Consider the following 57671-nt stretch of genomic DNA (forward strand, 5'->3'; position numbering starts at 1 on the left):
AGTTCGGCCGCACGGGCAGGACTTGAGGCACGCGATGTCATCGTGAAAATCAACGACCAGGCTGTCTCATCGTTCATCGACCTGCGGAGTGAACTGATTCGAGACACGGACGGGACCGTGACAATCGAATACGTTCGTGACGGTAAGACCGAGACGGTCGATGTCGAGATTCAAAACGCGAATGGAGACGCACTGTAAAGATGGGCACGCAGCCCATCTTTTTTGTTATGCTTAGAAAAAAGGAGGGGTTCAGTTGATTCGTAAACTATACGGGATTTTATTTCTAGGGGCCGGCATCATGCACTTCATTCAGGAACGGGCGTTCATGTCGATTATTCCGAAATCATGGCCGTTCAAACGATTCATGGTCCAGGCAAGCGGGGTCATCGAGGTCGTCTATGGTGTGTTGTTGCTCATGAACAAAGGGACGCGCTTCGTGAAAGGGACATTACCCGCTTTCTTAATCGCGGTGTTCCCGGCCAATATCAACATGGCGCTCAAACCGTCGAAATTAGGCAAGATACCGCTCCCAAAATGGGTCACGTGGGCCCGATTGCCGCTGCAGTGGCTCTTAATCAAAGGGGTCAAAAAAATATAAGTACATATGGGGGAATTGATCATGACGACGAACGTATTGAACTGGTTTGAGCATTTTCATGCTCATCCGGAAGTGAGCTGGAAAGAGGTTGAGACGACGAAGACGATTGCCGACATCTTGACGTCATGGCAAGTCCGTCACGAGACGTTTGCGGACGTGACCGGGGTCATCGCAGAGATTGGACAAGGTGATGACGTCATCGCTGTCCGGGCCGATATCGATGCCTTATGGCAACAAGTCGACGGGACGTTTCAAGCCAATCACTCATGCGGTCACGACGCCAACATCAGCATGGTGCTCGGCGCGCTCGACCTGTTGAGACATGAGATGCTATCGAAGCGGATTCGCTTCATTTTCCAACCGGCAGAAGAACAAGGGAACGGCTCGCTCGCGATGATTCAAAAAGGGGCACTCGAAGGAGTGAGTCAGCTGTATGGCATCCACTTGCGACCGCTCGAGGAATTGCAGCGCGGACAATATGCGGCTGCGATTCAACACGGAGCCGCATTCTTTCTAAGAGGAAGCGTTATCGGGGACGATGCCCATGGTGCGCGACCGCATCAAGGTCAAAACGCGTTAGATGTCATCTTTACGATTCAACAGATGCTCAAAAGCATCTACTTGTCGCCGTTCGAGCCCCATTCGATCAAGTTGACGGGCGTCCAGGCCGGTAGCGATAATTTGAATATCATCCCAGGGAACGCGACGTTCTCACTCGACGTCCGGGCTCAACAGAACAAGGAGCTGCTGGCGTTACGTGACCGCGTCGAGACGCTGTTACAGCAAATCGCCGTCCTTCATGATGTCACCATCCACTGGGACTGGCAAGACTTCACACCGGGTGCGGAGATTGGCGAACGCTCGAGCCGACATGCGGCCGAAGCGATTGTCGACCGCTTCGGGGAAAGCGCGCTCGTCGACCGGATCATTACATCAGGCAGTGACGACTTTCATTTCTATACGGTCGAACAGCCGGGACTCGATGCGACGATGATCGGAATCGGCGCGAACTTGACACCGGGGCTCCATCATCCTCATATGTCGTTCGATCGGGACGTCTTACCAGAAGCGGCCGCCGTACTCGCCGATACGTTGCGCCGGGCCGCAAACGATAATTGAAGCGATTGACTAGATGGACGGGCCGGACGAGCTCGTTCATTTTTTTATTGCCAACTTCAAATGTAAGCGTTATCATCTACTTATTAGCGACAATATAACGACAATTCTGAATTTTTCGCTATCGGGGAGGAAGACACATGGAACAACAGGGGAACAAGGTAGACATGAAGCTTCGCTGGGCGGTATTGCCGCTACTTGTCATGATCGGGGTCATGCTCGTAGCCATCGTCAAATTGGAACAAGGGCCGCACATCCCACTCATCGTTGGGACAGCGGTCGCGTCGCTCGTCGCATGGCGACACGGGTACAAGTGGAAAGAGATCGAGGAGATGATGTACAAAGGGATTCGGCTCGCACTACCGGCCGTCGTCATCATCATCTTGGTCGGTTTAACGATTGGTGCCTGGATCGGGGGAGGCGTCGTCGCTACGATGATTTATTACGGATTGACGATTATTTCACCGGCCTATTTCTTGGTGACGATTTGTATCATCTGCTCGGTCGTCGCGCTCTCGATTGGCAGCTCATGGTCGACGATGGGAACAATCGGCGTCGCCGGGATGGGCATCGGACTGAGTATGGGGATACCAGCACCGATGGTCGCCGGAGCTGTCATCTCAGGAGCATACTTCGGGGATAAGATGTCCCCGTTGTCGGATACGACGAACCTCGCGGCGGGTTTGACGCACACGAACTTGTTCGAACATATTCGGCATATGCTCTACACGACGATTCCAGGGCTCGTCATCGCGCTCGGCGCCTATTGGTGGCTTGGGAGACGATTCAGTGAGACGACGACGGACTCTTCAGAAATCGTCCAAACACTCGGTATTTTACAGGACAGCTTCGTCATCTCGCCGTGGCTCCTCTTGATTCCACTTGCTGTCATCGTCCTCGTCGCGAGGAAAGTACCGGCCATTCCGGCACTCGTCGTCGGGATTGCGCTCGGCTTTCTCGCCCAAGTCATCGTCCAAGGCGGTTCGCTCGCCGACAGTGTCGGGGCGTTGCAGAGCGGGTATGTGATCGACACCGGTAATGAACTCGTCGACAACTTGTTCAGTCGGGGCGGTCTCGACGCGATGATGTACACCGTCTCGATGACGATCGTCGCGATGACGTTCGGAGGGATTTTAGAATACTCGGGGATGCTGCAATCGATCATGAATCAAATCGTCAAACTGGCGAAGACGGCCGGTTCGATGATTGCGTCGACGATTCTCGCCGGGGTAGCAACGAACGCCACGTGTTCCGAACAATACATCTCGATCGTCGTTCCATCTCGTATGTTTGCAGGTGCTTATGAGAAAATGGGACTTCACTCGAAAAACTTATCCCGGGCACTCGAGGACGGCGGGACACTGACGTCGGTCTTCATCCCATGGAACACGTGCGGTGTGTTCATTCTCGGGACGCTCGGCGTCGGGGCGTTCGAATATGCGCCATACGCGATCTTGAACTTCATTGTTCCGGTCATCTCGATTATCTATGCGTTCACAGGCTTCACGATTGCACGGATTGCTGTGCAGAGTGTGGAACTGCCACTCGAAAAACAAGCAGCACAATGAAAAATTTCCCGGCCTATTCAGGTCGGGAAATTGAATTTATAGACGGCACGAGGTCGTCCTTGGTTGTAACTCATCTCTTCACCAATCACTTCGATCAGTTGCACGTCATGTAATTTTTTGATGAGTCGCTCCGTCGTCCGTCTTGAGACGGCGAGATGGTCGGTCAACTCTTTTGCCGTGAATTCGAGATGGTGTCTTGAGAACTGCATAATTTTACCGATGTTGACCGGACTGATCCCGGCTTGCTTGATGACGTCAAAGACCGCTACTTCGGTCACTCGATAGGGGATGCGGTCCTCACGGTTCGGGAAGGACAAGCGTTTTGAATCGTCGACGATTCGAATGCGCTCCTTGCTCGCGGCCGATAGTGCGATCTCAGCATGTTCGTATGCTTGTTGATATTGCGTGCCATAGCCGATTCCGATTCGATAATCACCTGTTGGGCTGAGCGTACTTGTATCGAGGGCGTTGTTCGTCTCGCCTCGTGTCGTAAGTAGCGTGATACGACCATCGTCGGTCGATTCGATGTGTCCGCCAAGGTAGCGGACCACTTTCAAATGTTCGAGTAATGCCTTGTCGTCGGTCTCGAAACGAATGATGGCGAACTGGGCGTCGTCCGCGAACTGGCGTCGAATTCGTTGAATTAACATATCGAGATGGCGCTCGACCGTGGTCCGCGGCTCGATCATCAATAGACTATGATATCCATCACGGACGAGTTGACGATGAACTTGTTCGATGCTCGTCACGGCCAGTTTCGCCTGCTTGGCCCGGTGCTCCGTGTGAAAAGTAATCACGTCTTCGAAAGCGATACTCGGTTCGATTTTCATAACGGCAGGAGTCGAGGCATGATTCGGGAACGACTCGAGGATTGACGTCAAGCGCTCCGGCTCGACCAAATCGATGGACAGTTGATCAAGAGGGACTGAGTGGGTGAGCGTCGCATAGAGAAGTGTCGTCAATAGGACAGTCTCGTCTTGGACGACGTGATGGGTCGCCACGTTTTGAAGGTAGGGGGCCGCATAAGTGAACGGGAACGACCCGGAAAAAAAGACACCGTCGAACGAGCCGAGCGTTTTGGCGATAACGGCTGCTTCATGGGGATGCTCATAAGGGTGATACGCGAACCGAACACCTTCTGGGGCACCGAGGGTACGGATGGTCGCCACGAATTCGTGCGACCCGACGATGGCGATATGGATGGACATCAAAACTCCTCCTTGCAATTTAACGACTATTTAACGACAATATAGCTAACGATATGTGAAAAGTAAAGGGGAATGGATATGAGAATAAAGAAAATCGAGCTGTTTGCGATACGTCTACCACTGAAAGTACCGTTCATCGTCAGTTATCACCGCTACGACGACATGCCGTCGGTGATCGTGAAACTGACGACCGAGTGCGGACATGTCGGTTACGGCGAGGCCGTCGCTGATGAGCACGTCACGGGTGAGTCGCTCGACAGTACGATTAGCGTCATCCGACATGTGCTAGGACCTCTTTTGATCGGGCAAAACCCGATGCATATGGAACGAATCCATGACGTGATGGACCGAGCCATCCGGGACGTGCCGGCGGCGAAGGCGGCGCTTGATATTGCCTGTCACGACGTTGTTGGGAAAAAACTTGGCTTGCCTGTGTATGAGTTGCTTGGCGGCCGTTATCACGATGCCTTCCCGGTCACGCACGTGTTAAGCATCGGAGATCCGGAAGCGATGGCGGCCGAGGCGCGCGAACAAATCGAACAAGGCTATACAGCCGTCAAGATGAAAGTCGGCGTCGATGTCGCCTCGGACGTACGACGTGTCGAGGCGGTTCGGCGAGCTGTCGGACCGGACGTTCCGATTCGGGTCGATGTCAATCAAGGTTGGGTCAATGCTGCCAAGACGCTCCAAGCGATGAAGTTGCTCGAACCATTCCATATCGATTGGGTCGAACAGCCGGTCAAAGCCGACGATTTTGAAGGCATGGTCGAAGTAAAAGGGAAAATCTCGGTCCCGCTCATGATTGATGAAGGCGTGCGGGGTGTAACCGAAATGCGTCGTCTGACGATGATGCAGGCCGCCCACAAAGTGAACATTAAGCTGATGAAGTGCGGCGGCATCTACCCGGCGAAAAAACTTGTCCATATGGCCGAGATGTCAGGTATTGAGTGCCAAATCGGGTCGATGGTCGAGTCGTCGGTCGCCTCGAGTGCAGGTTTCCACGTCGCGTTCTCGAGCAAAATCGTCCAATCGGTCGAATTGACAGGGCCGCTCCGTTTCGCAGAAGACATCGGCAATTTGACGTACGACCTTCCGTTCATTCGATTGTCTGAACGACCAGGACTCGGTGTCGACGTCGATGAATCTGTCTTATTACGTCTGACGACCGCGACGTACGTCGTCGGAGGGACCGATCATGTGGCGCGGTGATTGTAACGGCCTCGACATCGAGGTCACCTATTTGGCGATGACCGACCTGGGACAAATCGAGGCGGTGCAACAGGATGTCATGGATACACTGACGGAAGGGAGCCAGTATCAGTCCCTGTCGACAGAGGAGTTCGTCAAGTTGTTGACGGACCGGACGCTCATCGGGGCGTATCACAAGGGAACGTTGATCGCGTTCCGCGCGCTCCTCATCCCACCGCTCGATGACGAGCATCTTGGCTATGATATCGGATATCCATCAGAGGGACTGGAGCGCATCATTTATCAAGAAGTGACGAACGTCCATCCGGACTACCGCGGCTACGGCCTGCAACAGCATCTCGGCAGGCTTCTGATGAGAGAGTTGGAACATGGTAGCCGATTCGACCTCGTCTGTGCGACCGTGGCACCATTCAACATCCCGAGCTTGAAAGACAAGTTTGCCCTCGGGCTTCGCATCGGTGCCCTTAAACCGAAGTATGGCGGGAAGTTGCGCTACATCTTTATGAAGGAACTGCACAGCGACTGGCGACCGGCCGGAGAAGCGACATGGCTCGAGATGGGCGAGACGGAGCAACAGGGCGCCTTGTTGAAGGCGGGTTGGTACGGAACGTCCCTGACGCGCGACGGGGAGCGCTGGCTCGTCAAATATGAACGATGAAAAAATGGCCTGATCGCGATGATCAGGCCATCTTACTTATTCGAGGATGAACAGGACGTCCTCGGCTAACTTCTCGTACGTGCGATCGCTCGGATGGAACTGGTCGGTCGCGAGGTCACGCGAGACGTCAGAGACGTATGCGAACGGGTCGATCACGTCGATGCGTTGCGCGTTTCCGAACGTGGCTGCCGAGGCGTTCCAATCGAGAATCAGTTGATTGAACGCCTCACCGTTTTCGTTCTCTTGGAATGGATTATAGAGCGCGATATAAACGATTTGTGCCGTATCGTTCAATCCGCGAACTTGTTCAAAGATGTCATTCAAATTCGTCTTGGCATCGGTCACAACTTGTTCGATATCGACCGATTCAAAGTTATCGACGTTCTCGCCGCGATTGAACAGGTCGTTGCCGCCAATCGTGAGTGTGATGTAGCGGGCGTTCTCAATCGTTCGCCGTACTTCCGGTTGTTCGAGTTGGGCCAACAAATCCTCAGTCCGGGCACCAGAGACGGCCAAGTTCTGCGTACGAATGCCGTCTTCGTCGAGCGTTTCACCGACCGGCTGAACGTAGCCAGCACCTGACGTCGACCCGACGCCGCGTGTCAGGGAGTCACCTAAAGCGACGTAAACGTCACCGACCGGTTCGGGTCTCGAATCTTCACTAATCGAGAGTGTGCGTTCCGGTGGGTTGACGATATCTTGATAGCCGATCCATAAACCGTATAAGGCGATGCCCGTCAAGAAGACCGAACCGATTAAAAACGAATACCATTTCCCATTTTTCATGTGATTCCCTCACTTTCTATGAGACTATCATATCAAATAAGTTTGAACCTGCCCTATGTGAATGTTCGAATAGGACAGATGCGGTTGAGTCCGATAGAATGTAGGAGAGGTGAGATGATGCAACCAACATTGAAAATAGACCATTTGACAAAAGTAATCGGTAAGAAAACAATCATCGATGACATCTCGTTCGATGTATTCCCAGGTGAGGTGTTCGGATTTTTAGGTCCGAACGGGGCCGGCAAAACGACGACAATCCGGATGATTGTCGGGTTGATTAAGCCGACGAAAGGGACCGTCTCGATTTGTGGATTCAGCGTCGAACGACAATTCGTTCAGGCGATGAACCAAATCGGGGCCATCGTCGAGAATCCGGAGCTGTATAAATTCATGAGCGGGCGTGAGAACTTGAACGCCTTTGCCCGGATGTTGCCCGGTGTCGATGAGGCCCGGATTCAAGAAGTGATCGACCTCGTCGACTTGACGGCGCGGATCGATGATAAAGTGAAGACCTACTCGCTCGGAATGCGGCAACGGCTCGGTATCGCCCAAGCGATGTTGAACAATCCCCGCGTCTTGATTCTTGATGAACCGACGAACGGGCTCGACCCGATGGGGATTCGCGATCTTCGACTCTTCATCCGCCGTCTCGTCGAAGAGACTGGACTGAGCGTCCTCGTCTCGAGCCACATTTTGGCTGAGATTGAACTGCTCGCGGACCGCGTCGCCATCATGTCGCGCGGAAAAATCGTCAAAGTCGGGACGGTTGGCGAATTGATTCATGAGTTGGCGTCGACTGTCGATGTTCATGTGGCCGACAGTTTTGAAGTCTTGCCGATTGTGCGCGGTTTCGAATCGATTGAGCACGCCGACGTCGTCGACGAGCGCACGATTCGCGTCTCGATGAATCTTGAAGAGACGGCCCGCTTGAACCGCTATTTGCTTGACCGGGGAGTCGACGTATTCGGGCTTGAACGACGCGTCCAGACACTCGAAGAATTATTCATCTCATTGACCGGGGGTGACCATATTGTCTAATCCGTCAATACTTGGTCTTATTCGGAACGAAGTCTTAAAGATCCATAAGAAGCGACGACTCCTCGTCGTCTCGATCATCTTGATTGTGCTCGTTTCGATGTTCACGTATGCGAACTATCGTCAAATCGAGAAACAGCGCGAAGAACAAGGGACAATCGATTGGCGCGTCGATTTGCAACAAGAGATTGTCGATACGCAAAACCGGCTCGCCTCGGCGAACGTTCAGGACGAGTTCCGTCAAATCTTGGAGTTCCAGGTCCAACAGAATCAATACTACTTAGATAATGATATCAACCCGAACTATCCCGGGGCTCCGACGTTCATGCGAGTCTTCTTCTCGCAAGGGACGACGCTCGTGCTGCCGCTCTTCATCATCGTCTTGATGGCGGATATCGTTAGCGGTGAACACAATGACGGGACGATCAAGACACTGTTGTCACGGCCCGTAAGACGATTCAAAATCTTGCTCGCCAAATGGATGACGACGCTGCTTTATACGTCGATTCTCATCTTCATCACGGCGTTCGTTAGTTACGCCATCTCCGGCATCGTGCTCGGTTGGGACGGATGGACCGCCCCGATTTTGACCGGCTTCCAGGCCTCGTCGACGGGGACGTTCTCGACCGACTTCGTTCATACGCTGCCGATGTGGCAATACTTGCTCATGTCGGTCGGACTATCTTGGTTTGTCGTCGCAGCCGTCGGGACGATTGCGCTCATGATCTCGGTCATCGTCAAAAACACGGCGACAGGGATTGGGATCATGATGGCCGTCCTGATTTCAGGACCGCTCCTCACGTCGCTCGGGTCGAATTGGGACAGCTCGAAATATTTGGTCAACGTCAACTTCGGTCTTCATACCTATCTCGAGGGGCAAGCCCCACCAATCGAGGGGATGACGTTGCCGTTCTCGCTCATCGTCATATTCGTCTGGTCGCTAGCGGCTCTCGCGTATGCGTTCTACCATTTCACACAAAAAGATGTCTATTGATGACTGGCGTCACCTTCCATGGTGACGCTTTTTTTGTTACGGCTGATACGACTAGAGAAGAGGACGGGTTAGTCCAAATGTCTTAATAATTTGAATTGTCAAAATAATTAAAAAGTTGGATACATTAAATGTGGGAAACTATGTAAAGTAGGAGACACCACATAAGGAGGGAAACACACATGAAAAAAGTTTTATCTACATCACTCATCGCAGGAGTCTTGCTCGTGCCACAACTCGTCGGCGCGGCGGAGCTCAAGTCGGGCACGTTGACGAAACCATCGAACGAAGCCCCGACGACGATCGTCAAAGAGTATGCGAAAGCGAAAGGCGAATTCAAAACGCTCGAATCGAAGCGTGACAAAGTCGGACAAGTTGTCAAATTACAACAGACGGTCGACGGAGTGCCAGTCTTCGGTGGAATTGTCGTCGGTGTCGTCGATAACGATGGCCAATTGAAAACGGTCGTCGATGATACGAAACAACTTAAAGGATTACATAAATCAATCAAGCTGAATGAGCAAAAAGCGGTCGCTCGTTATAAAGAGCTTGTCGGCCACAAAGGCGCATACGAGCTTGAGCCGGCAGCGGAACTCGTCGTCTATCCGAATGGTGAAGAGGCGGTCTATGCGTATGAAGTGACCGGGACGATCCTTGATGCGGATGAGCCGTCACGCTGGACATACTTCATCGATGCGGCAAGCGGGAAAGTATTGAACAAATACAACCAATTGGCGCACGCCAAACCGACGAACGGCGTCACGGGTACGACATTTACGGGAACGGGAATCGACGTTCTTGGTCAGAGCCAAACGTTCAAGACGACGAAGAGCGGTTCATACTACTATCTCCAAGACTCGACGCGCGGTAAAGGCATCTATACGTATGACGCCGGAAACCGGACGCGCCTTCCTGGATCGCTCTGGGCCGACGCTGACAACGTCTTGAACACGACGTACGACCGGGCCGCGGTCAGTGCCCATGTCAACGCGACGAAGACGTATGACTTCTTCAAGAACACTTATGGACGCAACAGTTACGATAACAACGGTGCGGCCCTCAACTCGACGGTCCACTATAGCCGTAGCTACAACAATGCGTTCTGGGATGGCAGCAAGATGGTGTACGGTGACGGGGACGGCCAAACGTTCACGTACCTCTCTGGTGCCCTCGACGTTGTCGCTCACGAATTGTCACACGCCGTTACAGAATACACGGCCGGTTTGATCTATCAAAATGAATCGGGTGCGATCAACGAGGCGGTATCGGATATCTTCGGTACGGTCGCGGAATATAGTGTCGGCTCGAACTTCGACTGGTTGGTCGGGGAAGACATCTACACGCCTGGCGTGGCTGGGGACGGACTCCGTTCGATGTCGAATCCGGCAGCATATGGTGACCCGGACCACTACTCGGTCCGTTACACGGGGACGCAGGATAACGGCGGCGTCCACATCAACTCAGGAATCGTCAACAAAGCGGCTTATCTCTTAGCGAGCGGCGGGTCACACTACGGAGTCTCGGTTCAAGGCATCGGCGTCATGGAGATGGGGGACATCTACTACCGTGCCCTCACAGTCTACTTGACACCGACTTCGAACTTCTCGAGCCTACGCCAAGCAGTCGTTCAATCGGCCAAAGACTTGCATGGTGCGACGAGCACACAAGCGGTCGCAGCAGCGAAGTCATTCGACGCAGTCGGAATCAACTAAGCGTGACCCAATCCTTTTCGCTTCGGCGGAAAGGATTTTTTGTCGCTATTTTTTGAAAGAATAGGGTAAATACGGATAGCACGTAAAAATTGTCACAATCAAGGAGGACGTATGGACATTCAATCGTTTCGCATTGACCATAAAAACGGGATTCGCCTGGACGATTACCCGACCACGATACAGGACCGACCATCAGACGCCACGTTGCAAAATGAGCTGATTCCGGAGAGCGTCAAAAGATTGAAAGAGTTACATTGGAAACTATATGCTGAAGCCAAAAAAGGTGTTGTCGTCGTCTTACAGGCACTCGATGCGGGCGGCAAGGATGAGGCAATCAGTTACATCTTCTCGAACTTGAACGCGCAAGGATTGAAGACGAACGCGTTCCAAAAACCGTCGGACACGGAAAAGAAACACGACTATCTATGGCGGATGCATGACTTGATGCCGGAGCGGGGACAAGTCGGGATCCTGAACCGGTCGCACTATGAAGAAGTGATTGCCCCGCGCGTCCATGACCTGCTCGGAGAAGAGGTCATCCCGGACGAGGAAGACAAAGAGTCGGTATGGAAAGTGCGCTATCGTCAAATCAACGATTTCGAGCAATACTTGAACGAGAACGGATTCACGGTCATCAAGTTCTTCTTCAATGTGTCGAAGGAAGTTCAACGCGACCGCTTACTCGAACGATTGAAAGACCCAAGCAAAAATTGGGAGTTTTCGTTCAGTGATGTCGAGGAACGGAAACACTGGGACGACTATCAGGCCATCTTTGAGGAGATGTTATCGAATACGGCGACGGAAAGGTCCCCTTGGTACGTACTTCCGGCGGATGATGATTGGTACACCCGTTTCATCGTCTCGACGGTCATGATTGATGTTCTTGAAAAGATTGATCCACAATTTCCGACGTTCACGGAAGATGAGCAGGAGCGAATCGATGAAGCGATTGCGACACTCGAGAATGAGTGACATTTGACGAGTCCGTGAACCTCGAATTCTCCCCTTGCACTGAAAGCGAATTCAGGATAAAGTGGACGTATAAAATAAGACGTCAGACATCTGTCCGAAGGAGCAATGAGTGTGGGAAATATAAGTTTATTATTTGGAGGCGTGGCGCTGTTCCTGAACAGCCTCGTCTTGTTTGGAAAAGTAGATGTCAAAAGCGCAGGCGTGTTTAGCCTGTTCACTGGTCTATTGCAGACGTTCATCGCGACCTGGCTTGTGATCAATGCGAGCCCATCCGAGGTATTCGGTTTCGCAAGCATCTATCTGTTCGCGTTCACGTATTTATACGTCGGCGTGACATTTTTGTTCGACCTCGACGGACGTGGCGTCGGTTGGTTCTCGCTATTTGTTTCGATTTCAGCCGTTTTTTATGCCACCATCTCGTTCACGACGGGCGATGTGATGGGCGCCGTAACCTGGTTGTTCTGGTCGTTCCTATGGGGACTGTTCTATGTAGGGATGGGTCTTGGGCGCCAAATTGATGGGTTGACGGCCCGAGTCGCATTCGTGCTCGCTTGGTTGACACTGATCGTCCCGGCGCTGTTTGGACTGGCCAACTTGATGACACCGCTCTATGACGTGATCTGGTGGGCAGCGAGCGGCACGACGGTTCTCTACATTGGGTTCACGATGTGGCGAGGCCGCCGAGTTCTTGAAGTGACACAATGAATGACGCTCTTCGTGAGCGTCGTTTTTTTGCGCATTCATTTGTGTCTAAAATGTGAAAAGTGGGAATGAGGTACATAAAAGGAGGCGACCTCGAATGAGTGATGGCTTAATTTTACTGATGGGATTATTATTATGCGGATGGATGCTGTTTGCGGTCGTGTTTGATGATACAATTAAGAGAAGAATTTAACGGACCGTTTCCTTTTTGGAACGGTCTTTCGTTTGAGGAGTGACAAGGATGGAACAAACACCAGTCATCGTCCTCGTCGGACCGACCGCTGTCGGGAAGACGAAGACAGGAATCGAGCTCGCGAAAGCGTTCAACGGCGAAATCGTATCGGGGGACTCGGTCCAAGTGTACCGGGGGATGGATATCGGTTCGGCGAAAGTGACGGTCGAGGAAGCGGAAGGAATCCCGCATCATTTGATTGATATTTGTGACCCGGACGAGGCGATGAGCGTCGCCAAATTTCAAACGTTGGCCCGGACGGCGATCGACGACATCTACGCGCGCGGGAAATTGCCGATTTTAGTCGGCGGGACTGGTCTGTATATCCGATCGATTTTATATGACTATGAGTTTACGGAGCGACCGGTCGACCACGCTTTGCGCGAATCGCTTGAATTAGAGGCGGAGGCGAATGGCCCCGAGGCGCTGCATTCCCGCCTGCGGTCGCTCGACCCAAAACGGGCCGAGAGCATTCATCCAAATAACGTCCGCCGTGTCATCCGAGCCCTCGAAGTCGCGCTGCAAGGGGATGCTCAGGCGATGGATAGCCTTCCATCCCAGCATTACGCATACAAATTGTTCGTGCTTCATGCCGACCGGGACGTGCTCTATGAGCGCATCAACCTTCGTGTCGACTTGATGCTCGAAGCAGGTCTCATCGAGGAAGTCGAGCGCTTGCTCGCAGCCGGTTACCGAGACACGCAAGCGATGCGTGCCATCGGTTACAAGGAAGTCGTTCCGTATATTGATGGATTGATGACACGGGAACAGATGACGGAGATGCTCAAACTGCACACGCGCAAGTTCGCAAAACGTCAATTAACCTGGTTCCGTCATCAATTTGATGGGATTTGGGTCGATATGGGACGAAAATCATTTGAACTATCGTATCAAAATATTTATGATGAGGTTGAGGAGTTTTTTCGAAAATTCCGATTATTTGAAAGAGACATAGACTAGGGGGAATGCAACATGAAAGCTAGCTATAACATCCAAGACCATTTTTTGAATCAATTACGCAAAGAAATGGTGCCGACGACCGTCTTTTTAGTCAGCGGATTTCAAATTCGGGGAGTCATCAAATCGTTTGACAACTTCACGGTCATCGTCGAATCAGAGGGACGCCAACAGTTGATTTATAAGCATGCGATTTCAACGTTCTCACCAGCGCGGAACGTCACGTTGTTCGAACCGGAAGCGGTCGAAGTGACAGAAGGTTAATTTAAGGCATAAGAAAGAGCGGCCCGGGGACCGCTCTTTTTTATGCCGTTTTGACGTTCGGATCGAGATCGAGTGCTTCGATCACACGATGGATGGCGCAACCGCCGAGCAGCGAGTCGAGCTGGTCGCAGAGCTGTGTCGGTGCCGACCGATACAAGTGGGTATATGTCCGTTTCCATGACCGTTCGGCCGACTGGATGCGCACGAGCAGGTCGGCATGACCGAGTTCTTTCAGTTTATCGATATTCATCCGGTTCGTCCGGGCGAATGCCGATAAAACGACGGCCTTAGCGAGCGGTGTTTGAATCGGATAACCGGCGACGACCAGTACGGCCATCGCTCCTTTCATCTCGTGCTCGATGACCGAGTCGACGAGTTGGTCTGGCGTATATGGGTTTCCGGCATGCCCCGAGACCGCCGTGACGAGTTCGTGATGTGTGACCGGACAAGTCGATGCCTGTAAAATGCTGGCGATTGTCGAGTGCGTAGTGGCGTAACGTGTCGCTTCCCCTGTTGCGATCAACCGTTCGTACGTATCTACCAATGAAATCATGTGAGTTCCCCCTTTATCTAGCTACCTTTATCGTAACAATTATAGTAAGCGCTTTCAATATAATTTGGGAAACTTCATGACCTATAACGAAAGTATGTTCGCCTCGAAGCGAAAAACACGATACAATGGGCAAAGAGAAGAAGGAGGGCATTGTACATGAACTATTACCAACAGATTGATCCGATAGTGGGGAGCGGTTTCGACCGGACCCGGTTCCAACTTCCGACCGTCGAAAAAGCGTCGACACGGTTATCCGATCTTACAGACGGAACGCCGGTCCAGACGAAAGCGCTCGTCAGTACGGTCGAAGTACGCGAGGGTAAGTCCGGCGCGAAGTGGTTGCAATTGAATTTGACGACATCAAGCGGACTCATCCGTGCGAAGCAGTGGTTGCGCGGCAATGAAGATCAATTGTTGCCGATTTACGAATCAGGCGTCATCGAGCTCGAAGGGAAAATCGATGTCTATCCGAAACCGGACGGCGCCAAGTCGATCACCATCGACCGGGCAAAACCGATTGCCCGGGACGAGGCCGTGTCTCTTTTGCCCGGTCTTCCTGGAGAGGAGACGATGGAGCAGTACGCCGACGAACTGTTCGCGATTCTGTCGACGCTCTCTCCTGACTATCAAGCGATCGCGATGTCACTCCTCGACCGCTATTGGGACGATTTCGTCCTTGCACCGGCCGCCCTGTATCATCATCACAACTATGTCGGTGGCTTAATGAAGCACACGGTCTGCATGCTTCGACTCGGCTATCGCATCCAAGAACAAGACGACCATTTGGCGATGGCGTTCCGGGTCATCAAAGAGGCCGAGCAGTTGCACAAAGTAGACGTATGGAATACGATGAACGGTGTAAAAGTTGAACAGGCGTTCCGAGGCACGTTCGAGTCGCTCTATGCGGCTTGTGAGGCCATCGCCGAGTTGAAAGAGCCGCTACGTTGGGACGAGCTCGCGCTCGGGATTTTATTCCACGATATCGGCAAGCTGTTCGAATACAGCCATTTGCTGTCGTCTCCGAAACGGTTCGAGCAACTGTTCTCGGTCAACGGCACGAGTGAGACGACCGGAATCTCGATCAATCCGATGGGGAGCTTGATTGGGCATATGCCGTATGGCGGATTGTTGTTCGAGAAGAGTCAACAAGCCGCAAGCGTCACGTTGCCGCTCGACGCCCATCACCGGATTTGGCATATGATTTTATCCCACCACGGCAAGCGTGAGTGGGGCTCGAGCGTGTTACCGGTCACGACAGAAGCGTGGATGCTTCATTTGATTGACTTGCTGGATGCGCGCTATGAGAAATGGGCGCGGGTCCACGAAAATTTATAAGGCGAGGTGCAGTACATGATTCCCGTGCAATTGGTGACCGGTTTTTTAGGCGCCGGAAAAACGACCTATATGAATCGCTTGCTAGAAGCGACGGACGAGCGGCTGCTTGTCATCGTCAACGAGCTTGGATCGGTCAATATCGACGAACAGTTGATCGTCAAGATGGATCAAGAGCAAATCGAGTTGTCGAACGGTTGCATCTGTTGCTCGATTCAAAGCGATTTGAGCAAGACGTTCTATCAGCTTGCATCGAAGGATACGTTCGACCGCATCGTCATCGAGACGACCGGTGTCGCCGACCCGGCACCAATCATTCAGACGATTTATTACGATGATTACTTACGGACACGGTTCAAGCTGACGGCGATTTTGACGGTCGTCGACGCCAGTCAAATGGACCGCGAGTTGTTTATAGAAGGAATTCATCAAATCGCCTATGCGGATGTGATTCTGATGAACAAAGTCGACCTCGTCGATGACGTCACGCTCGAACAAGCGCATGAGCGGATTAAAGCATTAAATCCGACCGTTCGGGTCATCGAGACGGTCCAGACGGTCGGCGACTATGATTTGACGGAAAATACGTTCCAGCTTTCACGCGTCGACGAGCAACTCCTCAGTCAACTGACGGCCGGACATACGTCCGTCTCTTCACTACGGGCCGTCACGCTCACGACGGACGTGCCGCTCAAACGGGAACGCGTCACTCAATACGTGCGAGAAGTGCTCATGCACTATGAGGATGATGTCTATCGTTTGAAGGCGATTGTCCGATTAGACGGAGAGTCGTCGAAGTTCGTCGTCCAGGCGACGAATCAACTGATGGGGGCGACATTCGCCAACGAACCGAGCGACGACTCGCGCTCCGTCTTCGTTTGGATCGGGAAGAATCTTGACCGGGACGCGCTCGTGCGCGGATTACAAGCTTGTGAGGTGAATGCATGATGAGATTGATGTTAGTCGACGGGTTTAACCTCCTGTCTCGTTATTATTTTGCCACAGAGCGTCGGCGGGCGCTCGATCCCGATGTGACGTTGAAAGGTCTGCTCCGTAAAGTTGACGGATGGACGAACGACTTCACGCATATCGCCTTCTTTTGGGACGGACCGCGTGAGACGACACATCGTTACGCTTTGTTTCCGGACTATAAAGCGACCCGCACCGGCTTACCGGAACCGTTGTTCCACGATTACGTCAAGTTGCGGGCAGCGTTGACCGAGCGCGGGATTTTTCAGTCCGAACTTGCCGGTTACGAGGCTGATGACTTGATCGGGGCCGTCGCGACCGCGTTCCCGGGCGAATCATATATGTATTCGTCGGACCGCGATTTGCATCAGCTGCTTTCCCCGAACGTGTTTCAAATCGTTCCGAAAAAAGGCGAAGAGATCATCATGAATCAAGAAGTGTTCGTTGCTTCGTACGGCGTCCGGCCAGAGCAGTTCGTCGATGTGAAAGCGCTCCAAGGCGACGCCTCTGACAATATCCCAGGTGTCCGCGGCATCGGACCGAAGACGGCGACCATCCTCGTCCAGTCGTATGACACGGTCGAAACACTTTATGACATCGTCAGACAAGAAGCGCTCCAAGAGGCGCATCAGAAGTTTGCGAAGAAACTCGACGGGCAAGAAGAAGTGGCGCTCTTATCGAAACGTCTCTCGCTCATCGATATCCATGCACCGATTGAGACCGATTGGGAGGCGTATCGCTTTGGTACACATTTATTTTGATGCGGCGACGAACCAAGAAATAGGTGAGAACGGGCTTGGTGTCTGGGTCAAGACGACCGACGGCACGGTGTCCACGTACATCGCCAAACGTGTCGGGTTGACGAGCGTTCAGGCGGAGCTCGCCGCGCTCGCTTTTGCCCTCGAACAAGCGCACGAGCTCACAGACGAAGCGACGTTCATGTTTTATTCAGATGCCGAGACGGTCGTACGGGCGCTCGAGCAGCGGTTCTTAAAAGACCAATCGATGCGTCCTTTATTCGTCAAGGCGCTGACGCTATATGACGAGTTGCCGAACAAGTTCATCAAATGGATTCCGCGGGCAGAGAACCGGGCCCATGATGTGGCGAAACAGGCATTGATAACAGGATGAGAGTCGGGCTTTGGCCCGACTTTTTGTCAATTGCAGGGGAATGATTTCTTTTTTGCAAAAGTTTCGCTAAAATGAAAGCGTAGTCAAAAAAAGAGGGGGAATTTTCATGGAATATCGGATCGAACGGGACACGATGGGGGAAATCAACGTTCCAGCTTCAGCCAAATGGGGAGCCCAAACACAGCGCAGTCTAGAGAACTTTAAAATCGGGACGGAAAAAATGCCGCTCGAGGTCGTACATGCTTTTGCGATTTTGAAAAAAGGTGCCGCACTCGCTAACGCCGAGCTCGGTGTATTGGAGCAAGCGAAAGCCGACATCATCGCGGAAGTCGCCGATGAGATTGTCGCCGGAAAACATGACGCCGAGTTTCCGCTCGTCGTCTGGCAGACGGGTTCAGGGACACAGTCGAACATGAACGTCAACGAAGTCATCGCCCACTTGGCGAACGATAAGTTAAAAGAGCGTGGTCAAACGCTCACGGTTCACCCGAATGACGACGTCAATAAGTCGCAGAGTTCGAACGACACGTACCCGACGGCGATGCATATCGCGGCCATCCTTGCGGTCGAGGACCATGTGTTGCCGTCAATCGAGGCGCTCCATGCAACGCTCGCGAAAAAAGCCGAGTCATTCATGGACGTTGTTAAGATTGGTCGGACGCACTTGCAAGATGCGACGCCGGTCACGCTCGGACAAGAGATCAGCGGCTGGGTCCGCATGCTCGAGCTGTCGAAACAGATGATTGAGCGCACGCTCGAACCGTTGACCGAGCTCGCCCTCGGCGGAACGGCGGTCGGGACGGGCATCAACGCCCATCCCCAGTTCGGCGAAGTCGTGGCCGAGAAAATCTCGCAAGAGACCGGCAAACATTTCATCACGGCCGTCAACAAGTTCCATGCGCTCACGAGCCACGATCAGCTCGTGTTCACCCATGGTGCCTTGAAAGCACTCGCCATGGACGCGATGAAAATCGCCAATGACGTCCGTTGGCTCGCGTCTGGTCCGCGTGCCGGCATCGGCGAGATTTTGATTCCGGAGAACGAACCGGGCAGCTCGATCATGCCTGGGAAAGTCAACCCGACGCAGAGTGAGGCGTTGACGATGGTCGCGGCCCAAGTGCTCGGTAATGATGCGACGATTGGATTCGGGGCGAGCCAAGGAAACTTCGAGTTGAACGTGTTCAAACCTGTCATCATGTATAATTTTCTCCAGACGTGCCGCCTGTTGACGGACAGTTTGCATTCGTTCGACGTGCATTGCGCCGTCGGGATCGAGCCGGATTTAGACGTGATTGCGCACAACGTCGAGCGTTCGCTCATGCTTGTGACAGCGCTCAACCCGCACATCGGTTATGAGAATGCGGCCAAAATCGCAAAGCTTGCCCATAAAAATGGGACATCGTTGAAAGAAGCGGCTCTCGAGACCGGTCTTTTGACAGAAGAGCAGTTCGATCAGTGGATTCGTCCGGAAGAGATGACATCACCTAACCTAAAAGTTGGTAAATAAGGAAAGAGCGGTCTTGGACCGCTCTTTTATTGTCGTCAAATAGGCCATAAGAACCATCTTACTGTCAAACAATAGGTGAAAAATGAGGAAATAGTTGTATTTTCGTAAATCAAGTCGCATAATCATAGACATAAGCATAGACTGGGGAGAACGAAACTGGGGGGGTCGGGAATGAAGCAGCAGCAACTCACAGATCGTATACATACTATCTTGGCGCAAATCACCAGCGCGAGACAGATTCAAACAACAGAGATCGAGTTCTTATTAAATTGGATGAAGCAAGAAGTGAAGCATCGTCGCTTAATGCACTTGCTTGAGATATTCAGTCGCGTCGAGTCTGACGTGCGTGAACTGCCACCAGTCTTGACGCAAGCCGAAGCCATGGCTTTGATCGCCCCAGTGAAACGTTATATCCATACTGTCCTAGGTATCGAACAAGAAGACGAAGATCTCGTCCTCATTTTATCAAACAGCTTTTCGACGTTCAGCCGCTATAAACCGCGTGTCGAAAAACTCGGGGCACGTCCTGTCTTCTTACAGACGTTAGAAGAAGCCGTCGAATATGATTATGAAGACGTTCCGAAAGCCATCATCATGGATGTCGAACTGTGGGCCCGCTTCCCGGAGCGGGCGATTCAATCGTTCGTCAGTAAGATGAAGAAACTGTACGTACCGCTCATCGTGATCGGAACGAATGAACATTATCGCTTGGCCGCCTATTCGTATGGTTTCGATGACTATTGGGAAGAGTGGGTACCGATGGAAGAGCGGCTCGTTCGCCTCGGACATCACATCGAGAAGGCCCGGCTCGTCTCGAACGCGCTACTCGTCGACGAATTGACGGGCGCCTTCAATAGGAAATATTTGAAGGCGACATTCAGCCGCTTCATGTCCCGACTTGAGCGTTCCGGTGAGAGCTTCACGCTCGCCCTGCTCGACATCGACCATTTCAAACAGCTGAATGATACGTTCGGTCATGCCTACGGGGATGACGTGTTACATCGTGTCGCCGAGGAGATTCGCTTAGCAATTCGCTCCAGTGATGAGTTGATTCGTTACGGCGGGGAAGAATTTCTCATTATCCTCAACGTGTCAGAGCGTCACGTTGTCGATGCGGTGCTCGAACGGGTCCGCAGTCGCATCGAGGAAATGACATTTACATATGAACATCACGTTACCGTATCGATCGGGTATACCCGTGTCTGTCAGACCGGGATGACGCTCGGCGAATGGTGTGCCTATGCCGATGAGGCGCTCTACAAGGCGAAGCGCGATGGACGCAATCGAATCATCCGCTACTCGTCAGCCGTCCGCGAGGAGAAACGGCTCGCTTACGTGACGATGAGTCCTGAGAAGTACGCTTTGCTCGCCGAGCGCTTGCCGAAGCAACACCGACGTTACGAGGTCATCTATCGTCCATATGATCATTATGTTTGTAACGATCATATGGAAATGTTCATCCTTGATGACTCGGGGACGAGTGAGACGAAAGGGACGCTCTCGGCCGTCAAAGAGCAACGCGGCAAGTACAGCCATATTTTGGCTGTGTCAAAACGAACCGCGCTCGAACTTGGGACGCTGTACGACGACTTGGCCGAACGAGACCATCATGACGCCATCACTGAAAAGATCGAGCAATGGCTCGAGAAATTACCAGACTAAAAAAGGGACGTCGACTCAGTCGATGTCCCTTTTTTCATATTGGCGGAAAGTGAAACTATAGGCATGCCGTTCGTCGGCCGGGTGGAACTGTTCGTCCGTCACGGTGAGCCCGTCCGGCAAGGCCGGATAATACGTGTCTGCCTCGAACGTGCCGTCGACTTCAGTCACATAAAACCGGTCCGTCATTGAAAGCGTCTGCTCATAGAGCGTCGCCCCACCGATGATATAAAGGTCTGTCGTCTCGGCTTTAAGCGATTCGAGGTCGTGCCAGACGTCAACTCCTTCAGCCGAGAAGGTACGGTCCGACGTGACGACGATATTGCGACGGTTCGGAAGTGGTCGACCAATCGATTCGAACGTCTTTCGTCCCATGATGACCGTCTGACCCGTCGTGATGGCTTTGAACTGTTTCAAGTCGTCCGGCAGACGCCAGAGTAACTCGTTATCTTTCCCGATTTCACGGTTGCGTCCGATGGCGACGACATGGGCAATCATACGCTGACCGCTCCTTTAATGTGCGGGTGCGGGTCGTAGCCGACAATCTCGAAGTCCTCGAAACGGAAGTCCTCAATCGACGACACGTCGCGCAAGATGTTCAAGGACGGTAACGGTCGAGTCTCACGCGTCAATTGAAGGTTCACTTGTTCGAGGTGGTTATGGTAAATGTGGGCGTCGCCGAGCGTATGGACGAAATCACCGACTTCAAGACCCGTCACATGGGCGACCATGTGCGTGAGCAAGGCGTATGATGCGATATTGAATGGTACACCGAGGAACGTGTCGGCACTCCGTTGATAGAGCTGGCACGATAATTTGCCGTCCGCGACGTAAAATTGGAACAACAGGTGGCAAGGCGGCAGCGCCATGTCCTCGAGCTGCCCCGGATTCCATGCCGAGACGATGAGCCGACGCGAATCTGGGTTCGTCTTAATCTGCTCGATTACTTGCGCGAGCTGGTCGACAGTCGTGCCGTCCGGTTTCGGGAACGAGCGCCACTGCGCCCCATAGACCGGTCCGAGATTGCCATCCTCGTCGGCCCATTCGTTCCAAATGCGGACCCCGTTGTCTTGAAGGTACTTGACGTTTGTGTCACCGGTGATGAACCAGAGCAGTTCATGGATGATCGAGCGGGTATGTAGTTTTTTCGTCGTAATCAGGGGGAAGCCTTCCTGAAGATTGAAACGCATCTGGTAGCCGAACACGCTCGTCGTCCCGGTCCCGGTCCGGTCTTCTTTGACGACACCGTGCTCGAGGATATGGGCACATAAATCGTGATATTGTTTCATTGGGAAATCCCCTTTCTCGTTTAAAAATTTACAAAAAGCCGCACTCATTATAACACAATATATTGATAAAATGATGGTCATTCAGTTGAGTTGTTCCTAAATATCGATTTATGCACTCGAATGTTTCACATGTTGAAGATGTGATAATAGTAGATTAAATCGTACGAAAAACCTTTATCGCGACATCTCATTGTCCCGTTCAGATTGATGAGGAGGTACATGATGAAAGCAGTGATTTGTACCGCATATGGACCACCGGACGTGTTGCAGCTTCAAGAAGTCGACAAGCCGGTGCCAAAATCGGATGAATTATTGATTCAAGTCCACGCCACAGCCGTCCATTCTGGGGACCGTCGGCTACGGTCGCTCGATGTACCGGTTGCCGGCAAGCTACCGATGCGGCTCGTCGTCGGTCTCAAAGCACCACGTCAACCGATTCTTGGTGTCGTCTTGGCAGGTGAGGTCGTCGAGACGGGCAATCGGGTCAAGCAGTTCAAAGTCGGTGACCGCGTCTATGCGCTGACCGGGATGCGGTTCGGCGGCTATGCCGAATATGCATGTGTCAAAGCGAGTAAATGTGTCGAACGCATGCCGACAAACGCTAGTTTTATCGAAGCGGCGAGCTTGCCGTTCGGCGGTACGACGGCTCTGCATTTTTTGCGCAAGGCGAAGATTGAACAAGCGAAGACCGTATTGATTTTCGGGGCTTCCGGGGCAGTCGGTTCGATGGCCGTTCAAATCGCAAAATATTACGGGGCTCATGTGACGGCAGTTTGTCGGGAACGGAACTTCGAACTCGTCAGAAGTCTCGGCGCGGACGTCGTGATTGACTACACCATAGACGGCTACGACGGGAAACTGAGCACATACGATGCCGTATTCGATGCGGCCGGAAAAATCGATAAACGGATGGCACGGAAGCATGTCGCCGAACACGGGAAATTCAGCTCTGTCGCCGGACAAGGACCTGCGAGTGAACGGAAAGAGGACCTGACTTTTTTGAACGAGCTGTACGAAACCGGACGAGTAAAGGCCGTCATCGATTCGGTTTATCCGCTCGAGGACATCGTCGCGGCGCATCGATACGTGGATGCCGGAGGAAAAGCTGGGAATGTGATCTTGACCGTGGCACAAGCAAATTGATTCAAGTTAAGCGACGTGCGTTTCGCAATCGTCCCTGTTTTCGCCACGTGTCTTATAGGGTATACTTGTGAAAGACAAATAAAGGGAGGGATTCGATGCAATTACAAGGTAAGAATGTCCTGCAAATCGTTAGCGACGACTTTGAAGACTTAGAATTATGGTATCCGGTCCATCGGTTACGCGAGGAAGGCGCAAACGTCATCCTGGCTGGCGAGAAGGCGGATCACGCCTATATCGGTAAGTATGGTGTTCCGGCCAAGTCGGACATCGCGTTCGACGACGTCGACATCTCATCGTACGACGCCATACTCGTCCCGGGCGGCTGGTCACCCGACTTGTTGCGCCGATTCGATTCGGTGAAAGGGTTCGTCCGCTATATGCATGACGAGAAGCGGCCAATCGGTCAAATCTGTCACGCTGGCTGGGTGTTGATTTCAGCGAAAATTCTTGATGGCGTCAATGTCACGAGCACACCGGGCATTAAAGATGATATGGAAAACGCGGGTGCGATTTGGCATGATGAGCCGGTCGTCGTCGATGGCCATATCGTCTCGAGCCGCCGTCCGCCTGACCTGCCTGACTATATGCGAGAATTCATCAAGGTCATGGCCAAGAACTGAAAATAGAATAAAGGGGTTAACGACAGTTGAAGCTTAAATCGAATCCAGTTCTCCGTAAATCAATGGAGACAACAGCTTATAGCGCCACGCCGATGACGAAAGCCGGTACGTGGTCGAAAGTGTTCACGTTACTCTTGCTCGTCACGGCAGCCGCCGGAACGACGTGGATGCTCGTGCCGACAATCGGGGAAGCGTTATTGTTCCCGCTTATGATTGGCTCGCTTATCCTCGGCTTGGTGTTGGCACTCGTCATCACGTTCAAACCGAGAACGGCTCCGGTCGTCGCGCCATTGTATGGCATCGTTGAAGGTGTATTCGTCGGGTTGATTTCCTACTTCTTCGAAGCAATGCTTCCGGGCATCGTCGGACGTGCCGTCTTGACGACGTTCATCGTCGCGTTCGCGATGTGGTTCGTCTACTCGACGGGTCTCGTCAAAGTGACGCAAAAGTTCCGCGCCGGTGTCACGGCCGCGATTTTTACGGTCATGTTGCTTTATCTCGTCCAAATCGGGATGAGTTTCTTCGGTTCAGGACTCCCGTTCATGACGGGCTCGTCACCGCTCGCCATCGGCGTTCAATTCGTCATCGTCATCATCGCCTCGCTCGCGCTCGTACTAGACTTCGACTATATCGCTCGTCAAGTCGAGAGTCGGGCCCCAAAAGAGCTCGAATGGGTCGCGGCGTTCGGATTGATTGTGACGCTCATCTGGCTCTACATTGAACTACTTGATTTACTCTATCGCCTCGCCATGCGCGACTGATCATCGGCCTTTGGGCCGGTGATTTTTTTAAAGAAAGGATGTGAAGCCCTGATCGAACCGATGAGGGCGCTAAAGCTATGAAAAAAGTGATTGTGATTGGATCAGGAATCGTCGGCATCTCGACAGCATACCATCTGGCCGGGAAGGCTGACGTCACCGTCATCGACCGAAAAGAGAAGGGCCGTGCGACCGACGCGGCGGCGGGCATCGTCTGCCCATGGATCGCCCAGCGCCGCAACAAGGCATGGTACGCGCTCGCCAAAGGCGGCGCTCACTATTATGCGACCGTCGTCGACGATTTGAAGCGAGAAGGCGAGACGGAGACCGGCTATAAACGCGTCGGAACGCTCGCCTTGCACGAAGACAAAAAATTGAACGAGATGCAAGAACGGACGGCGCTGCGCCGGGAAGAAGCCCCGGAAATCGGCGATTTGACCCGAATGACGGCGGAAGAGGCGAGAGCGCTGTTCCCACCGCTCTCGGACGAATATGACGCTCTTCTCGTCGAAGGAGGGGCAAGAGTTGATGGGGAGAAGTTAAGAGCGGCGCTCGAACGGGTCGCCGTGAAGCGTGGCGTGACCTTGATTGATGGTTCAGCCGTCCTCGTTGAAGAAAACGGTTATCATGTCGAGTGTGACGGGGTCCGCTATGAGGCGGATGAGATCGTGCTCGCTTGCGGGGCGTGGTTGCCCGAGTTGATGGAGCCGATCGGTTATACGGCACGTGTCGCCGGGGAAAAAGCGCAAATCGTGCACGTGCAGCTACCGGACACGGATGCGTCTGACTGGCCGGTCGTCATGCCGCCGCGGCGCCGTTATTTGCTCGGGTTCGAAGAAGGGCGAATCGTCATCGGCTCGACACACGAGCGGGACAAGGCGTTCGACGCACGGCCGACGGCGATCGGGATTCACGAAGTGCTCTCGAAAGGGCTGGAATCGGCCCCGGGACTCGCTGAAGCCGAACTGATTGAGACGCGGGTCGGCTTCCGTCCGGTCACACCGAACTCGATTCCGATTCTCGGCCGTGTGCCGGGAGCGGAGCAGTTGCTCGTCGCCAACGGTCTCGGATCGTCCGGCTTGACGGTCGGTCCGTTCATCGGAAAAGTGCTCGCCGACCTCGTTCTGACAGGAGGCTGTGAGCTCGACATGTCGCTCTATCCGATTGAAGATTTTATCTATCCGACATGAAACAAGCGACCATCCTCTCGGGTGGTCGCTTGTTCGTCGTCAACGGCTCATGATGCCGTTCAAAAAGAAATGGAAATAGTCCTCCATCAGCGTGCCCATGTCACCAGACGGGAAGGCCGGATCGGACAAAATCGCCTGTTGCATGAGTTGAACGTATCGCAAGTACGAATCGGTCGACAGTTCCGGGTCGATGGCCCCGTTCGTCTTCCCATATTCGATCAGTTGCCGGAACGCGGCGTAGCCTCGGCCTGCCAACTGTTGCCATGATGCATCCGCTTGAATCATCGAGGTGATCGTCTCATCGAACAATGCTGCCGTCTCGATCTTGCGTGACAAGATCTCAATCATCAATTGATCGAACGGGACGTTGTCCGCGATCTGTCCCTCGATCCATCCCATCTGTTCTTCGGTCATTTCGGTCAAGACGGCGACGATTACTTGTTCTTTGGAACCGAAATAATTATAAATTGATACCGGGGAGACCGAGGCGGCGCGCGCGAGCTCGCTCACCGTGAAACGTGACTGCTTCTCGGCCATCAGTCGAAAGGCAGCATCTAATATCGCCCGTCGTTTCGTCTCGGTTCGTTTTGTGAATCCATCCATAGGCATCCTCGCTTCTCATATAGTTTTGTAACCAATATACCATTTCCATTTCAAAAAATAACGTGATATACTTGTTTTGTAATCATATATATTTTATATTTCAAAACTAAGGAGTGAGGACAGTGATTCAAATTAAAGGACTCACGAAGCGTTTCGATCCGTACCATGGCATCTTCGACGTGTCGTTCACGGTCGAGCCTGGAACCGTGTTCGGATTTATCGGACCGAACGGGGCAGGAAAATCGACGACGATTCGTCACTTGATGGGATTGCTACATGCTGACGCTGGCACGGCCACCGTCATGGGGCACGACTGTTGGAACGAGAGCGAGACGGTGAAAGCGCTCGTCGGCTATTTACCAGGTGAGATTAATTATCCGCAAGACATGACCGGAGAAGAAGTCATTCGTCTCACCCGTAAATTGCATGTGACGAGTACGGAACGTGAACGGAAGTTACGGGAGGTGTTCGCCCTCGATTCGTCGCTTAAAGTACGGAAGATGTCGAAGGGGATGAAACAAAAGCTCGCCATCATCACTTGCTTCATGAAAGACGTGCCTGTTTATATCCTCGATGAACCGACGAGCGGACTCGATCCGCTCATGCAGGAACGGCTCGTCGATTGGGTGATTGCCGAGAAGAAAGCGGGCAAGGCAGTGTTAATGAGTTCGCACCACTTTCCTGAGATGGAGAAGACGTGCGACCGAGCCGCACTCATCCGTGATGGTCGAATGATTATCGAAGCAGAAATGACAGAGTTGAAACGGCATAGCCAAAAGACGTATCGCATCGAGCTGCAGGACGAATCGGCAGCAATGCGGTTGAGCGAAGAAGTCGGTTCGCGTGACGGTGTGGTCGTCACCGTCACTTTATCGACAGTGGAAGAGTTGAACGACTTGATTCATCGACTCGGCCGTCATGAGGTCCAGTCGTTGTCGAGCGGCACCGACGAACTCGAGCATCTGTTCATGCAATATTATGGGGAGGCGAAATAAATGGTACTCATCTCGGCACTGTTTAAACAAAACCGCAGTTGGATCCTTGGCTACTCGCTCGGGACGAGCCTCTACTTGTTCTTTCTGGCGGCGGTGTTCCCGTCGATTCAAGAGACGGGACTGATTGAAGGCAAATTGGATTCGTTGCCACCGGAGCTGCTCGAAGTGTTCAAAATCGACCCGAACTTGGCGATGGACAACGTCATCAATCTGCTTGCGGGCAATTACTATGGGCTCATCTTTTACGTATTGGCCATCCTATTCGCGCTCACATTCGCTTCGCGGCTCATGGCCAAACCCGTCGACTCGGGTGAGGTCATGCTCTATTTGGCCGCACCGATTTCACGTGGCGGTTACGTGACGGCCAGTATGGTGTTGCTTGTTCTCGCGAGCGGCATGCTTGTCGGGTTGAACGGGCTCAGTCTCATGCTTGCCAATGTCCTATTTGATTTACAGATCGACATCGGCTTACTGTGGACGCTTCAGTTGAACGCAGGACTGATTCTAGTCGTCCTCGGGGCGCTCGCCTATGTGCTCGCGAGCCTATTCGACGACAGCACACGGTCATATATGGTCACGGGTGGGATTTTCGCGCTCTTCTTGATGGCGAATGTGTTCTCGGGATTTAGTGACCAGCTCGACTGGTTGAATACGTTATCGATCTTCTCGTTGTTTGACGCCAACGCTCAAATCCAAGGGGAATCAGCGTTTCGTTCTTTCATCTGGTTGGGGGGACTTCTCATCGTCGCAATGCTGTTGTCTTATGGACGTTTTACCCGAAAAGATTTAACGATTTAGTTTTTCGAAATAGAATGACGGGTATGATACAATCAGCTCGAACAGTTTTGAAAGGGGAATGATTGTATGCAACTCGCAACGTTACGCAACGGTGTCAAAATTCCAATGATCGGCTTTGGGGTATGGCAAGTCGACAATGAGACGGAGGCGCCACAGGCCGTCGCCGAGGCACTCAAAGTCGGATATCGCCACATCGATACAGCAGCAGTCTATAAGAATGAAGAAGGCGTCGCTAAAGGGATTCAGACGTCAGGCGTCGCTCGCGACGACATCTTTTTGACATCGAAGATTTGGAACGAAGACATCCGCCAGCGCCGGACGAAAGAGGCGTTTGACGAGTCGCTCGCTCGACTCGAGACGGACTATTTAGATCTCTGTCTTCTCCACTGGCCAGTCGACGGGTTCGTCGAGGCATGGAAAGATTTGATCGACCTCTATGAGGCTGGTAAAATCAAGGCGATCGGAGTGTCGAACTTTAAAGAACATCATCTCGAAACGTTGAAAGAAGCGGGTCTCATGACGCCGCTCATCAATCAGATCGAGTTGCACCCGCAACTGCCGCAACCAGATCTCGTCGAGTATTGCCAAGACGAGGGAATTCAAGTCGAGGCCTGGAGCCCGCTCATGCAAGGGAAGTTCCTCGACATCCCGACTTTCGCTGAGATCGCGGAGAAACACGGCAAGACGCCGGCGCAAGTCGTGCTTCGCTGGCATTTGGACACGGGGAATGTCGCGCTTCCGAAATCCGTCACACCGCACCGCATTCAAGAGAACTTCGAAGTGTTCGACTTTGCGCTCGATGCGGACGACTTGGCGAAAATCGATGCCGTGGCGACACATGACCGCCTCGGTCCGGACCCGGATGAAATCGACTTCTAAACAATTGATGCTATTGTCCACGAACTCAGGTGGGTGATTCCGAATGCGGTGACACTGCCGCTTCTTCGAAACGACTCCGGTTTAGACCGGGGTCGTTTTATTATGTGTCCTGAGAGTTATTCAGGAGCTAGTCCAGATGTGTATGAGCGTTGGCACATGGGTATAGAAAACTATGCTATTGAACTACCTCCACCTACGCTTCGCTTGGAGGTGAAGGATTCCTGGTTGATCCGGTCTAACGACCGGAACCTGATCAGGCTAGCCCCGTCGTCCCGACGGTTGAAGAGGCCAGGATGCGCTCGGCCTCTCGTTTCAAGTTCAGTCCCGCGTTCACATCGCGGTCGTGGTGGGTCCCGCAACCCGGGCACGTCCATATGCGCAGACCGAGATGCTTCACGTCTTTGTGTCGATGGCCGCAACTCGAACAGAGCTGGCTCGAGGCGAACGTCTTGCCGACCTTGACGACGGTCTTGCCGTACCAGCCGGCCTTGTATTCGAGCATACGGAAGAACGCCGACCAGCTGACATCGGAGATGGATTTGCTGAGCGTGCGGTCCTGCTGCATGTGTTTCACCTGCAGGGTCTCGATGCCGATGACGTCGTGGTTTTTGACGATCTCGGTCGACACCTTGTGCAGGAAGTCGGTGCGCTTGTTGGCGATCTTCTCATGGATGCGGGCGACCTTGCGTTTCTGTTTCTGATAGTTCTTCGCCTCGGACAGCTTGATGTTCCGGTTCAGGGCGATGAGCTGACGACGGGAGAGCTTGCGTTGCTCGCGCGCCATTCTCTTCTCGAGCGAACGGAAGTAGCGGTCGTTTTGGTACACCGTGCCGTCGGACAGGACGGCGAAATGCTTCAGGCCGACGTCGACGCCGACCGAGGAGCCGGTCTTCGGCAGTTCGTCGATCTCCTGCTCGACGAGGAGGGAGACGAAGTGTTTGCCCGAGGCGTTCCGGCGGATCGTGGCGTTCAAGATGCGACCCTCGACCCGTCTCGAGTTGGCGAACCGGACCCACTTCAGCTTCGGCAGCTTGAGCCGATTCCCGACGATCGACACCTCAGGAAGTTGAGACTTGCCTTGGATATTCGTCTTGTAGGATTGGACGGGGTTCCGCTTCGACTTGAACCGTGGCCGTTCGTTCTGCTTCTTGAAGAAGCGGTCATACGCCTCGGCCAGATGTTTGACGCTCGCCTGGACAGATGTGCTATCGACCTCACTCAGCCAGTCGAACTCTTGTTTCAAAAAAGGGATTTCTTTTGAACAGGAACCGTAGGACAAGCCTTTTCCTGTCGCCTTATAGGTCTCTTCCCACTTCGCCAAGAAGTGGTTGAAGACGAAGCGTGAACAGCCGATCGTCTTGGCGATTAGGATCTCCTGCTCCGTTGTCGGATAGATCCGGAATTTATACGCTTTATGCTTCATCATGATGTTCACCTCCTTTAGGTATTTATACCCAAAAGAGAGGTTGGCGATTCATCTCCCACTTTCACTGGGGCTTCGCTCTTAATGTGTAGATTTGGGAGTATTCTCGCCGAATTTCGATAAAGGAGGTGTCAGGTCTTCTTCGGAGGATCCTACTTATGGACTTATCAAAATGGCCTTTAATCAACTGGCTGGCGTTTTTAGCGACAGTCGTCATCAACTACTTCGCGAGCGGTGAAAATGCGGCCGTGTCGGACCGAATCGATATTTACTTCAAACCGGCCGGCTACGCGTTCTCGATTTGGGGCGTGATTTATATCGCGCTCGCCGTCTGGCTCGTCTTGCAACTGAAGAAAGGGTCGGTTGCGAACCGGCAGGCGAATCGGATGAAAGCGGGCTTTCTCGTCTCGTGTATCTTGAACGGCCTCTGGTTGCTCACGTTCACGAACGAGTGGTTCATCGCTTCGCTCGTCGTCATGGTCGCATTTCTCGCGACGCTCGCCTGGCTCTATTACATCGCCTTCCGGACGTCGACAAGTTGGCTCGACCGGTTCCCGTTCTCGATTTATATCGGCTGGGTGTCCGTCGCGACGATCGTCAACGTGTTCGTCGTCATGAACCGAGAAAATGTCACCACGTTGCTCGGGCTCGACGAACTGGCTTGGACGTCGCTCATGCTCATGGTCGGTGTTGTCCTCGCACTCGTCTTCATGTGGTGGCATCGTGACTTCATCTATCCGCTCGTCTTCGTCTGGGCCTACGTCGCCATCTTTGCACGAATCGAGGAAGCGACGCTTTATGTCGTCCTCGTCAGTGCCTTGATTTTGCTCACCCTCGGCTATGTCGGCTTGATCATTTGGAAAAAGCCACGGGCATTCTTGCATCACTCACGAAAAACGGTTGAATAAGGTCGAAAGCAGAAGCGGTAGCTCAATAGACTACCGCTTTTTTTGCTAGATTATTTGAGTTCTTATGAACCTATATATCAATATATTTTATGGATAATTATTCTTTATGCATTATAACATGTTTTCAAAAATTGCTTGATAACGCTGATGAATCCGCTTACATCGATATGGTGGTGGACGTGAATTATGCAGAATGGTATACAAGACCCTTGATTTATCAGAATATTTAGAACAAAATAAAATTTACGAAACAAGATCGAGAGAGAGGGGTTGATTCGATGAAGCGAACAGGCTTGTACGATTCACGATTCGAAAAAGACGCATGTGGCATTGGGCTATATGTCAACCTAAACGGAGAGAAGAAACACGACATTGTCAGTAAATCATTATCGATGCTCTGTAAGCTGGAACACCGGGGCGGGCAAGGCGTCATCGATGCCGGAGACGGAGCGGGGATCATGACCGAGCTACCGCACGAACTGTTCCTCGAGACGATGAATTTGCCGACACCAGGTCGCTACGCGGTCGGGATGGTCTTTTTCCAACCTGACGAATCACGGCTGCAAGAAAAGCAACGGCAGATGGAAGCGATTGCCGATGAGTTTGACTATGCGACCATCGCCTGGCGTGAGGTCCCGGTCGATAGTTTGGCCATTGGGGAACACGCCAGGGTGACACAGCCGACGATTTATCAATGGTTCGTTTCTTGCCCATTCGCAGACTACGACTCGAACGAGCGGACACTCTACCAACTCAGACGGACGATTGAGAAGACCGAGGACTTGAATCTATACATGCCGAGTTTATCGACGAAGACGATCGTCTATAAAGGGATGCTGACGCCTGAGCAGATTGAGCGGTTTTATCTCGATTTGCAGGCGCCGGCCTATAAGAGCACGTTCGGTATCGTCCATTCTCGCTTCTCGACGAACACGTTCCCATCATGGGAGCGGGCCCATCCGAACCGCATGATTGTGCACAACGGAGAAATTAACACACTCCGCGGCAATATCGATGCGATGCGAGCGCGCGAAGGCGTGACATCGACCGATTTGTTCGAGGACGTGAATCAACTGTTCCCAGTCCTTCAAGAGACGGGCAGCGATTCGTCGATGCTCGATAACGCCTTCGAGTTCTTCACACGGACCGGACGTTCCATCGCTCATACGGCGATGATGCTCATCCCTGAGCCGTTCGCGGAAGTGAAAATAGACCCGTTTAAAAAAGACTTCTACCAATATCATTCGTCCATCATGGAGCCTTGGGATGGACCGACGGGCGTCGTCTTCACGGACGGACGTCAAATCGGGGCCATCTTGGATCGGAACGGACTGCGCCCGATGCGTTACATCGAGACGCTGGATGGCGAACTCATCTTGTCGTCTGAGAGCGGCGTCATTCCCGTACAAGCCGAGAACGTGAAGTCGAAACAGCGACTTCGTCCAGGCCAGCTCCTATTGATCGACTTAGAGTCGAAACGCCTCATCCCTGACGCGGAAATCAAACAGACGATCGCGCGAGCCGAGCCGTACGGTAAATGGTTGAAGCAGATGACTAAGCTTGAAGAGTCTCCGGTCGAAGAGCCGTTCGTCGCCGAACTGCACCGGAAACAGCGGGCGTTCGGTTACACGAAAGAAGATATCGAACAATATCTCGTCCCACTCATCCTTGAGAAGAAAGACCCGATTGGTTCGATGGGTCATGACCAACCGGTCGCGGTCTTGTCTGAACGGCCACGCTCATTGTTCCATTACTTCAAACAGCACTTCGCCCAAGTCACGAACCCGCCAATCGATGCATTGCGTGAGAAGATCGTCACGGCCACGTTCACGTGGCTCGGACCACTCGCGAACCCGGTCCACACCGGCCGTGGTCATGCGCGTCGCGTCTGGCTCAAACATCCGTTCCTTGATGCGGCCGCGGTCGAACAAGTGAACGAGACGCTTCGCGTCGAACGGGTCGAGACGACATACGAACACGACCTCGAGGCTGCCCTTGAGACGTTGTTCGAACGTGTCGAAGGGCTCGTCCGCGATGGGGCTGAAGTCATCATCTTGTCAGACCGAAGCATGAACGAAAACCTGCTGGCGATGCCGTCGCTCCTCGTCTTGAGCGCCGTCCACCAACATTTGATTCGCGTCAATCTTCGCGCGTCGTGCAGTCTCGTCGCTGAGAGTGGCGAAGTGCGTGAAGTGCACCAAGCGGCCGCCTTGATTGGATACGGCGCTGACGCCGTCTATCCGTATCTCGCCTATGCGACGATTGCCGAGGCGGTCGAGGACGGTCAACTGCCATACTCGTTCACAGAAGCCGTTCGCCGCTATCAGACGGCATCGGTCGATGGCATCGTCAAGATCATGTCGAAGATGGGAATCTCGACCGTGCAAAGTTATCGCGGGGCACAAATCTTTGAGGCGGTCGGCATTGACCGTGCCTTGATCGAACGCCATTTCCGTGGAACGACGTCACAATTGTCCGGTGTCGGTTTCATCGAACTCGAGGAAGAGTCGCGCCGTCAGCACGAATCCGCCTACAAACGCGAGCGACCGCTCGAGGCCGGAGCCGACTTCCAGTGGCGCGCTGACGGGGAAGAGCACGCCTTTAACCCGAAGACGATTCATTTGCTCCAGCGGGCCTGCCGCGAGAACGAGCGCCGGTATTATGACGCTTACGTCAAACTCCACGAGTCGTCAGGCCAATTCTTACGTCAATTGTTCGCGTTCAAACAACAAGATGCGATTTCGATTGATGAAGTCGAGTCGGTCACTTCGATCGTCAGCCGCTTCAAGACGGGAGCAATGTCGTTCGGATCCCTTTCGAAAGAGGCGCACGAGACGCTCGCCATCGCCATGAACCAAATCGGCGGCAAGAGCAACTCCGGGGAAGGCGGGGAGGACCGGAATCGGTTCACGCCTGATGAGGACGGAAGCGAACGCGTCAGTCGCATCAAGCAAGTCGCGAGTGGACGTTTCGGCGTGACGGCCGAATACTTGTATCACGCCGATGAGATTCAAATCAAGATGGCTCAAGGTGCGAAGCCGGGTGAGGGCGGACAATTGCCTGGGAACAAAGTATACCCATGGGTCGCCGAAGTGCGCGGCTCTGTCCCAGGCGTTGGACTCATCTCGCCACCACCGCACCACGACATCTATTCGATTGAAGATTTGGCGCAACTCATCTTCGACTTGAAGCACGTCAACCCGAACGCGAAAATCAGTGTCAAACTCGTCTCGAAGTCAGGCGTCGGGACGATTGCGGCCGGTGTCGCCAAGGCGAACGCCGACACGATCGTCATCAGTGGCTATGACGGAGGGACCGGGGCGTCACCTCGGACATCAATCAAGCATACAGGACTCCCGTGGGAGCTCGGTCTGCTCGAGACACACCAGACGCTCGCGTTGAATGGACTCCGAGGCCGCGTCACGCTCGAGACCGACGGTAAGCTCATGACTGGACGTGATATCGTCCTCGCCGCCATCTTCGGCGCCGAAGAATACGCGTTCGCGACGGCGCCGCTCGTCGTCCTTGGCTGTATCATGATGCGGGCGTGTCACCTCGACACGTGTCCGGTCGGTGTCGCCACACAAGACCCGGCTTTACGCGCGAAGTTCATGGGCAAACCCGAACACGTCGTCAACTTGATGACGTTCCTCGCCGAAGACGTGCGGGAGATTTTAGCCTCGCTCGGCGCGAAATCGCTCCGTGACGTCATTGGCCGGACCGACTTGTTAGAGGAAAGCGTCTGGAAACAAGAACATCCGAAAGCGAGAACACTTGATTTGGCACCGATGCTATCGATTCCGACGGCGTTGCCGGAAAAAGAGGAACTGCCGCATCCGGCCTATCAGTCGTATGACCATCGCAAACTGATCCCAGCCGTCTCACGTTCCATCAAGTCGCTCCAACCGACGTTCTTCGTCGGCCGCGTCCGCAACACGGACCGAGCCGTCGGGACGATGCTCGGGCATGAAGTGACGAAAGTGCATGGCAACGTCGGACTCGCCGAGGACACGATTTCACTTCGCCTCAGCGGATCGGCCGGCCAAAGTTTAGGGGCGTTTTTGCCGAACGGGATCACCATCTCGGTCATCGGCGACGCCAACGACTATGTCGGGAAAGGCTTGAGCGGTGGAAAGCTCGCCGTCATCGCTGAGAAACATGCCCCGTTCGAAGAGAGTGAACAAGTCATTGCCGGTAACGTCTGCCTGTATGGCGCGACGTCGGGGATGGCATTCTTCAACGGTCATGTCGGCGAACGATTTGCCGTCCGTAACTCGGGTGCCGTCGCCGTGACCGAAGGGGTCGGCGACCATGGCTGCGAGTATATGACCGGTGGGACGGTCGTCGTGCTCGGGTCGGTCGGTCGTAACTTTGGGGCCGGGATGTCGGGCGGGGTCGCCTATCTGTACGGGGACCAAGCGTACGAACAGCTCGTCAACGAAGAGCTCGTCTCGATTGACCGCGAGTTGACCGACGAGGATGCCGAACAGATTTACGCGCTGCTCGAGATGCACCAGTTCCATACGGACAGTGTCAAAGCGAGAGCCGTGCTCGAGTCGTTCGAGCAAGAACGAAAACGCTTCGTCAAAATCGTACCGCGTGATTATGCGAACGTGCTTGACGTCATGCGTCATATCGAGGCGACGCGTCCGGAATTGAGTGACGCCGACCGTGCCCTCGAACTATTCCGTGTCGTGACTGAAGGAGGGGGAGTATGAGACATAAATTTATTGATATCCCGCGGGAGACATTACCTGAGCGTTCCGTCCTCGAACGGATCCATGATTACAGTGAATACGCGTCTCGGATGGAAGACGAACCAATCGTCAAACAAGCCGAGCGCTGCATGGATTGCGGCACCCCGTTCTGTCACGTCGGGGACATGATTGGCCAAGAGACGATTGGCTGTCCGATTCACAACTTGATTCCGGAGTGGAACAAGCTTGTCTCGGACCAAGATTGGTATCGTGCTTACGAACGATTGATGGAGACGAACAACTTCCCGGAGTTTACGGGGCGTGTCTGCCCGGCCCCGTGTGAAGGATCGTGTACGCTCGGCATCAGTGAGGACCCGGTCGCGATCAAATCGATCGAACGGACGATCATCGACCGCGCGTTCGAGGAAGGCTGGGTCAAGCCACGACATGTCAAGAAACGGACCGGACACCGTGTCGCCATCATCGGCAGCGGGCCGGCCGGACTCGCGGCGGCCGATCAGTTGAACCAGCTCGGCCATGCGGTCACGATTTATGAGAAGGCGGATGAGGCGGGCGGTCTGTTGTTCTATGGCATTCCGAACATGAAGCTCGAGAAAGACGTCGTCCGGCGTCGTGTACGTCTGCTTGAGGCGGAAGGGATCCGCTTCAAGACCGGCGTCAACGTCGGGACCGACGTGACGATCGAGTCACTCCGTCACACGTACGATGCTGTCATTCTCGCGACGGGCGCACAGAAACAACGGACGCTCGGCATCGATGGGGATGATGCCAACGGCGTCGAGCCGGCGATGGATTATTTGACGGAATCGACGCGTATGCTCGGCGGGAAATCGCTCGACGCTCGATACGATGCGGAGGGGAAAGACGTCATCGTCATCGGTGGTGGGGACACGGGCGCGGACTGTGTGGCGACGGCAATCCGTCAAGGCGCCAAGTCAGTGACACAGTTTGGGAAACACCCGGAGAAAGGTATGTTCCGGGCACCGGAGAAGCCATGGCCGCTCCAACCGGACACGTTATCGACTGATTACGCTTATGCGGAAGCGATTGAACACTTCGACCGTGACCCGCGCACGTATTTGATTCGCTCGAACCGAGTCATCAAAGAGGGGGACCGGGTCGTCGGCATTGAGACGGAACGGATGGAGAAAATCGTAAAACCTGATGGACAGGCGATGTTCTTCGTCGTCGACGGTTCAGTAGAGACGTATCCAGCCGATCTCGTGCTTGTCGCCATCGGGTTCGAACGACCGGAGCGAGAGCTCCGGAAAGTCGGCATCGAGGCGAACCATGACTATACGTCGAACGTCGAGGGTGTGTTTGTTGCAGGGGATGCGAGACGGGGACAAAGTTTGATTGTTTGGGCAATCCGAGAAGGTCGCGAGGTCGCGGATACCGTCGACGGATACTTGAACACTTGTCAACAACAGCTAAAAACTTCATCATAAAAAGGAGCGACGAATTCGTCGCTCCTTTTTACATGGACATTTAGGAGGAGTCAGAAATGATTATCGAAATCCTCATGTACACCGGGATTTGGTTTTTACTCGTGCTCGTCTTGCTCGGTACGATTTACGCTCGGCGCAATCGGAAGTGATTACAACACCATGGCGGCGATCAAGCCGAAGATGATGAGCGGAATATTGTAGTGGAGGAACGTCGGCCACACCGTCTCACGCAAGTGGTCGTGTTGACCGTCGGCGTTCAAGCCGCTCGTCGGTCCGAGTGTCGAGTCACTTGCCGGGCTACCAGCATCACCGAGTGCACCGGCCGTCCCGATGATGGCGATTGTCGCCTCGACCGAGAAACCGTATTGGATGCAAAGCGGGACGAAGATGGCCGCGATGATTGGAATCGTCGAGAAACTCGAACCGATTCCTAACGTGATCACGAGTCCGACGAGGAGCATGACGAGCGCGGCGACAAATTGTGAGTCGCCCATGATGCCGCTTGCGCCACTGACGAGCGGATCGATGGCACCGGTCGCGCGGATGACGGCGGCAAAACCGCTCGCTGCAATCATGACGAAGCCGATGAAAGCCATCATGCGCATCCCGCTCGTGAAGATGTCGTCTGCCTCTGACCAAGGGATGAGGCGAAGCAGCGTCAACAGGATGAGTCCTGAGACGGCCGATGCGATCATCGATTCGGTCTGAAGTTGAACGACGAGCACGACGAGGACGACGGCAGCTGTGAGCCAGATTTTGAGCGGGCTCAACGTCCGAATCTCGTAATCAGTAGGCCCGAGTTGAATCGTATCGTACGTCCGCGGCTTCCGGTAGTGGAAGAAGGCGGTGACGAGACCGACGAGCATCCCGAGGGCTGGGATGGCCATGATGCTGACAATATTGACATCACCGACGGCCATGCCGTTCGTTTCCACGTTCGGCAGCAAAATCTCATTCAAGTAAATGCCGCCGAATCCGACCGGAAGTAACATATACGGCGTGACGAGACCGAACGTGAGAATCGTCGCCACGAGCCGGCGGTCGAGCTCCAACTCGTTAAAGAGCACGAGGAGCGGCGGGATGACAATCGGGATGAACGCGATGTGAATCGGTAAAGCGTTCTGCGAACTGATTGCTAGTAATAAGAGGAACGATAGCAACAACGCCTTGACGCGCGCCACGCTCTTACCGGTGACGTCGCGGCCAGACATGCTAATCAACTTCTCAGCGAGGACATCTGGGAGCCCTGTTTTTGACAAACCGACGGCGAACGCACCGAGTAGCGCATAACTGAGGGCGATGGTAGCCCCTCCGCCAAGACCGTCACTGAAGGCGGTCAACGTGTCGTTGAACCCGAGACCTCCGACGAGACCGCCGACGATTGCGGCGAGGATGAGCGACAAGACGATGTGAACTCGACTGATCGCGAGAGCGAATAATACGATAACAGCTAATAAGACAGCATTCATCAATTCCAACACCTTTCTTTCAAACTCTTTCTCTTGTTATCACTTTAATATGATAAAGACTTTTGAAATTTAACATACGTTTTTCGGGTTGTCAAATCGATTGTTCAAAAAAAGCGATAACTCCGAAAAGTTATCGCTCGTTCATGATCATTCAACGTTATGGTACACCTGGCGCACGTCTTCGAGATCTTCGAGGACGTCGAGCAGTTTTTCGAACTGTTCTTTCGACTCGTCGTCGAGGGCGATCTCGTTTTGTGGCAACATCGTCAACTCGGCGACTTCAAACGTCTCGATGCCTGCAGCTTTGAAGGCAGTCTGGACGGCATGGAACGCTTCTGGTTCCGCATAGACGATAATCGTCTCATCTTCTTCGATGACATCGCGAACGTCAAGATCGTGCTCCATCATGAGTTCGAGTACGTCGTCAGCAGACATGCCGCTGACACCGATGACGGCCGTCGCGTCAAACATGTAAGCGACCGATCCGCTGACACCCATGTTGCCGCCGTTTTTGCCGAAAGCGGCGCGGACTTCAGACGCCGTCCGGTTGACGTTGTTCGTGAGCGTGTCGACGATGAGCATCGAGCCGTTCGGTCCGAACCCTTCATAGCGGAGTTCATCGAAGTTCTCTTCGTCGCCGCCTTTCGCCTTGTCGATGGCGCGGTCGATGATGGCGCGTGGGACGTTGTACGTCTTCGCCCGTTCAACGACGAATTTGAGCGCTTGATTTGATTCTGGATCTGGTTCCCCTTGGCGGGCGGCTACGTAGATTTCACGGCCGAACTTCGCATAAATGCGACTCGTATTGGCGTCTTTTGACGCCTTTTTCTCTTTAATGTTGTTCCATTTACGACCCATTACATGTCATCTCTCTTTCCATTGTTCGATTGATTCATCCTCGATTATATAAGAAGACGTGGATGTTGACGAGTAAAAATCATCCCTCGCTCTTATCCATCTTCTCGACGATCTCCGTCAACGTCTTCAGGCTGTCAATCAATCGATCCGTCTCTTCCTCGTCTAAAAAAGCGAGGCGGTCCTCGAACAAGCGTCGAAACGAGTCGCGACGCTCGCGAAGAACGAGCTCACCTTTGTCGGTCAATTGGTTCCAGATGACACGGCGGTCACGCTCGTCCGGCACGCGGGTGATGTAGCCCTCATCGACGAGCTTCGTGATGAGCGGCGTCACGTTTGGCGGGGCGATCGATAGCGTCTCGCTGATGTGTCCGTTCGTCACGGCACCTTCATCCTCAATCAACATGAGGAGATGAAAGTGGGAAAAGTTCAAGTTTGGGATTTGCGGGAGGTCGGAACGGCGTAACAACTTCCTGCGGATTAATGGGATCAGTTTTACGAACTGATCGGCTGCGTCTTGTCTCGGCATAGTCATGTCACTTCCTAATTAGGTTCTTTCTTCATTATACACGACCGAGGGCGGGGTGGACGACCAATCCTTGTTGCGTGACAAATTGCACAGCACATCAGACAAACAGGCGTCACAATATATGTAAGCGTTTACATTTGTTAGACTTCATCTTTTCATGAAAACGCATACGATTTTACTGAGCGTCCTATCAAAAAGCAAGACCTATCCTCATTCTTCAAAAAAATATTGTGAAAGAGTTCACATTGTTGTCACGCACAAATTGTTGGAAACGTTGTATTCTATGAATGTGAAGGAAAGCACAAACTCTTATCAAACCACTGATCGCCCCGTGCTCTCCATCAAGTCAGCAGTATAAGCTCTCATTCATGAGGAGGAACCCAACATGGCAGTTAAAGAGAAAGCAGTAGTGGAAACATCAGCAGAACAGATGGTCGACACGCTCGTCACACGAGCACATACAGCGCTCGACACGTTAATGACGTTTGATCAAGAGAAAATCGATGCGATCGTTCAGGCGATGGCGCTAGCCGGTCTCGAACAACACGTCGCACTCGCGAAACATGCATATGAAGAAACTGGTCGCGGTGTGTTTGAAGATAAGATGATCAAAAACATCTTTGCGACAGAATATATTTATAACTCACTCCGTGGTGAGAAGACGGTCGGCGTCATCGAAGACGATGAGCAAAACGGCATCACGTACATCGCGGAACCAGTCGGTGTCGTCGCCGGGGTCACACCGGTCACGAACCCGACATCAACGACGATGTTCAAAGCAATCATCGGCATCAAAACACGTAACCCGATCATCTTCGGCTTCCACCCGTCGGCACAACAGTGTTCAAGTGAAGCGGCCCGCATCCTTCGTGACGCAGCCATCGAAGCCGGCGCACCGGAACATTTGATTCAATGGGTTGAAAAACCGTCACTCGACGCGACGAAAGCGCTTATGAACCACCCAGGAGTCGCCATGGTCCTCGCAACAGGCGGTGCGGCGATGGTCAAATCAGCCTATTCAACTGGTAAACCGGCCCTCGGTGTCGGTCCTGGTAACGTTCCAGCCTACATCGACAAGACAGCAAAAGTAAAACGTGCCATCTCGGACGTCATCTTGTCGAAAACGTTCGATAACGGGATGATCTGTGCATCTGAACAAGCGATCATCGTCGACCAAGAAGTTTACGAAGAAGTGAAAGCCGAAATGACGGCGCTCGGTTGCTACTTCTGCTCACCAGAAGAGAAAGCAAAACTCGAGACACTCGTCATTAAAACAGACTCTTGTGCGGTAAACCCTGAAATCGTCGGGAAGCCTGCAGCCTGGATCGCCGAGAAAGCTGGACTTAGCGTTCCGGCCGACACGAAAATCTTGATTGCCGAACTCGAGACGGTCGGCGCGACAGAATTGCTCTCACACGAGAAACTTAGCCCAGTACTAGGAGCCTATAAAGTCCAATCGCGTGAAGAAGGTTTCGCCATCGCTGAGAAGATGCTCGAAATCGGTGGTCTCGGTCATACGGCAGCCATCCACTCGACAGACGACGACGCCATCCTCGCATTCGGACTCCGGATGAAAGCTTGCCGCATCATCGTCAACTCGCCAACGGCACACGGCGGGATCGGTGACCTCTATAACGAAATGACACCATCACTCACACTCGGTTGTGGGTCGTACGGTAAAAACTCCGTCTCTGAGAACGTGACGGCGAAACATCTACTCAACGTGAAAAAGGTGGCGAGACGTCGCGTGAATATGCAATGGTTTAAAGTCCCTGAAAAGATTTACTTTGAGAAAAACTCGGTCCAATACCTTCAATCGCTCACATCGAAAAAACGGGCGATGATCGTTACAGATGAAATGATGGTCAAACTCGGATTTGCCGATAAAGTCGTCAAAAACTTGCCGGCTGGTGTCGAGTACCGCATCTTCGACCAAGTCGAGCCAGACCCATCGGTCGAGACGGTCATGCGTGGTGCCGAAGCGATGCGTCACTTCCAACCAGACATGATTATCGCACTCGGTGGTGGATCACCGATGGATGCCGCGAAAGGCATGTGGCTCTTCTACGAACGCCCAGAAGAGAAGTTCTCGAACCTTCGCCAAAAATTCATGGATATCCGCAAGCGGACGTACAAGTTCCCGACACTCGGCAACAAGTCGATGTTCGTCGCCATCCCGACAACATCAGGTACGGGTTCTGAAGTGACACCGTTCACGGTCATCACGGATAAGAAACGCAACGTCAAATACCCGATCGCTGACTATGCGATCACACCGGACGTCGCCATCGTCGACCCTGAGTTCGTCATGACGGTCCCAGCTTCAATCACGGCTGATACAGGTATGGACGTGTTGACACACGCCATCGAAGCGTACGTTTCGGTCATGGCAAACGACTATACGGATGGACTCGCGCTTCGTTCGATGAAGATGATCTTCGATTACCTCCCGAAAGCGTATGAGAACGGAAGTGACGCCGAAGCGCGTCAGAAAGTCCACAACGCATCGACAATGGCTGGTATGGCGTTCGCGAACGCGTTCCTCGGTATCAACCACTCGATCGCACACAAAATCGGTGGCGAGTTCCATGTCCCGCACGGACGGACGAACGCGATCCTTATGCCGCACGTCATCCGCTATAACGCGACACGCCCATCGAAACTCGCGGCGTTCCCGAAATATGAGTCATTCATCGCCGACGAGCGTTACGCTGAAATCGCGCGCTACCTCGGACTTCCAGCCAGCACGACGGAAGAAGGCGTCGAGTCGCTCATCCAAGCGATCATCGAGCTCGGTCAGCGCTTGAACATCAAACTCTCGTTCAAAGCCCAAGGCATCAAGAAAGCGGACCTCGACGCGAAAATCGACAAGATGGCAGTCGACGCGTTCGAAGACCAATGTACGACGGCTAACCCGAAAATGCCGCTCGTCGAAGAATTGAAAGAAATCATGTACGCTGCTTACGAAGGCGTATAAGTCTTACAATATCTAAACGGTTTCCCTCCTAAGAGGGAGGCCGTTTTTTCTTGAAAAATAAATATACAATTGTCAGATCACTTAATATAATAGGATAATACAACCATTTATTGGTGAGTTTTTTTATGGAGATACGTAGATGACCATTATGTACAGCCTACTGTCGGCACTATTTACTATTTTTCTTTATTTCAATCCGGCCTCGGCAACAAGTCCTTATGAGACGGCTGAATATTTTGCTTCATACGATCGGGTCGCAGAAAGCCATGAAAATGTCGAACTGTTCGAGTCGTTAGGTATCGGTGTTTCTGACGAGACTTCAGTCGATATGAAACGTGAGATTCATTACGCTCCGCTCAACACGAATTGGCCGACTATAACGATTGATGATGAATTTTACGATGGGTACGCGACAATTCCATTTGAAGAGACAATTGAAGGGGAACTGCTTCATTTGGAATGGGATGCCCCGATACCTGATGTGGCTGGAAGAGTCATCGTCCTACCGACGACCGACGTATCTTATGAAGCAATGGAAGATGCGTATGAAATCGATTATTACGGAGAAGTCCTTAATGACGAGGCAGCGAATCGCTATCTTACAAAATTAGCCGAAGCGAATGCGGCAGGTTATCTCATTACGCCACACCCGGATGCTCCGGAAGAATATGGATTCGCTTACGTTTCAGCTGCACTTCGCTTGAATGGGGCCGGGGTCGACCGAATAACAGCCGAGTCTTTCCAAGACGGTCAAACGGTTGCGATTGAGCCGTTCACAGACGAAATTCCTTACGTAGAGTTTACGCAACCTGGCACGACTGACAAAGAAGTGATTGTCATGGCCCGACTTGAGGGAAGCTGGTATGGCGATCACGCTCTCACTGGGTTAGGTGGTGCATCCGTGCTCTACCATACGCTTCAAGCGATGGATGACGTAGAGACGGATGCAACGGTCCGCTACGTTTTCTTGAATGGAACTGGGGATGGATACGAATCAAGTACGCACTATTTGCAGATGCTTCAAGATCGAGGTACGACGCCGCGTGTCATCATGTTACTTGATATACTTGGTACAGGGGAGACGAATCGATTCTTCAAAACAAGTGGGATGACGACATATCCGTTTATGGAGGGGATTGGTTTTGGCCCTGTCGAAGTGAAGAGTCTAGGCGTATCAATCTTAGATGAGTACAAGCAAGCCGGGTTCCCAGTCATCTCCGTCAATGATTCTGTCACAGCCCATAACGACGTTTATACAGATAAAGACACAATCAGTCGTCTTTCTGACGAGGCGATGCGTGATCACGTTAAATGGCTCAGCGAGTGGTTAACTCTCCAATAAGAAGTAAGACCGTCACATATGGGGCGGTCTATTCTTTTACTCGAAACGGATCCATTACTTCGGTATGATGAAAGGGGAGGCGATACGATGGAACGACAACTGAATGTGACAACGAATTATGGACAACTGGCCGGTACGTGGATGACCCACGGCGAGCCCCGAAAGACGATCGTCCTGCTCAGCGGGAGCGGGCCGAGCGACCGGGACGGCAATTTGGGACCATCCCAATTCGGCACATATAAAAAGCTGGCCGAGGCGCTCTTTGAGATGGGTGTCAACGTCTACCGCTATGACAAACAAGGCATCGGTGCATCGGACGGTGATTTCAATAAAGTCGGGCTGCACGATTTGGTGACAGATGCGATCACCGTCGTCAACGCCATCAAACAGGAGCCGGACGCAGGGGATATGTATGTGCTCGGTCACAGCGAAGGGGCCGTCATCGCCCCGGCTGTTCAGCTCGAGACGAATGCGGCCGGGCTGATCCTTCTCGCCGGATTCAACGATTCCTCGAAGAAGATGTTCTTGCTGCAAGCCGACGCACTCGCAACTGAAGTCGGTTCGGTGAAAGGACTCAAGGGCGTGTTCTATCGATTGACCGGCGTCCCGAAGAAGATTCGCCAGCGCCAAGACGATTTACTCGAACGGTCGCTGCGGACGAACGTCGCCGCCTTCAAGTACCGCGGCCAAGTCGTGAACGCCAAATGGATTCGCGAGCATGCCTCGTACGACGTCCGCGAACGGCTCGAACATGTGCGTGTTCCCGTGCTCGCTCTCACCGGTGATCGCGACGTCCAAGTCCCGCCGGAACATGTCCACTCGATTCGGACCAAAGGGGACGTCGACAGCCACATCATCCACGACATGAACCACTTGCTCGTTGAACGGACGAGTCCGCACGCGTTGCTCACGTTGCATAAGGAATATCGGGACGCCATTGAGGCGCCGCTACACCCCGAACTCATCCGCCGATTGAACGATTGGTTGATGAAACGATAACGAACTGTCAAAAACGGTCACTAAGTGACCGTTTTTTATGTTATAATTGTGACGACGTAAAAAAAGATGAATGTTTTTGAATGTTTATGATTGTTTTTTAAATGAAAACGCTTTATATTAGAGCTACGGAGGGAATACGATGTTAACGAAACAACGACATCAACTGATTTTGCAACGTCTGTCGGAGCAAAAGATCGTCAAATTGAAAGAATTGGTCGAGTTGACGGCATCGTCGGAGTCGACGATTCGCCGGGATTTGACCGACCTTGAAGCCGAAGGTTATCTCGAACGGGTTCATGGCGGTGCAACGCTCGTGGCCCGCTACGAAGAAGAGCCGACGTTCGAGGAGAAACGAGATCAACACGTCGATGAAAAAGTCGCGATCGCACGGAAGGCCGCGACATTCATCGAAGACGGGATGTCCGTCTATCTCGATGCCGGGACGACGACGCAAGCGATGGTTCCTTTCTTAAACGGAAAAGACGTCATCGTCGTGACAAACAGTTTACCGATCGCCAACGACTTGTTCGACCTCGATATTAAAACGTTCGTGATCGGCGGCGAGTTGAAACGTTCGACACAAGCGCTCGTCGGTTATAATGCTCGCGAGAGCATGATGAACTATCGAGTCGACCTCGCATTTCTCGGAATTAACGGCGTAGACTTAGAAGCCGGGTACACGACCCCGGACCCGGAAGAGGCACTCGTCAAAAAGACAGCGATCGACTTGGCCCGTGAGGCGTATATTTTGGCGGACGATTCAAAATTCGGGAAACGTTCGTTCAGCCGTGTGGCATCACTCGATGCAGCCACACTCGTCACATTTGGTGACACGCCATACATCAGCTCGATCCAATCAATCACAAAGGTGGTGAACGCCCAATGATTTACACATTAACCCTCAATCCCTCAATCGATTACTACGTCACTCTCCCTGAAGTCGTCCTCGGAGAAGTCAACCGAATTCAAGAGACGACACAGCGTGCCGGCGGAAAAGGAATCAACGTCGCGTTCGTCTTACGCGAATACGATGTCGACACGGTCGCGTTAGGATTCGTCGGCGGTACGACTGGAGACTTCATCAAGAAGGCGTTGACGGACAAAGGCGTCCAAACCGATTTCGTCGAAGTCGACGGACAAACGCGGATCAACGTCAAGATCCGGGCGCAAGAAGAAACGGAATTGAACGCAAGTGGTCCCGTCATCTCGGGCACGGAACTTGAACAGTTGACGCGTCAATTCGATCACGTCCAACCGGGCGACATCGTCGTGCTCGCTGGAAGCATCCCGGGCAATCTGCCGGATACGCTCTACCGGACGCTCGCTGAGACGGTCCGCGCGAACGGTGCCGAGTTCGTCGTCGATACGACGAAGGAAGCGATGCTCGAAGTGCTCGCACTCAAACCGCTTATGATCAAACCGAACCACCATGAACTCGGTGAACTGTTCGATACAGACATCGAGACGTTTGAACAGGCGCTCCCATACGCGGAGCAGTTGGTCGAACGCGGTGCTCAAAACGTGATCGTCTCGTTCGCCGGTGATGGTGCCATGCTCGTCAACGCTTCAGGCGCTTATACGGCGAATACACCGAGCGGTAAACTTGTCAACTCGGTCGGCGCAGGCGATTCACTCGTCGCCGGATTCGTCGCCAACATTCTAGACCACGACGCAACCGAGGCGTTCCGCTATGCGGTCACGACCGGCAGCGCGTCTGCATATACGTTCGGGCTGTGCACAAAACAAGACGTGGACCGCTTGGTCGGCGAAGTCAGCGTCACCCCACTATCTCGATTGGAGGAAACAACATGAACATCACGGATCTTCTTAAAAAAGACACGATTCAACTGAATCTCCGCAGCCGTTCGAAAGCCGAAGTCATCGAAGAACTCGTCGACGTGCTCGACCGCGCCGGCAAACTATCGGACCGCAACGGCTATCGCGACGCCATTCTCGCACGTGAGGCACAAAGCACGACTGGACTCGGTGAAGGGATTGCCATCCCGCACGCGAAGACGAAAGCCGTCAAACAACCGGCCATCGCTTTCGGACGCTCGGAAGGCATTGATTACGAGGCACTCGACGGCCAAGACAGCCGCTTGTTCTTCATGATCGCAGCCGGAGAACACGCCAATAACGAACACTTGGAAACACTTTCGAAATTATCCGTCTTCCTTATGGACCCAGCTTTCCAAGAACGTCTCTATGCGGCCACGTCAGAAGATGACGTCATCCGGGCCATCGAAGAAAAAGAAGCAGCCGAGGCGGCTCCTGTCGCTTCGAAACCGGTTCAAGCTGATGCTCCTTACATCCTTGCCGTCACGGCGTGTCCAACAGGTATCGCCCACACGTACATGGCCGCCGACAGCTTGAAGCAAAAAGCAGACGCGATGGGCGTCGACATCAAAGTCGAGACGAACGGATCGACTGGCGTCAAAAACGAATTGACAGCAGCCGATATCGCGAAAGCGACTGCCATCATCGTCGCAGCCGACAAAGCCGTCGAAATGGATCGTTTTGCTGGCAAACATGTCATCGAAGTCCCGGTCGCCCAAGGCATCCGGAAGCCGGAAGAGTTGATCAACCGGGCCGTGAAACAAGATGGACCGGTCTATCAAGCGACTGGTAAATCAGGTCAGCAAAAAGAACAGCGCACCGGTATCTACAAGCACTTGATGAGCGGTGTATCTGCGATGCTTCCTCTCGTCGTGGCTGGTGGTCTCTTGATCGCCCTCAGCTTCTTCTGGGGCATCAACTCCGCCAACCCGGATGACCCGTCGTACAACGAATTCGCCGCCCAACTTATGACGATTGGTGGCGCAGCGTTCGGCTTCCTCGTCCCGATTCTTGCTGGTTTCATCGCGATGTCAATCGCCGACCGCCCAGGTCTCGCACCAGGTCTCGTCGCCGGAGCACTCGCCAGTCAAGGGAACGCCGGATTCCTCGGTGGACTCATCGCCGGTTTCCTCGCTGGTTATGTCGTCCTCGTCTTGAAGAAAGCGCTCGCGAAATTGCCAGCCACACTTGAAGGAATCAAGCCAGTCCTGTTGTACCCGTTACTCGGTTCATTCATCTCTGGGATGATCATGCTTCTCGTCGTCAACGAACCAATCGCCGCACTCATGTCTTGGTTGATGGAGACACTTAACGGTATGAGTGGCGCGAACGCCATCTTGCTTGGTGTCATCGTAGGTGGAATGATGGCCGTCGATATGGGCGGTCCGATTAACAAGACAGCCTACGTCTTCGGTACAGCAGCACTCACTGCCGGTAACCAAGAAGTCATGGCAGCCGTCATGGCCGGTGGGATGGTACCACCGCTTCTCGTCGCACTCGCATCGACAGTGTTCGCTCGTCAAAAGTTCTCGAAACAAGAACGTGAAGCCGGGAAGACAGCATATATCATGGGTGCCTCGTTCATCACGGAAGCAGCCATCCCGTTTGCAGCGGCCGACCCGATTCGGGTATTACCGTCAGCGATTCTCGGATCTGCGATTGCAGGTGGGTTGTCAGCCTTCTTCGCGATCCAATTGCCAGCGCCGCACGGTGGAATCTTCGTCTTCCCACTCCTTGAAGGAGCTGGAAACGTCGTCATGAGCATGGGACTTTACGCCCTCGCGATTCTCGCCGGAGCCTTGATTGGAGCACTCCTCCTCTCATTCTTGAAAAAACCATTGACGGAGACGCAAGCTACAACAACGCGTAACGTCGCTTGACCAGTACGACCGTAGGATTTCCTACGGTCGTTTTTTGTCAAATGATTGTCAGTCAAATCTGGAAGAAGTCTGATTTCGATTGGGTGATTTGTGGTAAAATACTTGTAAAACTTACGCTAAGGAGGGGGTACGGATGCTCATACGGAAAGCCGAGCCAAAAGACGCTTACGGGATTGCGCGGGTGAGGGTGAACGGATGGCGCACAACCTATCGAGGAATTGTGCCGGCCGACTTTCTCTTGAAGCTCGGTTCGAACGCGATCGAGTGGTCTGAAAAGGTCCGCAGCGCCCTCGCAAAACGAGAAGTCGAAGGGTTTGTCGCCATCGTCGAAGAGGAAATCGTCGGGTTCGTTCTTTACGGGGAAGAACGGACGGGCGAATATCCGGACCATCCGAATGAGATTTATGCAATTTACATTCTAGAGGACCATCAGCGTAACGGGATTGGTTCGCTATTGCTGGAGCGAGCGATTCAAGCGATGTCGAATCACGGGCTCATCATTTGGGCGCTCGAATTGAACCCTTACCGCACGTTCTATGAGCAACGTGACGGGCAAGTCATCGATGCGAAAGAGCGCTTGTTCGGGGAACTTGCCCTCCGTGAAGTCGCCTACGGATGGACAAAAGGGAATCACGACGCGATTGTCGGCGCATAATCGGACACGACTCTACTGTCGTGTCCTTTTTTTAGACTACACACAAAACAAAGGAACAGGCTAGGTGACTATGTGAACATCTATAGCATAACCAAATATCATCCTGAAACGAGAGGAAAAATTGACGAGTGGACGGAAATCACGGACATCCTCCGAACGTTTGACGGTGTCGTCTTCATGTTGGAGGAATATCTCCGCGTGGAATCGAATTACGTTGAAGCGATTGAGCGAATCATGAGTTATTTAGGAGTGAAGACATTGACTGTCTCCTATCTTGAACGACGTGATTATGCGTATCGCCCCTCTTCGAAAAGCGCCTTCAATGCGCTTTATCCGATCCGGATGAGAGATCTTCGTAAAAAAGTGAGGCCAGGGAAGGCACTGTCACGAGACCAAATCCCGAACATGCTTCGACTCATGTTAAGGAATGCGCTTTACGCTGAGTTAGAGTCTAAAGTGAATGAGTCAGACGAAGAGTATAGGTTCAAAGTGTTCTTTGGATACGACTATATGATGGGCGTCCATTCGGTAATAGATTTATCCCCGCTTCGAGACGAATTGTTGTGCATGGATATGTATCTTGAGAGTTGATTTGGCGAAGAAATTTAAGAAGAAATTTAAAAGGAAGTTCCGCACGACTGACTGTACTGTAGCACGCGCTAAAGGAGTGATCCGATATGAATCGACGCATCGATACAGCCGTGGCATGGATTGAGGCAACTCCAGAACGGATCTATCATGCATTTCTCAACTCTGATGAGCTCGTCGAGTGGCTTCCACCGAAAGGGATGTCGGCTCGTGCGACCGTGTTCGAGCCATGGGTCGGCGGCACGTATCAGCTCGTCCTCACGTATGAAGAAGCCGATCTCATCTCCGGCAAAACGACGGACCGGACCGATGTGTCGAACGGACGCTTTTTGGACCTCGTCCCCGGTCTCAAGATTGTGCAGGTGGGTACATTCGAGTCAGCAGACCCGGCCTTTGCTGGTGAAATGATTCAGACGTGGTATTTGGAGGCGCTCGATGGAGGGACACGCGTCACAATCGTTTGTGAGAACGTGCCGCCGGGCATCCGGAAACAAGATCATGATGTCGGACTTCGCTCCACACTCGACAATCTGGCCCGCTATTTGACCAACGACTGAGTCCGTTTGTTTGCCTCGTGCAAGCAGACGGTCTTTTTGTGTATGAAAAGGGTTTCAGTAACGAAAAATAGAAAAAGGTGATGTTTTTTTGTCTAGGGTGTCAACATCCTCTTCCAACTGTCCGATACAAAGGTTAACATAACGAGTTTTCTCGGGAATGGGAGATGTTTTATGAGACGAAAGCACGACCGTACGATCACCATTAAACAAAAATTGATTACGATGTCGTTGGTGCTATTATTGATCCCTTCTTTATTGATTGGATTTGTCGCCTACAATCAGGCGAAACAAAAGATCACCGAACAAATCATGCAGTCGGCCCACGCGGGCGTGGAGCGGATGAATGATGAAATCACCAACTTGATTGAACCGATCCAACGCGATGTTGCGTTCTTTGCCGGACGAATTGATTCGTCCCTCTATGAGTCGGGGGCAGAGAACCTTGACTTGGAAGAGAAGTTTCTTGAGTATTTGGAGACGCATCCGAACGTGACGAATATCTACTACGCCTCGACGGGAGGGGAGATGACGATTTATCCGGCGCAAGAGTTACCGGATGATTACGACCCACGGACTCGTCCATGGTATGAGGCGGCCGAAGCGGCCGGTGGGAACGTCGTTGTAACGGACCCGTACGTCGATGCGGCCTCGAACAAGATGATGGTCACGCTGTCTCAGACAGGGACGGACGGTCGCGGGGTCATCGCGGTTGACGTCGAGGTCGACGATATCGCAGCCGTCGCGGCGAGCATTCAAATCGGGAAAGAAGGCTACGTGACGATTCTTGATGCGTTGCAACAGTTCGTCACCCATCCGACGATGGCAGCCGGAGAGAAGGCAGAAGGCAAGTGGATTGAACCGCTCTATTCGGGAGAAGCGGGCCGCTTTGCTTATGAGTTTGAGAATGAAGGCAAACAGATGGACTTCATGACAAACGAGTTGACGGGGTGGAAGATTGCCGGGACGTTGTATGATGAGGAAATCACAGATGAGACGTCTGGAATCTTATGGACGACAGTCGGGGTGATCGGATTGATGCTCGTCTTGGCTGCCGGCCTGCTCTACGTCATCTTACGTTCGATTTTACGTCCATTGAATCGTTTGACCGTCGGAGCTGAACGGATTCAAGCCGGAGATTTGACCGAAGACATCGTCGTCGAATCGAATGACGAAGTTGGTCGTGTCGCCGCGAGTTTCAATGAGATGACGCGTTCTCTACGCGCTATCATTCAAAGTCTTGATCAATCGATCGGTCAAGTCGCCGCCTCGTCGCAGGAATTGATGGCCAACTCGGCTCAGAACACGGCCTCCTCGGAACAAATCGCTGGAGCGGTCCAACAGATGGCCGCCGGTGCGGATGATTCGAAACGTCAACTTGATGATAACGCCGTCTCGCTCCAAGCGATCACCGGCGGCATCATGCGCATCGCCGAGAGCTCGACGGATGTGTCCGAGCTGTCGCGCGAGACCGCGCTCGAGGCTGAGGACGGGACGACTGCCGTCACGGAAAACGTGGTCCAGATGCAAGCGATTGACTCGTCGGTCGAGACGTTCGGCAAAGTCATTCACTCGCTCGCCGAACGGTCGAACGAGATTGGCAATATCGTCGATGTCATCAACGGTATCGCGACCCAGACGAACTTGCTCGCCTTGAACGCCGCGATTGAAGCGGCACGGGCCGGCGAGAACGGGAAAGGCTTCGCCGTCGTTGCGAGCGAGGTCAGAAAGCTTGCCGAACAGTCACAACAGTCGACGAAACAGATTTCCGAGTTGATTGATAATATCAAACAAGAGACGGAACGTTCGGTCCAGTTGATGAAAGAAGTGTCGGCCCATACGAAAGCTGGGCTCGAGACGACGGAGAACACGGCCAAGCGTTTCCAGAAAATCATGACGCAAACGCAAGCGATGACGCCGCGCATCGAGGACGTGACGGCGACGGTTGAAGAGATCGCGGCGAACGTCGAGGAAGTATCGGCTGCGGCGACACAGATCGCCCATATCGCCGACGAGAACTCGGTCGCCTCGAAACAAGTGGCGGCGACGACCGAGGACCAACTCGGTTCGATGGAAGAAATCGCACAGTCCGCGAAGGCGCTCGCGGATATGGCGGAAGAGTTGCAGGAGCTTGTCTCACGCTTCAACGTATAAAAAAGAGGATGCTGCGGCATCCTCTTTTTGGTGGCATCAGTTAGTTAACGTTTACTCGATACTTGATTCCGGCCGCGGTTCTTGGCAATATACAGTGCCTCATCGGCGTCTTGAAGCGCCTGTTCGACCGTCTTCCCATCTTCAAGGGCGCTGACGCCGAACGAACAAGTGACGCGCGGGACGGGACCGAACGGCTCGGCGTTAATCTTTTGTCGGAGCTTATCGGCGAGTTGCACCCCGTCAGCAAGCGTTGACTGCGGGGCGACGATTAAAAATTCCTCACCACCCCAGCGGCCGATCGAGTCCGACTTGCGGATGTTGCGCCTGAGCAATTGGGCGATCGAACGTAAGACGAGGTCTCCGGTCGGATGGCCGAACGTATCGTTCACGAGTTTGAAATAGTCGATATCGAGCATGATGACGGCGGCGGGCGCCCTTGTGTCGAGCGTTTCCTGAGCCGTCGACGAGAGAACGTCCCCGACTTTCTTCCGGTTATACAGCTCTGTCAGCGGATCGAGCGAGGACAGGTGTTCCATGCGTTCTTCATAGCGACGTTGCTCGGTCGCGTCTTCTAAAATGCCGACGCCGCCATCGAGTTGTCCGTCCGCGGAAAAACTCGGAGACATCGTCGTTCGGATGAAGCGAGCCTGCCGTTCTGGTGCTTTATACCAGCCGGCCATGCGAATCGTCTCCCCGTTCAAGACGTTCCGAATGGCGCCTGAGAAGTCGAACGAAGAAGAGCTGCATCGCTCGAACATCACATTCGAGGTCGGAAGCATCCCGAGTAAATGAACGAATGATTCGTTATAGCTGACGATTTGCCCGTCACGATTGAAGGCGAACAGGCCAATCGGGAGCTGGTCCCATGAGGAAGGATCGGGTTTCGTGGTGTGAGTGTCATGATGAGTCCGTTCTTGATCAGCCATTGTATGACATATGCGTGAACGCATACTTCCTCCTTTCCTAGCCGAAGCGGTAGTGTAGGACGTTCGTACTGATACTTTATACCCTAATTTGGGAAGGAACTAGCGAGTATTCTTTTAAAAGATAGCAATTTTTAGAATATGACGAGAAATCGTCACAGCTTGGTGTGAGTGCATAGCTCTCGACTTCCGAACAGAAACATACCCCATCGCGTTGGCACATTTGGCCGATACGATGGGGTAGTTAGCGTAATCAGAACTTATAAGATTGGACTGAGCAATCGTGACACGCCTTCACGCATCCGGACGGTCCATTTCCGGGCCGCATAGTCGTCGACCGTGTATTTGCGGCTGACGGCGACGTCTGACTCGAACAGCGATGCGAGTTCGAGCGCGACCCGCTGATCATAAATGACGGCGTTCACTTCAAAGTTCAATCGGAAACTGCGGGCATCCAAGTTCGTCGTCCCGACGGTCGAAATCTCATCATCGACGACGAGCGTCTTGGCGTGTAGGAAGCCTTGCTCATACATATAGACGTTCGCCCCGTAGTCGAGCAATTCGCCGAGGAACGATAGCGACGCCCACATGACGAACGGGTGGTCGGGCTTCCCTGGAATCATGATGTCCATCTTGACGCCGGACAAAAGTGCCATCTTGCAGGCGTCCATGAAGCTCGTGTCCGGGATGAAGTAAGGCGTCTGGATGATGACGCGATGTTTCGCCGACATGATCATCTTGATCATCATGTTTTTCAAATGTTCCGTGTCGGAGTTCGGTCCGCTCGTCACGATTTGCATCGGCGACTTGTCCTTGATGTCGTGGCGTGCGAAACAGAATGAGTTCTCCGGGTCATGATGTTTGCTGCCTGAATAGTTCCAATCGAGAATGAATCGATGTTGCAAATGGTAGACGACGTCCCCTTCGACGCGGAGGTGCGTGTCACGCCAGTACCCGAACTTCTCGACCAGGCCGAGATACTCAGTGCCGACGTTGAAGCCTCCGACATAACCAATCTTGCCGTCGATGATGACGACTTTCCGGTGATTTCGGTTGTTTAACTTGAAGTTGATCAACCCGAGCGTCGGCGGGAAGAAGACGCGGACCTCGCCATCGTGGGCGATCAGCTCTTTGAAGTCTGAATCACGGAGGCTGCGCGATCCGACGGCATCATATAACAGCCGGACTTTGACGCCCGCCTTGGCGCGTTCGATCAGTTCGTGGATCAGCGCCTTGCCGAGCGCGTCCCGTTGAATGATGTAGTACTGGATGTTGATCTCGGTCTCGGCGCTTCGGATATCGTCCATGAGCGCTTTGAACTTCTGTTCTCCATCATGCATGATGGCAGATTTGTTGTGGACGCTAATCAAAGACTTTGAGGAGCGCAAGTTCATCTCGAGCAATTGCTCGTACTTTTCGAACACCGGTTGAGCCAAGGGGGTCTCTTTCCGGCGAATCTGTTCGATTTGACTCTCGACTTGAAGCGCGTGGAACGAGCGCTCTTCAACGCTCAAGTTAAAGAAGTTGTCCTTCTTCAACTGCCGGCCGAGGAAGAGATAGATGATGAATCCGAGAATCGGTAAAAAGAACAAGACGAGGAGCCACGCCCACGTCGCCCCGACATCGCGGCGCTCCGCAAAGATGACGGCTAACGCGAACAATAAATTCAAACCGAGGACGATATACAATCCCCAACTAATAATGACCGACCATTCCATGCGACCAACTCCTTAACGACAATTTCCTTACATAGATTAATAATACATCATTCAAGGGAATAGTAAGCTATCGAAACGTAAGGAGGAGACAAAGATGCATTTACAAGTGAATTGGAAACAAGGGATGGCGTTTCAGACGACGACGCCTTCGGGTCATAATGTGACGCTTGACGCCGGGGAAGACGTCGGTGGTCTCAATACGGGTCCGCGTCCGACCGAGATGCTCCTGCAGGCGACGGCCGCTTGTACGGGGATCGATATCGTCTCGATTCTTCATAAGATGCGGTTGCCGCTCGAGCGGTTCGAGATGGAAGTCGACGGGGTCCGGGCGACGGAACATCCAAAGAAGTTCACGGCCATCCACATCTTATACGTCCTCGATGGGGATATGCCCGAAGAACGGGTCCGCCGCGCCATCGAGTTGTCCGTCGATCGCTATTGTTCGGTGTCGCACAGTCTCAACGCGACGATGACGTACAGCTATCGTTTGAACGGCGGTGAGGTCGTCCCATTTACGTAATGTGAGCAGGATGGTTGAAAAGAGTCGAAACGGTCCGTTATATTTGTATTTCAAATACTGTAATACAAAGGAGGACGTTATGATTCGACTCGCGACGAAACGCGATGCCAAACACATCGCGGACCTAATCGAACAACGAGCCGTAGCGCTAAAACTACAAGGTAGCGATCAATGGGCGGAATATTTGGAGCAAGACCTCATAGACCGGGTGCAGACAGACATCACCTCGGGATATGTATATGTGTACGAGCAAGATGGAACGGTATTGGCCTCGATCGCCTTACTTCCGGCAGATGACTGGGACCATAGCTTATGGGAAGATGGCGAGCGCGGTCAATACATCCATCGAATCGTTGTTAGTGAACGGCTGAAAGGGCGAGGCGTCGGTCAACAACTGATGGAGCACGTCTTACGTGAAGCCGACACACAGGAGCCGGTCCGGCTTGATTGTGTGGCTGATAATGATTTCTTGAACAGTTATTATCCACGGTTTGGCTTCGTCTTCGTGGACTCACGGGACGGGTATAACACGTTTGAATACAGCATGGATGAGAGTGTCAGTGCATAAGGGGTCGATTGACTCCTTTTTTTGATATACTGGGAAGCGAATGGATAGGAGGAGAACGGTATGATTCAAACGATTCTTGTCGGCTTCGGTTTTTCCGCGACGACATTTCATTTACCATTTTTACAGGAGCTGGATGACTTCCAGATCGCCGGTGTCGTCTCATCAAGACCTGA

General features: G+C 53.0%; 54 protein-coding genes (2 of these 54 cut by a window edge). 42 read left to right on the top strand and 12 right to left on the bottom strand.

The genetic code is table 11. The features are described from left to right. The 4 genes from KNP79_RS02090 to nhaC form a co-directional block, all read left to right on the top strand. Positions 1-198: the 3' portion of a S1C family serine protease gene (locus KNP79_RS02090; protein ID WP_034777411.1), read on the top strand. It extends 1065 nt beyond the left edge of the window; the window shows 198 of its 1263 coding nt (coding positions 1066-1263); its start codon lies beyond the left edge, outside the window; it ends in the stop codon at positions 196-198. Positions 199-253: 55 nt separating this feature from the next. Next, on the top strand, positions 254-598 hold the full coding sequence (locus KNP79_RS02095) for a DoxX family protein (protein WP_034777412.1): 345 nt from the start codon (positions 254-256) through the stop codon (positions 596-598). 21 nt (positions 599-619) lie between these two features. Further along, positions 620-1717: an amidohydrolase gene (locus KNP79_RS02100; RefSeq protein ID WP_215191027.1), complete on the top strand. Its 1098-nt coding sequence runs from the start codon at positions 620-622 to the stop codon at positions 1715-1717. Between the two features lie 164 nt (positions 1718-1881). Then, the gene (gene nhaC / locus KNP79_RS02105) at positions 1882-3282 is read left to right on the top strand and encodes a Na+/H+ antiporter NhaC (RefSeq protein WP_214824560.1); all 1401 of its coding nucleotides are present in this window, start codon (positions 1882-1884) and stop codon (positions 3280-3282) included. A 17-nt stretch (positions 3283-3299) separates the two neighbouring features. Here the strand turns inward: nhaC and KNP79_RS02110 are convergent, their stop codons facing one another. Next, on the bottom strand, positions 3300-4490 hold the full coding sequence (locus tag KNP79_RS02110) for a hypothetical protein (RefSeq protein WP_215191029.1): 1191 nt from the start codon (positions 4488-4490) through the stop codon (positions 3300-3302). Between the two features lie 78 nt (positions 4491-4568). Between KNP79_RS02110 and KNP79_RS02115 the strand changes: the two genes are divergently transcribed. Further along, positions 4569-5699 carry a mandelate racemase/muconate lactonizing enzyme family protein gene (locus tag KNP79_RS02115; protein WP_215191035.1) on the top strand — a complete coding sequence of 377 codons (1131 nt, stop codon included), beginning with the start codon at positions 4569-4571 and terminating at the stop codon, positions 5697-5699. Further along, positions 5686-6357: a hypothetical protein gene (locus KNP79_RS02120; protein WP_215191036.1), complete on the top strand. Its 672-nt coding sequence runs from the start codon at positions 5686-5688 to the stop codon at positions 6355-6357. The genes KNP79_RS02115 and KNP79_RS02120 overlap by 14 nt, the downstream gene beginning before the upstream one ends. 36 nt (positions 6358-6393) lie before the next feature. Here the strand turns inward: KNP79_RS02120 and KNP79_RS02125 are convergent, their stop codons facing one another. Next, positions 6394-7143, bottom strand: a complete 750-nt coding sequence (locus KNP79_RS02125; RefSeq protein ID WP_214708585.1) for a GDSL-type esterase/lipase family protein — start codon at positions 7141-7143, stop codon at positions 6394-6396. A 117-nt stretch (positions 7144-7260) separates the two neighbouring features. On the opposite strand from KNP79_RS02125, the gene KNP79_RS02130 reads away from it, so the two are divergent. From KNP79_RS02130 to hfq, 7 genes are all read left to right on the top strand, one after another. Further along, positions 7261-8181, top strand: coding sequence for an ABC transporter ATP-binding protein (locus KNP79_RS02130; RefSeq protein ID WP_215191186.1), 921 nt, complete (start codon positions 7261-7263; stop codon positions 8179-8181). After that, positions 8174-9172, top strand: coding sequence for an ABC transporter permease (locus KNP79_RS02135; RefSeq protein ID WP_034777418.1), 999 nt, complete (start codon positions 8174-8176; stop codon positions 9170-9172). Before KNP79_RS02130 ends, KNP79_RS02135 begins: the two co-directional genes overlap by 8 nt. A gap of 179 nt (positions 9173-9351) precedes the next feature. Next, complete coding sequence (locus KNP79_RS02140; RefSeq protein ID WP_214708587.1) at positions 9352-10881, top strand: M4 family metallopeptidase; 1530 nt, start codon at positions 9352-9354, stop codon at positions 10879-10881. 111 nt (positions 10882-10992) lie between these two features. Further along, positions 10993-11853 carry a PPK2 family polyphosphate kinase gene (locus KNP79_RS02145; protein WP_215191038.1) on the top strand — a complete coding sequence of 287 codons (861 nt, stop codon included), beginning with the start codon at positions 10993-10995 and terminating at the stop codon, positions 11851-11853. A 105-nt stretch (positions 11854-11958) separates the two neighbouring features. Further along, entirely contained in the window at positions 11959-12558 is a 600-nt protein-coding gene (locus KNP79_RS02150; RefSeq protein WP_256443854.1) for an AmiS/UreI family transporter, read from the top strand. Positions 12559-12796: 238 nt separating this feature from the next. Beyond that, positions 12797-13747, top strand: a complete 951-nt coding sequence (miaA, locus tag KNP79_RS02155; RefSeq protein WP_215191042.1) for a tRNA (adenosine(37)-N6)-dimethylallyltransferase MiaA — start codon at positions 12797-12799, stop codon at positions 13745-13747. A gap of 12 nt (positions 13748-13759) precedes the next feature. Then, positions 13760-14008, top strand: a complete 249-nt coding sequence (gene hfq, locus KNP79_RS02160; RefSeq protein ID WP_021067304.1) for an RNA chaperone Hfq — start codon at positions 13760-13762, stop codon at positions 14006-14008. 40 nt (positions 14009-14048) lie between these two features. Here hfq and KNP79_RS02165 read toward each other — a convergent pair whose 3' ends face one another. Continuing rightward, positions 14049-14561 carry a hypothetical protein gene (locus KNP79_RS02165; RefSeq protein ID WP_215191044.1) on the bottom strand — a complete coding sequence of 171 codons (513 nt, stop codon included), beginning with the start codon at positions 14559-14561 and terminating at the stop codon, positions 14049-14051. A 156-nt stretch (positions 14562-14717) separates the two neighbouring features. Here KNP79_RS02165 and KNP79_RS02170 point away from each other — a divergent pair, with 156 nt between their 5' ends. From KNP79_RS02170 to KNP79_RS02195, 6 genes are all read left to right on the top strand, one after another. Then, complete coding sequence (locus KNP79_RS02170) at positions 14718-15896, top strand: DNA-binding protein (RefSeq protein WP_215191046.1); 1179 nt, start codon at positions 14718-14720, stop codon at positions 15894-15896. 15 nt (positions 15897-15911) lie between these two features. Further along, entirely contained in the window at positions 15912-16841 is a 930-nt protein-coding gene (locus KNP79_RS02175) for a CobW family GTP-binding protein (protein ID WP_215191199.1), read from the top strand. Next, complete coding sequence (locus KNP79_RS02180; protein ID WP_215191048.1) at positions 16841-17623, top strand: 5'-3' exonuclease; 783 nt, start codon at positions 16841-16843, stop codon at positions 17621-17623. Before KNP79_RS02175 ends, KNP79_RS02180 begins: the two co-directional genes overlap by 1 nt. Next, on the top strand, positions 17604-17993 hold the full coding sequence (locus tag KNP79_RS02185) for a reverse transcriptase-like protein (protein WP_215191055.1): 390 nt from the start codon (positions 17604-17606) through the stop codon (positions 17991-17993). The genes KNP79_RS02180 and KNP79_RS02185 overlap by 20 nt, the downstream gene beginning before the upstream one ends. A 106-nt stretch (positions 17994-18099) precedes the next feature. Beyond that, positions 18100-19500: a class II fumarate hydratase gene (gene fumC, locus KNP79_RS02190; RefSeq protein ID WP_215191061.1), complete on the top strand. Its 1401-nt coding sequence runs from the start codon at positions 18100-18102 to the stop codon at positions 19498-19500. Between the two features lie 171 nt (positions 19501-19671). Next, positions 19672-21162 (top strand): GGDEF domain-containing protein, encoded by a 1491-nt coding sequence (locus KNP79_RS02195; RefSeq protein WP_215191064.1) that lies wholly within the window; start codon positions 19672-19674, stop codon positions 21160-21162. Between the two features lie 15 nt (positions 21163-21177). Here KNP79_RS02195 and KNP79_RS02200 read toward each other — a convergent pair whose 3' ends face one another. Continuing rightward, entirely contained in the window at positions 21178-21657 is a 480-nt protein-coding gene (locus tag KNP79_RS02200) for a dihydrofolate reductase (protein WP_215191065.1), read from the bottom strand. Further along, positions 21654-22448 carry a thymidylate synthase gene (locus KNP79_RS02205; RefSeq protein WP_215191067.1) on the bottom strand — a complete coding sequence of 265 codons (795 nt, stop codon included), beginning with the start codon at positions 22446-22448 and terminating at the stop codon, positions 21654-21656. Before KNP79_RS02205 ends, KNP79_RS02200 begins: the two co-directional genes overlap by 4 nt. A 222-nt stretch (positions 22449-22670) precedes the next feature. Here KNP79_RS02205 and KNP79_RS02210 point away from each other — a divergent pair, with 222 nt between their 5' ends. The 4 genes from KNP79_RS02210 to KNP79_RS02225 all read left to right on the top strand — a co-directional run bounded on the left by KNP79_RS02210 (position 22671) and on the right by KNP79_RS02225 (position 26159). Beyond that, a complete protein-coding gene (locus tag KNP79_RS02210; protein WP_215191069.1) occupies positions 22671-23591 on the top strand; it encodes an NAD(P)-dependent alcohol dehydrogenase in 921 nt (306 codons plus the stop codon). Between the two features lie 95 nt (positions 23592-23686). Next, on the top strand, positions 23687-24211 hold the full coding sequence (locus KNP79_RS02215; protein ID WP_034777442.1) for a type 1 glutamine amidotransferase domain-containing protein: 525 nt from the start codon (positions 23687-23689) through the stop codon (positions 24209-24211). 26 nt (positions 24212-24237) lie between these two features. Continuing rightward, a complete protein-coding gene (locus tag KNP79_RS02220) occupies positions 24238-24972 on the top strand; it encodes a Bax inhibitor-1/YccA family protein (RefSeq protein ID WP_214752088.1) in 735 nt (244 codons plus the stop codon). Positions 24973-25049: 77 nt separating this feature from the next. Then, complete coding sequence (locus KNP79_RS02225; protein ID WP_215191070.1) at positions 25050-26159, top strand: NAD(P)/FAD-dependent oxidoreductase; 1110 nt, start codon at positions 25050-25052, stop codon at positions 26157-26159. Between the two features lie 39 nt (positions 26160-26198). Here the strand turns inward: KNP79_RS02225 and KNP79_RS02230 are convergent, their stop codons facing one another. Next, positions 26199-26762: a TetR/AcrR family transcriptional regulator gene (locus KNP79_RS02230; RefSeq protein ID WP_215191072.1), complete on the bottom strand. Its 564-nt coding sequence runs from the start codon at positions 26760-26762 to the stop codon at positions 26199-26201. Between the two features lie 122 nt (positions 26763-26884). Here KNP79_RS02230 and KNP79_RS15790 point away from each other — a divergent pair, with 122 nt between their 5' ends. The 3 genes from KNP79_RS15790 to KNP79_RS02245 all read left to right on the top strand — a co-directional run bounded on the left by KNP79_RS15790 (position 26885) and on the right by KNP79_RS02245 (position 29434). After that, positions 26885-27757 carry an ABC transporter ATP-binding protein gene (locus KNP79_RS15790; RefSeq protein ID WP_215191074.1) on the top strand — a complete coding sequence of 291 codons (873 nt, stop codon included), beginning with the start codon at positions 26885-26887 and terminating at the stop codon, positions 27755-27757. Further along, entirely contained in the window at positions 27758-28555 is a 798-nt protein-coding gene (locus KNP79_RS02240) for an ABC transporter permease subunit (RefSeq protein ID WP_215191076.1), read from the top strand. Between the two features lie 66 nt (positions 28556-28621). Continuing rightward, positions 28622-29434, top strand: coding sequence for an aldo/keto reductase (locus tag KNP79_RS02245; RefSeq protein ID WP_215191078.1), 813 nt, complete (start codon positions 28622-28624; stop codon positions 29432-29434). A gap of 253 nt (positions 29435-29687) precedes the next feature. On the opposite strand, the gene tnpB is transcribed toward KNP79_RS02245, so the two are convergent. Then, positions 29688-30860 carry an IS200/IS605 family element RNA-guided endonuclease TnpB gene (gene tnpB, locus KNP79_RS02250; protein ID WP_215191081.1) on the bottom strand — a complete coding sequence of 391 codons (1173 nt, stop codon included), beginning with the start codon at positions 30858-30860 and terminating at the stop codon, positions 29688-29690. 155 nt (positions 30861-31015) lie between these two features. Here tnpB and KNP79_RS02255 point away from each other — a divergent pair, with 155 nt between their 5' ends. The 3 genes from KNP79_RS02255 to KNP79_RS02265 all read left to right on the top strand — a co-directional run bounded on the left by KNP79_RS02255 (position 31016) and on the right by KNP79_RS02265 (position 37931). After that, positions 31016-31765 carry a TspO/MBR family protein gene (locus KNP79_RS02255; RefSeq protein ID WP_215191083.1) on the top strand — a complete coding sequence of 250 codons (750 nt, stop codon included), beginning with the start codon at positions 31016-31018 and terminating at the stop codon, positions 31763-31765. A gap of 278 nt (positions 31766-32043) precedes the next feature. Further along, positions 32044-36483, top strand: coding sequence for a glutamate synthase large subunit (gene gltB, locus KNP79_RS02260; RefSeq protein WP_215191090.1), 4440 nt, complete (start codon positions 32044-32046; stop codon positions 36481-36483). After that, a complete protein-coding gene (locus tag KNP79_RS02265) occupies positions 36480-37931 on the top strand; it encodes a glutamate synthase subunit beta (protein WP_215191092.1) in 1452 nt (483 codons plus the stop codon). Before gltB ends, KNP79_RS02265 begins: the two co-directional genes overlap by 4 nt. Positions 37932-38080: 149 nt before the next feature. Here KNP79_RS02265 and KNP79_RS02270 read toward each other — a convergent pair whose 3' ends face one another. From KNP79_RS02270 to KNP79_RS02280, 3 genes are all read right to left on the bottom strand, one after another. Continuing rightward, positions 38081-39400 carry a Na+/H+ antiporter family protein gene (locus tag KNP79_RS02270; RefSeq protein WP_215191201.1) on the bottom strand — a complete coding sequence of 440 codons (1320 nt, stop codon included), beginning with the start codon at positions 39398-39400 and terminating at the stop codon, positions 38081-38083. A 147-nt stretch (positions 39401-39547) separates the two neighbouring features. Beyond that, positions 39548-40258 (bottom strand): YebC/PmpR family DNA-binding transcriptional regulator, encoded by a 711-nt coding sequence (locus KNP79_RS02275; RefSeq protein ID WP_034777456.1) that lies wholly within the window; start codon positions 40256-40258, stop codon positions 39548-39550. Between the two features lie 79 nt (positions 40259-40337). Continuing rightward, a complete protein-coding gene (locus KNP79_RS02280; RefSeq protein WP_034777458.1) occupies positions 40338-40784 on the bottom strand; it encodes a MarR family winged helix-turn-helix transcriptional regulator in 447 nt (148 codons plus the stop codon). A gap of 385 nt (positions 40785-41169) precedes the next feature. Here KNP79_RS02280 and adhE point away from each other — a divergent pair, with 385 nt between their 5' ends. The 10 genes from adhE to KNP79_RS02330 all read left to right on the top strand — a co-directional run bounded on the left by adhE (position 41170) and on the right by KNP79_RS02330 (position 53769). After that, positions 41170-43761 carry a bifunctional acetaldehyde-CoA/alcohol dehydrogenase gene (gene adhE, locus KNP79_RS02285; protein ID WP_215191094.1) on the top strand — a complete coding sequence of 864 codons (2592 nt, stop codon included), beginning with the start codon at positions 41170-41172 and terminating at the stop codon, positions 43759-43761. Positions 43762-43900: 139 nt separating this feature from the next. Beyond that, positions 43901-45103 (top strand): zinc-binding metallopeptidase family protein, encoded by a 1203-nt coding sequence (locus tag KNP79_RS02290; protein WP_034777462.1) that lies wholly within the window; start codon positions 43901-43903, stop codon positions 45101-45103. 87 nt (positions 45104-45190) lie between these two features. Next, a complete protein-coding gene (locus KNP79_RS02295; protein WP_215191095.1) occupies positions 45191-46102 on the top strand; it encodes an alpha/beta hydrolase in 912 nt (303 codons plus the stop codon). Between the two features lie 139 nt (positions 46103-46241). Further along, positions 46242-46988 (top strand): DeoR/GlpR family DNA-binding transcription regulator, encoded by a 747-nt coding sequence (locus KNP79_RS02300; protein WP_034777464.1) that lies wholly within the window; start codon positions 46242-46244, stop codon positions 46986-46988. After that, positions 46985-47914 carry a 1-phosphofructokinase gene (pfkB, locus tag KNP79_RS02305; RefSeq protein ID WP_215191102.1) on the top strand — a complete coding sequence of 310 codons (930 nt, stop codon included), beginning with the start codon at positions 46985-46987 and terminating at the stop codon, positions 47912-47914. The genes KNP79_RS02300 and pfkB overlap by 4 nt, the downstream gene beginning before the upstream one ends. Continuing rightward, on the top strand, positions 47911-49818 hold the full coding sequence (locus KNP79_RS02310) for a PTS fructose transporter subunit IIABC (RefSeq protein WP_215191103.1): 1908 nt from the start codon (positions 47911-47913) through the stop codon (positions 49816-49818). The genes pfkB and KNP79_RS02310 overlap by 4 nt, the downstream gene beginning before the upstream one ends. A 133-nt stretch (positions 49819-49951) precedes the next feature. After that, positions 49952-50473 carry a GNAT family N-acetyltransferase gene (locus tag KNP79_RS02315; protein ID WP_034777467.1) on the top strand — a complete coding sequence of 174 codons (522 nt, stop codon included), beginning with the start codon at positions 49952-49954 and terminating at the stop codon, positions 50471-50473. A 198-nt stretch (positions 50474-50671) separates the two neighbouring features. After that, positions 50672-51064, top strand: coding sequence for a hypothetical protein (locus KNP79_RS02320; RefSeq protein WP_215191106.1), 393 nt, complete (start codon positions 50672-50674; stop codon positions 51062-51064). Between the two features lie 86 nt (positions 51065-51150). Beyond that, the gene (locus KNP79_RS02325) at positions 51151-51618 is read left to right on the top strand and encodes an SRPBCC domain-containing protein (protein WP_034777469.1); all 468 of its coding nucleotides are present in this window, start codon (positions 51151-51153) and stop codon (positions 51616-51618) included. 171 nt (positions 51619-51789) lie between these two features. Then, positions 51790-53769, top strand: a complete 1980-nt coding sequence (locus tag KNP79_RS02330; protein WP_215191108.1) for a methyl-accepting chemotaxis protein — start codon at positions 51790-51792, stop codon at positions 53767-53769. 44 nt (positions 53770-53813) lie between these two features. Here KNP79_RS02330 and KNP79_RS02335 read toward each other — a convergent pair whose 3' ends face one another. Beyond that, positions 53814-54695, bottom strand: a complete 882-nt coding sequence (locus KNP79_RS02335) for a sensor domain-containing diguanylate cyclase (protein ID WP_052090103.1) — start codon at positions 54693-54695, stop codon at positions 53814-53816. Between the two features lie 257 nt (positions 54696-54952). Then, entirely contained in the window at positions 54953-56410 is a 1458-nt protein-coding gene (cls, locus tag KNP79_RS02340; RefSeq protein WP_215191110.1) for a cardiolipin synthase, read from the bottom strand. A gap of 94 nt (positions 56411-56504) precedes the next feature. Here cls and KNP79_RS02345 point away from each other — a divergent pair, with 94 nt between their 5' ends. The 3 genes from KNP79_RS02345 to KNP79_RS02355 form a co-directional block, all read left to right on the top strand. Beyond that, positions 56505-56930, top strand: coding sequence for an OsmC family protein (locus KNP79_RS02345; RefSeq protein WP_215190138.1), 426 nt, complete (start codon positions 56505-56507; stop codon positions 56928-56930). Between the two features lie 79 nt (positions 56931-57009). Next, positions 57010-57498: a GNAT family N-acetyltransferase gene (locus KNP79_RS02350; RefSeq protein WP_215191112.1), complete on the top strand. Its 489-nt coding sequence runs from the start codon at positions 57010-57012 to the stop codon at positions 57496-57498. Between the two features lie 60 nt (positions 57499-57558). Continuing rightward, on the top strand, positions 57559-57671 hold the beginning of the coding sequence (locus KNP79_RS02355) for a Gfo/Idh/MocA family oxidoreductase (protein ID WP_215190137.1). Its footprint extends 886 nt past the window's final position; only the first 113 of its 999 coding nucleotides appear in the window; its start codon is at positions 57559-57561; its stop codon lies off the right edge, out of view.

It is taken from the genome of Exiguobacterium sp. s7 (genome assembly GCF_018618195.1).
In the GTDB taxonomy this organism is placed as follows: domain Bacteria; phylum Bacillota; class Bacilli; order Exiguobacteriales; family Exiguobacteriaceae; genus Exiguobacterium; species Exiguobacterium mexicanum_A.

What these genes read in the sequence shown, in the direction of transcription:
- KNP79_RS02100 (WP_215191027.1), top strand. Translation starts at nt 620, where the DNA reads ATGACGACGAACGTATTGAACTGGTTTGAGCATTTTCATGCTCATCCG.
- nhaC (WP_214824560.1), top strand. Translation starts at nt 1,882, where the DNA reads ATGAAGCTTCGCTGGGCGGTATTGCCGCTACTTGTCATGATCGGGGTC.
- KNP79_RS02110 (WP_215191029.1), bottom strand. Translation starts at nt 4,490, where the DNA reads ATGTCCATCCATATCGCCATCGTCGGGTCGCACGAATTCGTGGCGACC.
- KNP79_RS02115 (WP_215191035.1), top strand. Translation starts at nt 4,569, where the DNA reads ATGAGAATAAAGAAAATCGAGCTGTTTGCGATACGTCTACCACTGAAA.
- KNP79_RS02120 (WP_215191036.1), top strand. Translation starts at nt 5,686, where the DNA reads ATGTGGCGCGGTGATTGTAACGGCCTCGACATCGAGGTCACCTATTTG.
- KNP79_RS02125 (WP_214708585.1), bottom strand. Translation starts at nt 7,143, where the DNA reads ATGAAAAATGGGAAATGGTATTCGTTTTTAATCGGTTCGGTCTTCTTG.
- KNP79_RS02130 (WP_215191186.1), top strand. Translation starts at nt 7,261, where the DNA reads ATGCAACCAACATTGAAAATAGACCATTTGACAAAAGTAATCGGTAAG.
- KNP79_RS02140 (WP_214708587.1), top strand. Translation starts at nt 9,352, where the DNA reads ATGAAAAAAGTTTTATCTACATCACTCATCGCAGGAGTCTTGCTCGTG.
- KNP79_RS02145 (WP_215191038.1), top strand. Translation starts at nt 10,993, where the DNA reads ATGGACATTCAATCGTTTCGCATTGACCATAAAAACGGGATTCGCCTG.
- KNP79_RS02150 (WP_256443854.1), top strand. Translation starts at nt 11,959, where the DNA reads ATGAGTGTGGGAAATATAAGTTTATTATTTGGAGGCGTGGCGCTGTTC.
- miaA (WP_215191042.1), top strand. Translation starts at nt 12,797, where the DNA reads ATGGAACAAACACCAGTCATCGTCCTCGTCGGACCGACCGCTGTCGGG.
- hfq (WP_021067304.1), top strand. Translation starts at nt 13,760, where the DNA reads ATGAAAGCTAGCTATAACATCCAAGACCATTTTTTGAATCAATTACGC.
- KNP79_RS02165 (WP_215191044.1), bottom strand. Translation starts at nt 14,561, where the DNA reads ATGATTTCATTGGTAGATACGTACGAACGGTTGATCGCAACAGGGGAA.
- KNP79_RS02170 (WP_215191046.1), top strand. Translation starts at nt 14,718, where the DNA reads ATGAACTATTACCAACAGATTGATCCGATAGTGGGGAGCGGTTTCGAC.
- KNP79_RS02175 (WP_215191199.1), top strand. Translation starts at nt 15,912, where the DNA reads ATGATTCCCGTGCAATTGGTGACCGGTTTTTTAGGCGCCGGAAAAACG.
- KNP79_RS02180 (WP_215191048.1), top strand. Translation starts at nt 16,841, where the DNA reads ATGAGATTGATGTTAGTCGACGGGTTTAACCTCCTGTCTCGTTATTAT.
- fumC (WP_215191061.1), top strand. Translation starts at nt 18,100, where the DNA reads ATGGAATATCGGATCGAACGGGACACGATGGGGGAAATCAACGTTCCA.
- KNP79_RS02195 (WP_215191064.1), top strand. Translation starts at nt 19,672, where the DNA reads ATGAAGCAGCAGCAACTCACAGATCGTATACATACTATCTTGGCGCAA.
- KNP79_RS02200 (WP_215191065.1), bottom strand. Translation starts at nt 21,657, where the DNA reads ATGATTGCCCATGTCGTCGCCATCGGACGCAACCGTGAAATCGGGAAA.
- KNP79_RS02205 (WP_215191067.1), bottom strand. Translation starts at nt 22,448, where the DNA reads ATGAAACAATATCACGATTTATGTGCCCATATCCTCGAGCACGGTGTC.
- KNP79_RS02210 (WP_215191069.1), top strand. Translation starts at nt 22,671, where the DNA reads ATGAAAGCAGTGATTTGTACCGCATATGGACCACCGGACGTGTTGCAG.
- KNP79_RS02215 (WP_034777442.1), top strand. Translation starts at nt 23,687, where the DNA reads ATGCAATTACAAGGTAAGAATGTCCTGCAAATCGTTAGCGACGACTTT.
- KNP79_RS02225 (WP_215191070.1), top strand. Translation starts at nt 25,050, where the DNA reads ATGAAAAAAGTGATTGTGATTGGATCAGGAATCGTCGGCATCTCGACA.
- KNP79_RS02230 (WP_215191072.1), bottom strand. Translation starts at nt 26,762, where the DNA reads ATGGATGGATTCACAAAACGAACCGAGACGAAACGACGGGCGATATTA.
- KNP79_RS02240 (WP_215191076.1), top strand. Translation starts at nt 27,758, where the DNA reads ATGGTACTCATCTCGGCACTGTTTAAACAAAACCGCAGTTGGATCCTT.
- KNP79_RS02245 (WP_215191078.1), top strand. Translation starts at nt 28,622, where the DNA reads ATGCAACTCGCAACGTTACGCAACGGTGTCAAAATTCCAATGATCGGC.
- tnpB (WP_215191081.1), bottom strand. Translation starts at nt 30,860, where the DNA reads ATGATGAAGCATAAAGCGTATAAATTCCGGATCTATCCGACAACGGAG.
- KNP79_RS02255 (WP_215191083.1), top strand. Translation starts at nt 31,016, where the DNA reads ATGGACTTATCAAAATGGCCTTTAATCAACTGGCTGGCGTTTTTAGCG.
- gltB (WP_215191090.1), top strand. Translation starts at nt 32,044, where the DNA reads ATGAAGCGAACAGGCTTGTACGATTCACGATTCGAAAAAGACGCATGT.
- KNP79_RS02265 (WP_215191092.1), top strand. Translation starts at nt 36,480, where the DNA reads ATGAGACATAAATTTATTGATATCCCGCGGGAGACATTACCTGAGCGT.
- KNP79_RS02270 (WP_215191201.1), bottom strand. Translation starts at nt 39,400, where the DNA reads ATGAATGCTGTCTTATTAGCTGTTATCGTATTATTCGCTCTCGCGATC.
- KNP79_RS02275 (WP_034777456.1), bottom strand. Translation starts at nt 40,258, where the DNA reads ATGGGTCGTAAATGGAACAACATTAAAGAGAAAAAGGCGTCAAAAGAC.
- KNP79_RS02280 (WP_034777458.1), bottom strand. Translation starts at nt 40,784, where the DNA reads ATGCCGAGACAAGACGCAGCCGATCAGTTCGTAAAACTGATCCCATTA.
- adhE (WP_215191094.1), top strand. Translation starts at nt 41,170, where the DNA reads ATGGCAGTTAAAGAGAAAGCAGTAGTGGAAACATCAGCAGAACAGATG.
- KNP79_RS02290 (WP_034777462.1), top strand. Translation starts at nt 43,901, where the DNA reads ATGACCATTATGTACAGCCTACTGTCGGCACTATTTACTATTTTTCTT.
- KNP79_RS02295 (WP_215191095.1), top strand. Translation starts at nt 45,191, where the DNA reads ATGGAACGACAACTGAATGTGACAACGAATTATGGACAACTGGCCGGT.
- KNP79_RS02300 (WP_034777464.1), top strand. Translation starts at nt 46,242, where the DNA reads ATGTTAACGAAACAACGACATCAACTGATTTTGCAACGTCTGTCGGAG.
- pfkB (WP_215191102.1), top strand. Translation starts at nt 46,985, where the DNA reads ATGATTTACACATTAACCCTCAATCCCTCAATCGATTACTACGTCACT.
- KNP79_RS02310 (WP_215191103.1), top strand. Translation starts at nt 47,911, where the DNA reads ATGAACATCACGGATCTTCTTAAAAAAGACACGATTCAACTGAATCTC.
- KNP79_RS02315 (WP_034777467.1), top strand. Translation starts at nt 49,952, where the DNA reads ATGCTCATACGGAAAGCCGAGCCAAAAGACGCTTACGGGATTGCGCGG.
- KNP79_RS02325 (WP_034777469.1), top strand. Translation starts at nt 51,151, where the DNA reads ATGAATCGACGCATCGATACAGCCGTGGCATGGATTGAGGCAACTCCA.
- KNP79_RS02330 (WP_215191108.1), top strand. Translation starts at nt 51,790, where the DNA reads ATGAGACGAAAGCACGACCGTACGATCACCATTAAACAAAAATTGATT.
- KNP79_RS02335 (WP_052090103.1), bottom strand. Translation starts at nt 54,695, where the DNA reads ATGGCTGATCAAGAACGGACTCATCATGACACTCACACCACGAAACCC.
- cls (WP_215191110.1), bottom strand. Translation starts at nt 56,410, where the DNA reads ATGGAATGGTCGGTCATTATTAGTTGGGGATTGTATATCGTCCTCGGT.
- KNP79_RS02345 (WP_215190138.1), top strand. Translation starts at nt 56,505, where the DNA reads ATGCATTTACAAGTGAATTGGAAACAAGGGATGGCGTTTCAGACGACG.
- KNP79_RS02350 (WP_215191112.1), top strand. Translation starts at nt 57,010, where the DNA reads ATGATTCGACTCGCGACGAAACGCGATGCCAAACACATCGCGGACCTA.